Here is a 42,337-nt window from a genome sequence, read left to right on the forward strand (position 1 = left end):
GCCGGTGGTACCGGACCGGGCGCCTGCTGCCTTCACCTGCCTATCGGAGTGGGGTGGTGCCGGACTTTTACTTGACGCCCATGGAGAGGTAGTCGTACATGCCGTAGGCATCGCTGAAGTAGACGTTCGTCAGCCGGTCACTGCGAACCATCAGGATCTTCGCCCAGAGCGCCGGGTAGACAACTGCCTCCTCCATCACGCGCTTGTCGATGTCGCCGTACATCTGGTCGCGCTTGGCCTTGTCGGGCTCGACCGACGCGGCGTCCAGCGCCTTGTCGACGTCCGGGATCCGCACGCTGATGTTGGACGAGCCACCGGTCTCCCGGATCACCCGGCTGTCGACGATCTGCGACAGGAAGCCGAAGCCGTCGTTCCAGTCCGCGCCCCAGCTGTTGGTGGCCAGGCCCAGCCCGTTCTTCCGGGCGTACGGCGGGTTGCCCGCGTACGTCGAGAAGTAGTCACCGGTCGGGAAGCCCTTCAGCACCACGTTGATGCCGACCCGCTTCAGGGACTGCTGGACCGACTCGGCCGCCGCCTTCTCCTTCGGCCGGTCGCTGCGGAAGGCCATGTTGACGGTGAAGCCGTTCGGCTGACCGCAGGCCGTCAGGCTCTCCTTGGCCTTGTTCACGTCACCCTTGTGGTCGTCGCCGTTCGGGTACGTGTTCATCTCCTTGAACCCGTCGATCGACGGCGGCATCAGGCCGGTGGCAAGCTGCCCGCCGGCGAACTCGCCGCCGTACGCGGTCTGGTAGCCGACCTGGTCGACGCCGTACATGATCGCCTTGCGGCACTCGATGTTGTCGAGCGGCTTCACCTGCGGGTTGACCGACATGTACTGCAGCCGCGCGATCGTCGGGTTGTCGGCGCGCTTCTTCAGCTCCGGGTCGCTCAGGATCTTGCCCTGCGCGGCGGCCTGCACGCCGGTGCCGGCGATGTCGACGTCCAGGTCACCGGAGATCAGCCGGTTGTCCAGGTCGTTCGCCTCGGTCTTGAGGGTGATCTCGTAACCGTCCGGCAGCGCCTTGCGGATCGGGTCGGTGGCCTGGTCCCACTGCGGGTTGCGCTTCAGCGTGTAGGACTTGCCGGTCTCCACCTTGTCGAACATGTACGGACCGGTCGAGATCACGTGCTCGCGGTACTTCGCGCCCGTGTCCTTGGCCGCCGGGACCGGCGCGGTCTGCGACAGCGCGGCCAGGTTGTCGAAGCCGGCGAACGGCTGCTTCAGGTGGAACACGATCGTCGAGTCGTCCGGGGTGGTGATCGCCGAGTCGGTGTTCACGCCCTTCGACTTGTACGGGCCCTTGTAGCCGGCCGGCAGGTTCAGCATGCTGTCGAAGTACGCCGGGCCGTTCGGGAAGGTCTCCTTGTCGATGGACCGCAGGACGGCGTACTTGACGTCCGCGGACTTGACCTCCGTGCCGTCCTCGAACTTGACGCCCTTGCGGAGCTTGTACGTCCAGGTCTTCCCGCCGTCACTCGACTGGCCGAGGCTCTCGGCGAGGTCGGGGACGATCTCGTTGCTCGCCTTGCCCGGCGCCGGCTTGTACATGACCAGCGGACGGGCATAGGTCCGCAGGAAGTCCCAGGACATGCCGTAGTAGGTCTCACCCGGGTCGGGGGTGTCCCAGTCGTCGGAGTGCGCCATCTTGATGATGCCGCCCTTCTTGTCCGACTCGTTGAACACCTTGTCCAGGGCGGCGTTGAACTCGGCCGTCGTGCCCCCCGACGTGTCGGTGCTGGTGTCCCCGCCACCACCGCAAGCGGACAGCCCCAGCGTGAGTGCGGCCGCGCTCGCGACCGCGAACCTCCATCGCTTCGTTCTCATCTCCCGGTACACCCTCCTCATTACGCGAACCGGCGCCATCGCGGGTTCGGTCTATCGGGCACGGGGGTCGAGTGCGTCGCGCAGCCCGTCCCCGAACAGGTTGAAAGCCAGCACCGTGACGAAGATCGCCAGCCCAGGCCAGAGCATGAAGTGCGGCATCGTGTAGAAGGCCACCGCGTCGGACAGCATGCCGCCCCAGGTCGCGGTGGGCGGCCGGATACCCACGCCGAGGAACGACAACGCCGCCTCGAACAGGATGTTGGTCGGAATCAGGAGCGTCGCGTAGACCAGGATCGGGGCGACCAGGTTGGGCAGCAGCTCGGTGACCAGGATGTACGGCCGCCGCGCGCCCAGGCTGCGGGACGCGTCGACGAACTCGCGCTCGCGCAACGAGAGCGTCTGCCCGCGGATGATGCGGCCGATGTACGGCCAACTGAAGAACCCGATGATGAAGATCAGCAGCAGGATCCGCAGGGAGTCTCCCTGTAGCCCGAACGCGTCGTCCGGGATGACACCGGCCAGCGCGATCGCGAACAGCAGCAGCGGGAAGGCCAGGAAGATGTCCATCAGCCGGCTGATCACCGCGTCGACCCAGCCGCCGAAGTAGCCGGCGATGATGCCCATCGTGGTGCCGATCGCCACCGACAGCAGGGTGGCGAAGAACGCGATCAGCAGCGAGATCCGGGACCCGTAGACGACCCGGCTGAAGATGTCCCGCCCGTTCACCGGCTCGACGCCGAACAGGTGGTCCCAGCTCATCGCCCCGAACCGGCCGATCGGCGCCAGCGTGCCGCCCTTGGTGTCGATCAGGTCCTGGTGGAACTCGTTCGGCGGATGCCCGAGCAGCTTCACGATCAGCGGCGCGAAGATGGCGATCACGATGAGCACCACGATGAAGATGCCCCCGGCGATCGCGACCCGGTCACGCTTCAGGCGGCTCCAGGCGATCTGGGACAGCGATCGGCCCTCGATCCGCCGCGCACCGGCCAGGACGGCTTCGGGATCCGCCGCCGTCGAGCCGGGCTCGACCTCGAGTGGTGTCGTCACGCGTTACATGCCCCCTCGTGGTTGTGGTCGGCGTGTCATGCCGCCGCCTTAACCTGCCGCCATTACACGCCGGAGTCAAACGCGAAAAGTGCTGCGTTGCCCGATCGTGATCGTCAGGAAATCGTCCCGTATCGTGGACATTCGGCAGTAAACCACGGTGTCGTACCCAGGGTCGCCAGAGCCTGGCGAACCGTTACTGTCATGGCATTTTTGTGTCACACCGGATTCGTCACCGGCGGAGGCCGGACAAGTACAGGAACGAGAGCGGGTTGAGCGCGCCCTCGACGTTCTCGAGGTCCTTCCCGGCGACCACCGTGAGCCGGCCCTGCCAGCTCGGGATCACTGGCGCCTCCTTGGCGAGCACTCCCTGTAGCTGACCCAGCAGCTTGTCCCGCTCGAGCCCGTTCTGCTCGGTCGTCTCCTGCTCGCGCAGGGCCGCCGCGGCCGCCGAGCGGTAGCCGCTGTTGAACTCTCCGGTCGCCGCGACGAACGGCGCCAGGTAGTCGTCCGCGTCCGGGTACTCCGGGATCCAGCCACCTTGGTAGAGGTCGTAGGCCCCGGCCTTGATGAGCTGCTGGTACTGCGGCCACTCCGCGCTCCGCAGCGTCACCCGGAACAACCCGGACGCTTCAAGCTGCCGCTTGAGCTCGAGCACCTCGTTCTTCGCGCCGGCGCCGTACTGCGACGGCGTCCAGCCGATCGTCAGCGGCACCGGTACGGCGATGCCCGCCTGCTTGAGGATCGCGGCGGCCGCCGCCTTGCTCGGCTCCTTGTACTCGCTCCGGAACGCGTCGGCCTGACCACCGAACCCCGGCGGTACGACGGAGTACAGCGGCGTCACGTGGTCGCCGTACGCCTTCTTCACGATCGCCGGGCGGTCGATCAGCTGCGCGACAGCACGCCGGACGGCGGGTTTGCGCGCCGTCAGCGACTTCATCTGGAAGGCGAAGAACCGGATCGCGGCGTAGTCGGACTCGACCACCTGCACCTGGTCGGACTTGCGCAGCCGGTCCAGCAGGCTCGGGCCGAACCCGTGGAACGCCACGTCGGCCTTGCCGGTGGTGATCGCCTGGTAGAGCGCGGTCGAGTCCTTCAGCAGGGTGAGCTCGACGCCGTCGTTCCGCGCGCCGCGCGGGCCCTTGTAGCCGGCGAACTTCTCCAGCGTGACCGACTGCCCCGGGCGGTACGCGGCCAGCTGGTACGGGCCGCTGCCCATCGCCTTGGTGTCGAGCAGCTTGTTCGGCGGGTAGTACTCCTGGTCGACGATCGACCCGGCGGTGGTGGTCAGCAGGTACGGCAGCCGGGCGTCCGGGCGCTTCAGGTTGAACACCGCGGTCAGGTCGTCCGGGGTGCTGACCGACGTCACCGAGGAGAACAGCGCGGCCGGGCTCGTCGGAGTCCTCAGCCGCAGCATCCGCTCGAAGCTGAACTTCACGTCCGCGGACGTCAGCTCGTGCCCGTTCGGGAAGGTCAGGCCTTCCTTCAGGCTGCAGGTGTACGTCGTCGGCGAGTCGAACTGGCAGTCCGCGGCGTCCGGCACCGGGGTCGGCTTGCCCGGCATGATCGTCAGCAGCGTCTGGTACAGGTTCGCCTGGACGGTCCGGGAGCTCACGTCGTACGGCCCGGCCGGGTCCAGCGAGCCGATCGTGTCGGTGGTGGCGACCCGCACCAGCATCGCCTTCGGGGTCTCGCTGCCCTGGTGCGGCGCGTTGTCGTCCGGCTCCCCACACGCCGCCAGCCCCAGCACGAGCGCGGCCGACACCGCGACCCGGCACCACGACACGATCACCATCTCACCCTTCCCCAGCCCACAACCCGTAACAACGCCCCAAGTGTCCCGGGGTGACGAGTGCTTGAACGATGGCGGCGCAATCGTCACCGCGGGACGCTTCGGCCACAAGTGACGGTACTGCGTCAGCGGAGCAACGTGCGGAGTGTCTCGGGGGTGATCGGTTCCAGTGAGTCGAGTACCAGGCGGCGCGGGGCCTCCGGGATCGTCACCCACTGCGGTACGGCGAGCACGTAGGCGCCGGCCGCCGTACCCGCCTCGGTACCCGTGTTCGAGTCCTCGATCACCACGCACTGGGCCGGGTCCACGCCGAGCTTCGCGGCCGCGGTCAGGTACGGCTCCGGGTGCGGCTTGCCGTTCACCACCTCGTCACCGGCGACGATCACGTCGAACGGCTCCGGCGGCAGGTGCGTGAGCACCGCGTCGATCATCACCCGGTACGACGCCGAGACCAGAGCACACGGCACCTCCGCCTTGCGCAGCGCCCGCAGCAGCTCGAGCGCGCCGGGCCGGAACTCGACCTCACGCCGCAGCGCGTCGACCACGGCCCCGAACATCCGCTCCGCGAGCTCGTCGGCCGTGATCACCCCGTCCGGGATCCGCGCCATCCAGACCTTGACCGCGTCCCGCAGGTCGCTGCCGACCAGCGTCATGCAGTCCTCGACCGTCCACACCGCCCCCAGCGAGGCGAGCAACTCGATCTGCACCTCCGCCCAAACCTTCTCGGAGTCGACCAACGTCCCATCCATGTCCCATAGCACCGCTTGAAGGGTCATGAGGCGTTGAAGTATTTGGCTTCGGGGTGGTGCACCACCAGGGCGTCGGTGGATTGTTCGGGGTGCAACTGCAACTCCTCCGATAGGTGAACGCCGATCCGGTCCGGCTCGAGCAACCGCACCAGTTTCTCGCGGTCCTCCAAGTCCGGACATGCCGGGTACCCGAACGAGTACCGCGACCCCCGGTAGGCCTGGTCCCGGAGCATCCCGTCCAGCTCCCCGTCCTCGCCGCCGAACCCGAGCTCGGCGCGGACCCGGGCGTGCCAGTACTCGGCCAGTGCCTCGGTCAGCTGCACCGACAGCCCGTGTAGCTCCAGGTACTCGCGGTAGGCATTCCGACCGAACAGCTCACCGGTCACCTCGGCCACCTTCGGCCCCATCGTGACCAGGTGGAACGCGACCACGTCGAGCTCGCCGGACTCCTTCGGCCGGAAGAAGTCCGCCAGGCACAGGAACCGGTCCCGGCGCTGCCGCGGAAACTCGAACCGGTGCAGCTCGGCGTGGTCCGCCGGGTCCAGCACGACCAGCGCGTTGCCCTCGGAGTAGCACGGCCAGTACCCGTACACGACGGCCGCCTCCATGATCCCGTCGGTGAGGATCCGGTCCATCCACATCCGCAGCCGCGGCCGTCCCTCGGTCTCGACGAGCTCGTCGTACGACGGACCCTCGGCGCCCCGCGTCCCGCGCAGACCCCACTGGCCGAGGAACGTGGCCCGCTCGTCCAGGTAGCCGGCGTAGTCCGCGAGCGGGATCCCCTTGACGATCCGCGAGCCCCGGAACGGCGGCTCCGGCACAACGTTGTCCACGGCAACATCCGACCGGGCCGGCACCTCGTCGAGCGGCCGGTCGAGCACCCGGGTCGCCGACCGCACCCGGCGTTCGCGGCGCTCGGGCAGCGCGGCGCCCGGAACGCCGCGCTTGACCGCCATCGCGGCGTCCATCAACCGCAGTCCCTCGAAGGCGTCCCGCGCGTACCGGACCTCGCCCTCGAACAGGCTGCCGAGATCCTGCTCGACGTACGCGCGGGTGAGCGCGGCGCCGCCGAGGAGGACCGGCCAGCGCTTGGCCAGGCCGCGCTGGTTCAGCTCCTCGAGGTTCTCCTTCATCACCACGGTCGACTTCACCAGCAGGCCGGACATCCCGATCACGTCGGCCTTGTGCTCCTCGGCCGCCTCCAGGATCGCGTTCACCGGCTGCTTGATGCCCATGTTGACCACGCTGTAGCCGTTGTTGGTCAGGATGATGTCGACCAGGTTCTTGCCGATGTCGTGCACGTCGCCCTTGACCGTCGCCAGCACGATCGTGCCCTTGCCCTCGTCGTCGGTCTTCTCGATGTGCGGCTCGAGGTGCGCGACACAGGTCTTCATCACCTCGGCCGACTGCAGCACGAACGGCAGCTGCATCTGCCCGGACCCGAACAGCTCGCCGACCACCTTCATCCCGGCGAGCAGGTCGTCGTTGATGATGTCGAGCGCGGACTTCGCCGTCAGCGCCTCGTCCAGGTCGGCCTCGACGCCGTTGCGCTCGCCGTCGATGATCCGCTGCCGCAGCCGCTCGGCCAGCGGGAGCGCGGCCAGCTCCTCCAGCTTGCTCGCCTTCAGGTCCGACGCCTTCACGTCGGCGAACAACTCCAGCAGCCGCTGCAGCGGGTCGTACCCTTCCTGTCGCCGGTCGTAGATCAGGTCCAGCGCCGCCTCGCGCTGCTCGTCCGGGATCTTCGCCACCGGCATGATCCGGCTCGCATGCACGATCGCCGAGTCCAGTCCGGCCTGCACGCACTCGTGCAGGAACACCGAGTTCAGCACGTGCCGCGCCGCCGGGTTGAGGCCGAACGAGATGTTCGACAGGCCGAGCACGGTCTGCACGTCGGGCCGCCGCCGCTTCAGCTCGCGGATCGCCTCGATCGTCTCGATGCCGTCCCGCCGCGACTCCTCCTGCCCGGTCGCCAGCGTGAACGTCAGGCAGTCGATCAGCACGTCGTGCCCGGCGATCCCGTAGTCGCGCTCCAGCGTGTCCAGCAGCCGCTCCGCGATCGCCACCTTGTTCGCTGCGGTCCGCGCCTGCCCCTCCTCGTCGATGGTCAGCGCGACGACGGCAGCGCCGTACTCCTGCGCCAGACCGGCGATCCGCGCGAACCGGGATCCCTCCGCCTCGCCGTCCTCGAAGTTCACCGAGTTCAGCGCGCAGCGTCCGCCGAGCAGGTCAAGGCCTGCCTGCAGTACGGCGGGCTCGGTCGAGTCGAGCATGATCGGCAGCGTCGAGGCGGTCGCCAGCCGGCCGGCGATCTCCTTCATGTCGGCGACACCGTCCCGGCCGACGTAGTCGACGCACAGGTCGAGCAGGTGCGCGCCGTCCCGGATCTGCGCCCGGGCGATCTCGACGCAGCCCTCCCAGTCCTCGGCCAGCATCGCCTCGCGGAACGCCTTCGACCCGTTCGCGTTCGTCCGCTCCCCGATCGACAGGTAGGACGTGTCCTGCTGGAAGGGGACGTGCTGGTACAGGCTCGAGACGCCCGCCTCCGGCTGCGGCTCCCGCTCCCGGACCGGACGGCCGCCGACCCGCTCGACCACGTGCCGGAGGTGCTCGGGTGTCGTACCGCAGCAGCCGCCGACCAGGGACAGGCCGTAGCTGTTGACGAACGTCTCGTGGGCGTCGGCCAGCTCCTCCGGGGTCAGCGGGTAGAAGGCGCCGTCGGCAGTGAGTTGCGGGAGGCCCGCGTTCGGCATGCAGGTCAGCGGGATGGTCGAGTGCCTGGAGAGGTAGCGCAGGTGCTCGCTCATCTCCTTCGGGCCGGTCGCGCAGTTCAGGCCGATCAGGTCGATGCCGAGCGGTTCGAGAGCGGTCAGCGCGGCGCCGATCTCGGACCCGAGCAGCATCGTCCCGGTGGTCTCGACCGTCACCGAGACGATCACCGGGATCGTCGAGCCGGCCGCTTCGAGAGCCTGCCGGGCGCCGATCACGCTGGCCTTGGTCTGCAGCAGGTCCTGCGTGGTCTCGACCAGGATCGCGTCGGCGCCCCCGTCGATCAGTCCGCGGGCAGTGTCGGCGTACGCGTCCCGCAGGGTCGTGAACGTGGTGTGACCGAGGGTCGGCAGCTTGGTGCCCGGGCCGACGCTGCCGAGCACGAACCGCGGGTGGTCCGGCGTCGAGGCCGCGTCCGCCGCCTCCCGGGCCAGCCGGGCGCCGGCCTCGCTCAGCTCGTAGATCCGGTCGGCGATGCCGTACTCCCCCAGGTTGGCGAAGTTGGCGCCGAAGGTGTTCGTCTCGACGCAGTCCACGCCGACGCCGAAGTACGCCGCGTGGATCTCGCGCACGACGTCCGGACGGGTCAAGTTGAGGATCTCGTTGCACCCCTCGTGACCCTCGAACTCGTCCAGCGACAGGTCGTAGGACTGCAGCATCGTGCCCATCGCGCCGTCGGCCACCACCACCCGCTCGGCGAGCACCTGCCGCAGGTCGGGTCTGGTCACGAGTCCTCCAGGGTCGGTTTGGACGCGGATCTCACATCGTAGTCGGGGCCGCGACACTTTCCGCTGGACGTGAAACGAGGCGCGCTGCGGCGTCCGACCCCGTAGGCTGGCTATCCGGTTTCCGGCGACCCCGCCGGATGGCACAGAGACGACAGGGGGCCTGCGAGTGGTTGACCTCGCGAACCTGAGGGACCCGGTCGTGATCGCCGCGTTCGAGGGCTGGAACGACGCGGCGGAGGCGGCCACCGGAGCGGTCGACCACCTGATCGACGAGTGGGACGCCGAGCTCGTCACCGCGATCGACCCCGAGGACTACTACGACTTCCAGGTGAACCGGCCGCAGGTCGGCTTCGACGACGACGGCGTCCGGCGGATCACCTGGCCGACCACCCGGATCTACCTGGCCCGGCCCGACGACACCGGCCGGGACGTGCTGCTGATCCGCGGGATCGAGCCGAACATGCGCTGGCGCGGGTTCTGCCAGGAACTGCTGGAGGTCGTCGACGAGTCGAACTCGCAGCTCGTCGTCGTGCTCGGCGCGCTGCTCGCCGACTCCCCGCACACCCGGCCGATCCCGGTCTCGGCGACGTCGAGCGACCCGGAGCTGACCGCGTCCTGGAGCCTGGAGCCGTCTACGTACGAGGGCCCGACCGGCATCACCGGGGTGTTCGCCGACCTGTGCGGCACCCTCGGCGTGCCGGCGGTGTCGATCTGGTCGGCGATCCCGCACTACATCGCCGGCAGCCCGTGCCCGAAGGCGTCACTGGCGCTGCTGGGCAAGGTCGAGGCGCTGCTGGACCTGCAGATCCCGGAGGGCGAGCTGCCCGAGCTGGCCCGGGCCTGGCAGCGCGGCGCCGACGAGCTCAGCGAGGAGGACCCCGAGGTCGCGGAGTACGTGCACTCCCTCGAGGAGCAGCGCGACACCGCCGACCTGCCGGAAGCCTCCGGCGACGCGATCGCCGCCGAGTTCGAGCGCTACCTGAAGCGCCGCAACAAAAACCACCCCGACTGACCCAGGCACGGCCTTTGGTCACTCTACCGTGGCGTAACTTCACGGATCGTCCTATTGTCATCGGACGATGGTGGGCGGAAGCCACGGGGAGCGGGGATCTTTGCGTAGGTCGCGGGCGGACGAACGGGGCGGTGGCTCGGCCAGTTCATCGACACACACCACGATCACAGGCTGACGGAGGTCACAGCTCCCGGGCGGCGGCCGAGATCACCTCGTCGAGGACTGCGCGGGATCTCGCCAGGTCGGCGATCATGTGGTCGATGCGGTCGCGCTCGGCGGTCAGCGAGGTGACGAGCTCGGGGGTGGCGCGCTCGTTCGGGCCGCCGTCGGGGTCGCGCATGCACGGGAGGAGCTCGCCGATCTTCTTGCTGTGCAGCCCGGCCGCGTACAGCTCCTGGATCAGAATCACCCGGTCGACGGCGCGCTCGGCGTACTCCCGTTGGCCGCCCGGTGTCCGCTCCGACACGAGCAGGCCCTGCTCCTCGTAGTACCGCAACGACCGCTCGCTCACCCCGGTCCGCCGGGCCAGCTCCCCGATCCGCACGCTCCATCCTCCAGGGCTTGAACCTGACATTGATGTCAGATTTTACCGTGCCGGTATGACGCTCTTCGACTACAGCCCGATCACCGAACGCCCGTCCCTCTCCTGGCCCGACGGCAAGCGGGTCGCCTTCTACGTCGGCCTCAACGTCGAGCACTTCGTGCCCGACCGGCCGTCCACCAGCATCTGGCCGCTCGAGCTCACCCCGGACCCGCTCAACCACGGCTGGCGCGACTACGGCGCGCGGGTCGGGATCTGGCGGACCATGGACATCCTCGACCGGTACGGCGTCCGCGCCAGCGTGCTGCTGAACTCGGACGTCGCCGAGCACAACCCGCAGATCATCAAGGCCGGTGTCGAACGCGACTGGGCCTGGCTCGCGCACGGCAAGACCAACTCGACCCTGCACACCGGCCTGGAACCGGACGAGGAACGCAAGGTCCTCGCCGAGATCGTCGGCGCCATCGAGACCGCGACCGGCCGCCGGCCGCAGGGCTGGATGGGCCCGGGCCTGACCGAGACCCACAACACCCCGGCGCTGCTCGCCGAGCTCGGCCTGAGCTACGTGCTCGACTGGACGAACGACGACCAGCCGTACCGGCTCAACGTCCCCGGCATGCTCAGCGTCCCGTACACGGTCGAGCTGAACGACCTGCTGATCTTCCCGCGCGGCATCACCGGCCCCGAGTTCGTCCAGATGATCAAGGACCAGTACGACGTACTCCGGACCGAGGGTGGACGAGTCCTCCCGCTCGCTCTGCACCCGTTCGTGATCGGGCAGGCGTTCCGGGCGAAGTACCTCGACCGAGCGCTCGAGTTCCTCGCGTCACAGCCCGACGTCTGGCTGACCACGAGCGACGAGATCGCCGCCCACTACACCGCCAGCTTGACCCCGAGCAGCGCGTCGACGGCCTGAGCGACCAGCGCCGGCGCCTCTGTGTCGTCGCCGTTCGTCTCGGCCCAGGTGTCGATCGCGGACAGCGCGGCGACGGTGTCGAGGTCGTTCGTGAGCGCGGCCCGTACGGCGTCGACCGCGGCGGCACCGTCCGGGCCCGAGCCGCGGGTGATGGCGCCGCGCCAGACGTCCAGGCGCTCCTGTGCGTCGAGCAGCTCCGACGACGTCCAGAACCAGTCCGTGCGGTAGTGGTGCGCGAGCAGCGCCAGCCGGATCGCCATCGGGTCGGACCCGGCCAGGCGTTCCTTCGACACCAGCACCAGATTGCCCTTGGACTTTGACATCTTCTCGCCGTCCAGGCCGACCATCGCCTGGTGGACGTACGCGCGGGCGAACGGGTACTCCCCGGTCGCCACCTGGGCGCCGCTGGCCGACATCTCGTGGTGCGGGAAGATCAGGTCCGACCCGCCGCCCTGGACGTCGAACGTCATCCCGAGGTGCTCCAGCGCGATCGCCGAACACTCGACGTGCCAGCCCGGGCGGCCGCGGCCGAGCGGCGAGTCCCAGGCGGGTTCGCCCGGCCGCTCGTGCCGCCACAGCAGGCTGTCCAGCGGGTCCTGCTTGCCCTCGCGGTCCGGGTCCCCGCCGCGCTCGGCGAACAGGGCGTGCATGGTCTCCCGGTCGTAGTTCGACACGTTCCCGAAGGCCGGGTCCGCCTTCACCGCGAAGTACAGGTCGCCGTCGACCGAGTAGACCGCGCCGGCGCGCTGCAGGTCCTCGATCGCGCTCGCGACCAGGTCGATCGACTCGACCACGCCGACGTAGTTCTGCGGCGGGATCACCCGCAACGCGGTCATGTCGTCGCGGAATAGCTGGATCTCCTGCGCGGCCAGGTCGGTCCACTCGACGCCGGTCGCCGCGGCCCGCTCGAGCAGCGGGTCGTCGACGTCAGTGATGTTCTGCGTGTAGTGGACGTCGTACCCGGCGTCTCGCCAGAGCCGGTTGATCAGGTCGAACGTCACGTACGTCGCCGCGTGGCCCATGTGGGTCGCATCGTACGGCGTGATCCCGCACACATACATGCGCGCCGCGCCGCCGTCGGCCGGCGGCACCTCGACCGGCCCGCCGGACGCGGTGTCGTAGAGGCGCAGCCGCCGGGCCGGGCCCGGCACGACCGGGATGTCTGGTTTCGTCCACGCCTGCATGGGTTGGAGCTTATGCCAGCCCGGATTTCCCCGGCGCGACACGGTTCCAATCTCCGGTACCGCGGTCGTCGCGCCGGGTTGTCGCGGCTACTCTGCCCAGACCCTGTCGGCGTACGCCGCGAAGGTCGCCGGCGGGCGGCCGAGCAGGCGCTGGATGTCGCCGGTCGGCGTGGTCAGGTGGCCCTCGTGCATGATCTCGAACATCGCGTTCAGCTCGGTCGCGGCCTCCTCGGGCCAGTCGATGTCCAGCAGTTCGGCGCGGTACTGCGCCGGTGTCAGGGCGACGTACTCGATCGAGCGGCCGGAGACCTTCGCGATCACGTCCACCGCTTCGCCGAAGGTGAGCGACTCCGGGCCGGACAGCTCGTAGATCCGGGCGTCGTGGCCGGGTGAGGTCAGGATGGTCGCCGCGACCTCGGCCACATCGTCGACGTCCACGAACGGCTCCCGGACGTCCCCGGCCGGAAGGGCGAGCCGGCCTGCGAGCAGCGGCTCGTGCCAGAGGTCCTCGTCGAAGTTCTGGTCGAAGTTGTTCGACCGGAGGATCGTCCAGGCCACACCGGACGCCTGCACCGCGCGCTCGGCCTCGGCCATGCCCGCGCCGAAACGTCCGGCCGCCTTGTCCATGCCACGTCCCGAGAGCGCGACGAAGCGCCGAACCCCGGCATCCACAGCCTGGCGGACGAACGGCTCGATCAGCTTGGGATCCTCGGGCGCGATCAGGTAGACCGCGTCGATCTCCCGTACGGCGGCCGCCCACGTGCTCTGGTCCGCCCAGTCGAAGCGGGTCTCGCTCGACCGCGACGCGGCCCGTACCTCGGCGCCCTGCTCCCGCAGCCGGGCCACCACCCGGCGGCCGGTCTTACCTGTTGCCCCTAGCACCAAAATCGTCATGTCCCGAGTCAATCCGGTCTCGCCCGCAGACCCCATGGGCGACCGGACCGCGGGCATGTCCGTGCGGCCCACCTATCGTGGCTGGGTGGATCCTCTCGACGACCTGCTACGCGGCCTGCGTGCCGAGGGCGCCGTCCTCGGTACGTCGGTCCTCGCCCCGCCGTACGCGCTCCGCTTCGTCGACGGCGCGGCGCTGACCCTGTGTGCACCGCTGCTCGGCGACGGCTGGCTCGTCGTCGACGGCGCCGAACCACGCCTGATCCGGCCGGGCGAGACCGCGGTCGTCCGCGGGCCGGCCGAGTTCCTCTTCACCGACGATCCGGCGCGCCCAGGCCCGGCGATCGACGTGTACTGCGACGGCCGGGTCGACTCGCCCGGCCCGATCGACGCCGGCACAGTGCTGCTCGCCGGGGCGTACCACGTCCGGCAGGAGCTCCCACGGCGGCTCCTCGACGAGCTCCCGCCGCTGGTTGTCATCACCGAGGACCACGACTGCGCACCGCTGCGCGACTACCTGCAGGAGCGGATCGCCGCCGGTGCACTCGGCCGGCACGTCGGACTCGACCGGCTCCTCGACTGGCTGATGGTCTGCACACTGCGCGACTGGTTCGATGGCAATCCCCCGCCCTGGTACGACGCCCTCGGCGACGACGTGGTCGGCCCGGTCCTGCACGCGATGCACGGCTCGCCCGCAGCCGGCTGGACGCTCGCCGGGCTGGCTGAGGTCGCGACCGTCTCCCGGACGACCCTGGTACGACGCTTCACCGAACTGACCGGTCAGGCGCCACTCGCCTATCTCACCGAGCTTCGGATGACACTCGCGGCCGACCTCCTGACCGAGCCCGGCGCGACCGTCGCCACGGTCGCCCGCCGGGTCGGGTACGCCGATGCCTTCAGCTTCAGCGCCGCGTTCAAACGCGAACGCGGCGCGAACCCCAGCACCTATCTGCGCGGTCAGAAAGCGGGCCAGGGAATGGCCGGCCAGTCGTCGCTCGGGTAGGGGTAGACGCCGGTCTTGAGCAAAGTGGCGCACCGCTCGCGGGTCGCGGTCAGCTCGACCGCGGTGATCAGCTCGCACAGCTGCTGCCCGAGACCACCGGCAAGCCGGTCGGCCAGCTTGCGTACGTCGTCCAGCAACTCGGCAGGGATGGGTTCGCCGGCCCAGCCCCACAGCACCGTCCGCAGCTTGTCGTCCGCGTTGAACGTGACGCCGTGGTCGACGCCGTACACGCGGCCGTCGCCGGGGTTCAGCACGTGCCCGCCCTTGCGGTCGGCATTGTTGACCACGGCATCGAACACGGCCATCTTCCGCAGCGCGTCGGTGTCGGCGTGCACCAGCGTGACCGGGTTGTGCCGGCCGTCCAACGCGTCGAGGACGCCGAGCCATCCGGTCGGCACCCGGCCCTGCGGCACGATGTCGACCAGCTCGGTCTCCCCCGGGCCGAGCTCGGCCTCGTCGATCCACAGCTGCACCATGCCCTCGCCGAGCGGCCCGTCCCGCAGCAAGGTCGGCGGCACGACGGACCACCCGAGCGCCTCGGAGACGACGTACGACGCGTACTCGCGTTGCGCCAGCGTGCCGTCGGGGAAGTCCCACAGCGGCCGCTCGCCCTGGACCGGTTTGTAGACCACCGTCGCCGACTCCTCGCCCAGGCTCACCGAGCCCTGGAACGTGCCGTTCGACGCTGCCACCAGGCGGCCGTGCAACGACAGCTCCCCAGTGGCGAGCAGGTCCAGGTCGATCATTCCGGCAGGTGCCTGCGGTAGCCGTTGGCGCGCGGGCAGATGTGCCCGTCGGGATCGATCGGCCGCCCGCAGAACGGGCAGCTCGGCCGGCCGGACGCGACCAGCGCGACCGCCCGCCGGGCGAACGCGCGGGCCTGCTCCTCGCTGATCCGGACGATGAACACCTCGGCGTCCTCGGAGTCCATCGCGGCCTGCACCGGGTCGGTCTCCTCGAGCTCGGCCTGCTCGCCGGTGACCACCGAGAACACCTCGATCACCACCCGCTCGGCGTCGGCCTCCCAGGCCAGCGTCATGGTGCCGGCCCGGAACTCCTCCTCGATCGGCTGCTCCAGCGGGTCGGTGTCGTCGATCCCCGCCGGGGTCACCGGGTCCCGGTCGAACCGCCGGGCCACCTCGTCCAGCATCACGTCCAGCCGCTCCGCGAGCGCCATCACCTGCTCCTTCTCACAGGCCACCGACGTCAACCGGGTCCCGGCCCGGGCCTGCAGGAAGAACGTCCTCGCACCGGGTTCGCCCACGGTGCCCGCGACGAACCGGTCCGGGTCGTCGTAGGAATGCACAACTCGCGCCATACCTAGACCCTATTACCGTCCGCCGACGACCGCGTCCGAGGACTGCTTCCGGGTCCGCTTTCTGGCCGCCGGCTTCGGCACCAGGGACGCGAGCTCGCTGCCGGAGTCGTTCAGCCGGACCAGGAACGGGCGGGTCTTGGTGTAGGTGATGATCGTCGTCGTCGCGGTGTCCACGACGATCCGCTGGAACGTGTCGAGGTGCTGCGCGAGCGCGTCCGCGACGATCGCCTTGATCACGTCGCCGTGCGAGACCGCCACCCACAGCGCGCCGTCCCCGTGGCTCTGCGCCAGCGCTGCGTCATGCGCCCGTACGGCGTCCACCGCGCGCTGCTGCATCGCCCGCATCGACTCGCCGTTCGGGAACGTCACGGCCGACGGGTGCTGCTGCACGACCGGCCACAGCGGGTCCTTCATCAGCGTGGACAGCTTCTGCCCGGTCCAGTCGCCGTACCCGCACTCGGTCAGCCGGCGATCCGTTGCCGGACGCAACTCCGGATGGTGCTTCGCGATCGCCGCCGCGGTCTGCTTGCAGCGGTCCAGCGGCGAGGTGACGAGCGCCGCCAGCGGCAGCTCGGCCAGGCGCTGCGCGACCGCCTCGGCCTGCTGCAGCCCGGTCTCGTCCAGCTTCACCCCCGGCGTGCGGCCGGCCAGCGTGCCGGACGTGTTCGCGGCGCTACGACCGTGCCGAACCAGAATCACCGTGGGCATGGGTTGCACGTTATCCGGTCGAGCAAGTCGGGTCGCGCCAGGCGCGACCTCAGCTGACATGATGGGGGCGTGATCGTGGACTGCGGGGTGTATGCCGAGGGGGAACGGCAGGACCTGCCCAGGGATCCGGAGACCGTTGCCCAGGCCATCGACGACGACGGCCGGTGCTTCGGGTGGGTCGGGCTGCACGAGCCGTCGGACGCCGAGATGCGCCGGGTCCAGGGGCTCTTCGGCCTGCATGAGCTCGCCGTCGAGGACGCGCTCAAGGCCCACCAGCGGCCCAAGGTCGAGCGGTTCGGCGAGGCGATCGTCGTCGTACTGCGGACCCTCTGGTACGTCGACGAGGGCGACGCCGTGGAGACCGGCCAGCTGAGCGTCTTCATCGGCCCGCGGTACGTCGTCACCGTCCGGCACGGCGAAGGCGGAGAGCTGGCCACGGCGCGGCAGCAACTGGAGGAGCGCGCGTCCATGCTCGGTCACGGGCCGGCCGCCGTCCTGTGGGCGATCTGCGACTCGGTGGTTGACGACTACGAGGAGGTCGCCGAGCAGGTCGAGATCGACGTCGACGAGGTCGAGAGCTCGGTGTTCTCCCCCGAGCGCACCAGCGACGCCGAGCGGATCTACATGCTCAAGCGCGAGGTGCTCGAGATGCGCCGCGCCATCCAGCCGCTGCGCGACCCGATGGAGCAGTTCGCGCACGGCGTCCCCGGCGTCAGCCCGCAAGCCGCGCCGTTCTTCCGCGACGTCGCCGACCATGTCAACCGAGTCTCCGACCAGACCGAGGCCCTCGACGTCCTGCTCAGCTCGGCCCTCAACGCCCACCTCGCCCGAGTCTCGGTCCAGCAGAACGACGATATGCGCCGCATCTCTGCGTGGGTTGCCATCGCGGCGGTCCCGACCATGGTGGCCGGCATCTACGGCATGAACTTCGACAACATGCCCGAACTCCGCTGGCACTACGGCTACTACGCCGTACTCCTCCTGATGGCCACCGTCTGCTTCACCATGTACCGCTTCTTCCGCAAGGTCGGCTGGTTGTAGTCCCACCCACGCGTGCTCCCACCCCGCGGCTCGTCGCCGGTGCATCCCGTTGGGCTCCCGCCCGTCGGCCGCGGACCGCCAGGCCATCGCAATCACCCCACGGCCCGCGCACCGAGCGGGGCACCGCGGTGCGCCGCGGATTGTGATGGCCTGGCGGTCCGGTCCCCACTCACCCGGCGCCCCCCGCGTCAGGTGGCCGTGATCGTGCTCGTGGCCAGGAGGATGACGATCACGATGCCTACCAGGAGGCGGTAGAACGCGAAGATCTCCGTCGTGTGCTTGGCGACGAACTTCAGCAGCCACGCCACGGACGCATAGGCGACGACGAAGCTCACCACGGTTCCGACCAGGACCGGCACGATGCCGACGCTGCCGTCGAGGGCGTGTGGGAGCTCGAAGACGGCGGCTCCGACCAGGGCCGGGATGCCAAGCAAAAACGCCATCTTCGTCGCGGCGACCCGGTCCAGGCCGCAGAACAGGCCGGCGGCGATGGTCGCACCCGAGCGGGACACACCGGGGATCAGGGCCAGGCACTGGATGATGCCCATGATGACCGCGTCGATCAGGGTGATGCGGGTGAGCGGCCGGGACTTGCTGCTCAGCCGCTCGGCGGCGACCATCACGAAGGACCAGCCGATCAGCGACGCCGCGACCCACCACATGCTGCGCAGCGGACCGGAGATGATCTCCCGGCCAAGGTACCCGACGATGCAGATCGGGAGGGAGCCGACGATGACGAACCAGCCCATCCGGTGGTCGAACTCGCCGCGGTACTCGGGGTGCCGCAGGCCCTTGAACCAGGCGACGGCGTACGTCCGGATGTCCTTCCACATGAACAGCACCACGGCCGCGATCGCGCCGAACTGGATCACCGCGGTGAACGCGGTGATCGCCGGGTCGTCGATCTGCTGGCCGAGCATCTTCGAGGCGATGGTGAGGTGCCCGGTGCTTGACACCGGGAGGAACTCGGTGAGCCCCTCGACGATGCCCAGGATGATGGCTTCCCAGATGGACACCTACTCACCGACCCCGGCGAGCTCGAGGGCCTCGGCTACCGTGCGCAGGTCGGCGATCCGCTGCTCGACGGTCGGCGCGAACGGGGTCAGCGCGACCGTGGTCGCCCCGGCCTCGGCGTACGCGGTGAGCTTCTCGGCCATCCGCTCCTTGCCGCCGAGCAGCGAGATCGAGTCGATGAAGCCGTGCGGTACGGCGGCCATCGCGTCGCGGTGCTGCTTGGCCAGGTACAGGTCCTGGATCCGCTTGGCCTCCTCGGCGTACCCCATCCGGATCGCCAGGGCGTTGTAGAAGTTCTTCTCCCGGCTGCCCATGCCGCCGATGTAGAGAGCGGCGTACCCACGGATCGGGTCGGCCGCGACCTGCAGATCGTCACCGGTCATCACCGGCACGGACGCGACGACGTCGAACCCGTCGAGCCCTTCCGAACGAGCCTCGCGGCCCGTCGCGATGTGCTTCAACTGCTCTCCCAGATAGGCGGGGTCGTTCAGGATGCCGAGCCAGCCGTCGGCGATCTCGCCGGCCAGCTCGAGGTTCTTCGGGCCGACCGCGGCAAGGTACACCGGAACGTGGTCGCGGAGCGGGTGGATGGACAGCTTGAGCGGCTTGCCCGGGCCGCCGGGCAACGGCAGGGTGAAGTGCTCGCCCTCGAACGCCACGGTCTCACGTCGCATCGCCGCGTTCACAATCGCCACGTACTCCCGGGTGCGGGCCAGCGGCTTGTCGAACCGGACGCCGTGCCAGCCCTCGGACACCTGCGGGCCGGACACGCCGAGGCCGAGCCGGAACCGGCCGCCGGACAGCCGGTCCAGGGTGGCGGCGGTCATCGCGGTCATCGCCGGGGTCCGGGCCGGGATCTGGAAGACCGCGGCGCCGACGTCGATGGTCGAGGTCTGGGCGGCGATCCAGGTCAGCAGCGTGGCGGCGTCCGAGCCGTACGCCTCCGCGGCCCAGGTGACCGAGAAACCGAGCCGTTCGGCCTCCTTCACCAGCCTCAGATGATCCAGATGGTCGTCGCCACCGAAGACGAAGCCGATGTTGAGTCCGAGTCGCATGACAGGCGAGCCTAACGAGCCGTTGTCGGTGGCGGCCAATAGGCTCGGCACATGCAGCAGCGCTATCTCGGTCACAGTGGACTGGCGGTGAGCCGGCTCGGCCTCGGCACCATGTCCTGGGGGCGGGACACCGACGAGCACGAGGCGCGCGAGGAGCTCGCCGCGTTCGTGGCCGCCGGTGGCACCCTGATCGACACCGCGGCGGCGTACGGAGACGGTGACAGCGAGCGACTGATCGGCTCGCTGCTCGGCGACGTGGTGGACCGCGACGACCTGGTGATCGCGACCAAGGCCGGGTTCAGCGTCCGCCGCGGCGAGCGGATCACCGACACCTCCCGCGGCGCCCTGCTGCGCGACCTGGAGGGCTCGCTGCGCCGGCTGAACGTCGACCACATCGACCTCTGGCAGCTGCACACCTGGTCGGACGACGTGCCGCTGGAGGAGACGCTGTCGGCGCTCGACCACGCGGTGAGCTCGGGCAAGGTCCGGTACGTCGGCGTCTCGAACTACGCAGGCTGGAAGTCGGCCCGCGCCGTCACCTGGCAGCAGGCGTGGCCCGGTCGCGCGGTCCCGGTGTCGAACCAGGTGGAGTACTCACTGCTCGCCCGCGACGCCGAGGCGGACGCGATCCGGGCGGCCGGCGGGCTCGGGATCGGTGTCCTGGCCTGGTCGCCGCTTGGCCGTGGTGTGTTGACTGGGAAGTACCGCACCGGGATCCCGGCGGACTCGCGGGCGGCGTCTCAGCATCTGTCCAGATTCGTCGACCCCTACCTCGACGGCCGCGGTTCGGGCATCGTGGAGGCAGTCGCACGAGCCGCCGACGGGCTCGGCTGGACACCGCTCGAGGTGGCGCTCACCTGGGTGCGGGACCGGCCGGGCGTGTCGGCGGCGATCGTCGGGGCCCGGACGGCGATGCAACTCAAGTCGATCCTGGGTGTGGAGGAGCTCACCCTCCCACCCGCGATCGTCGCAGCGCTGGAGGACGTGTCGTAGCAGGTGGAGGTGCGGATGGCCGAATACGAACTGCAACAGTTCGAGGTGTCCAGGACGGAGTCGCGAGGCGCCGTCCGCCGGTTGCTGACCGAGCACGCCGAGTACGGCGGCTGGGAGCTGGCCCGCCTCCGCCGCTACCCCGACGGCACCCGCCGAGTCTGGCTCCGCCGCCGCATCATCCGCGTCATGCGGACCCTCTGAGCAAGACCGTCACCAGCTCACGGCGGCTGCCGACACCGACCTTGTCGAGGGCTGCCCGGACGTGCTCCTGCACGGTGTACTGCGACAGACACAGCCGGTCGACGATCTGCCGGGTCGAGTAGCCCTTGAGCAGGAGCTCAGTGACCCGTTGCTGAGCCGGGGTCAGCCCGTAGAGGTCGAGCAGGAACGACCCGAGCTGCGCCGCCGTGGCCGGCTCGATCACGACTGCCGTCCGCTGCCCATCCGCGCCGCGCAGCGTCGACGCGTGCAGCGCGAGCCAGCGGCCGCTCGTGGTCCGCACCTTCAGCACCGGAGCCTGCGGCAACTCGTGCACCCGTTCCAGCTGCACCGCCGCAGCCCGCACCGCCATCGGCAACTCGGTACGGCGCTCCGGCTCCAGCTCAGCCATCCAGTGCTCGGCCTCCGCGCTGACCGACACGATCTCGTGCTTCGAATTCAGAACCACCACCCCGGGACCGACCTCGGCGCTCCCGACGGCCGCGGTGAGCAGGCTCCGTCGCAGACCCTCGGCGAGATGCGGTCCAAGGCGTCGTACCAGCTGGATCTCCTGCTCCGAGAAGCCGGTGTCGGCGTCTTCCCGGTGCAGGCAGATCACGCCCCAGCAGCGCCCGTTCGAGACCAGCGCCGCCCGGAGCTCGTCGCCGAGACCGATCGGCCGCATCACCTCGCCGTACCGGGCGCTGCTCGGCCACTCCCCGTTCGTGGCGTGACCGAGCGAGCTCACCGGGTCGGGCCCGGCGGCGAGCGCGGCGAACTTGTTGACGTCGTCCTGCCCGAACTCGTTCGCCAGGAACTGCTCGGTCACGCTGGTCAGCGGCTCGTCCGCACTCGCGGACGTGAACAGCACAGTTGCCGGGTCCACCGTCGCGAAGAACGCGGCGTCGATCGTCATCAGCGTCCGCAGCCGGATCAGCGTCTCGGACCGCAACTGATCCGCGTCCAGCCCCGCATAACACCGCTGGATCAGCACTTCCAGGCGATCCGCCGCCCCCATGCTCGCGATGCTACGGCTGATCCGGTACGACGCCCAGGTCGTGCCTGATGGTCCAGCGCCGTAGCGAGCAGGTGCTCGGTGCGGTAGCTCGGCGTGCTGGAGTGAAGGCCTCGATGTGGTTCATCGTGGTCTTTGCTCCAGTGCGGCGAGATGCCGTGCCGAGTGCCGCGCAGTAGGCGATGGACCATCAGGCACGGCCTAATTGCCGGAGGAAACCGAGTTCGTCGAGCCGCCCCCAGCGTTCGACGACCAGGTCGTCGCGCAGCCGGAAGATGTTGATCCCGCGCAGACTGACCTCCTGGCCGGTCGGTGCGACGCCCATCACCTCACCCCGATGCGTCCCGCTCGCTGTGAACCGCTCCACCACGATGTCGCCCTCGGCAACGAGTTGGTGCAGTTCGCTGTGCCAGTCGGGGAAGGCGTCCCGCATTATGGCGCCGGCGACCCGCATCCCGTCGCGGTCCGGCGTGACCCCGAACGGCGGGTCGTGGTTGACGAAGTCCTCGGCGAGGTAGGTGTCGACCGCGCCGAGGTCGCCTTTGCTGAACAGTCCGTCGATCAGGTCGCGGACGATGGTCTTGTTGCGTTCCGTCGTACTCATGCCTCTGATGCTGCGGCGCGCCGAGCGGCCTGGGCACCCCAACTAGTTGGGGTTTCAGAGGTCGTGCTGGACCCAGACGTTGGGTTCTACATAGACGGCGTAGTCGTGCTCCACGTCGGCCAGGACTGGGACGAGTGCCTTGGGGACGATCACCTCGCCGGGCTGGTCGAACGGCAGGCCGGTCCACTCGCGCCACTCCGCCAGGGAGCCGGCGATGAGCATCGAGGTCGAGGCGACCTTGACGATCTTGCCGCCGGCCTTCACGTGGACCCGCAGCCACGGGTCGACGGGGAGGCCGTCGTCCCGAGTCTGGTCGACGTACTCGCTCATCGGCATCCGGGCGTCGGTCTTGCCGTTCGGGCGGACCGGCGCGTACAGCGTGGTGTGGCCCTTCGCCTTCACCGCGTCGCGCATCGCCGCCAGCATCCGGTAGGACAGCCCGCGGCCGAGGTGGCTCGGCCTGATCACGATCTCCAGCGCGCTCGACACGGTGGTCTCGCGGCCGCGGCGGAGGTCCTCGAAGCCCCACGTCAGCACCTGGTCCCACCCCCGCGACGGCAGCTCCGGGCGGTCCTCGAGCGGGAATGCGAACGGGATGCTGCGCGAGTGCGCGACGAGTTCGCCGTCCTCGGTCGCGATCAGGCACTGGTCGGCGAACTCCTCAGGCACCCCACCGAGCAGCGCGTCGGCGACCAGGTCCTGCAGCATGAACTGCGGCCAGACGTTCCAGAAGTCGCCCAGCCAGCTGGTGACCTCAGGCCGCTCGGCCAGAGTGGTGATGACGATCTCGGACATGCTCGGCAGTGTCGCACCGCGACCGCCTCGCTTTCACCAGGATTATCAGCGCGACCAGGGTGGTCAGCAGGCCCGCGCCGATCAGCGTGTGCTCGGCGCCGGCCGCGGCGATGATCGGCCCGCCGGCGAGCAACCCGGCCGAGCTCCCCGCGTTCACGACGACCGACTGCCCCGACAACAACGCCCGCCGCTCGGCGCCGACCGAGGTTCGCGTGATCAGGACCGAGATGGCGGCGATCCCGAGGACCACGCTGATGCCCGCAAGTGCGCCCGTCACGGCAATGACCGGCGGATGCGTCCACAGTCCCATCCCGGCCCAGCACAACCCCATGAAGGCCCACGCCCCGGTCGCGAGCGGTACTGGCGGCACTCGACGTACGACGGCCAGTGAGATCGTCGTGCCGATCACCGAGCCAACGCCGTACCCGGTCATGCCGGCCGCGAGGTAGACACCGGGCTCGCCGCGCTGCGCACCGATCACCGACAGCCCCAGCGTGAACGCGAACCACGTCACGCAGCCGGTCCCCCGAACAATCCAGCCGTAGAGAACGTCCGGACGCGTCTTGAGACTGGCCCGGATAGACGGAGCCTCAATGCCCTCAGGAGCACGCTCTGCCTTCACTGTGCACGCCAGGAGCCCTGCTGCGAGTACACCGACGGCCTCCACCCACAGCAGCCCGTTGGTGAGGCCTGTCGACACCGCAAAGGCGCCGATGACCGGGCCGACCATCATGCCGATCCTGCGCAGACCGTCCTGCCAGGTCAGCAGTACGACGGCCTTGCCCTCACCCCACCGGTCTCCGGTGTCAGCCAGCAGCGCTGACCGCCCCGGATTGGACAGCGCCTCGCCGCAGCCGAGCAACAGACCACTGACGACCAGCAACCCGGGTGTGAGGAGTCCTAGCATGGCGGCAGTCGGCACACTCGCCAGAGCCACCGCCTGGATGGCAGCAACCACCGCAAGCCGTGGACCCGAGTCCACCCACTGCCGTGCCTTCCTCGCCCACCATGGCGACAGCAACACAGGTACGCCGGACGCGCCGCCGACCAGCCCAGTCGCAGCGACCGAGCCCGTCTCATGGAGAACCACCAGCGGCAACGCCACTTGCGTGAACCGAAGCGCAAGGTCCGCCGCGCCGCCGCCGGCCAGCAACGCGAGCGCTTCGCTTCGGGCTCTCACACCTTTGATTCTTGGGGTTTTCGGGTGCTCCGAGTAGTCGGCAAGCGCTTGGCGGTTGCCATAGGCTGTCCCTATGGCTTCATTACCATCGGTCGACGACCTGCGATTGGTGCAGGCGATCGGACGAACCGGCGCGGTCGGCACAGCGGCCCGCGAGCTGCGCATCTCGCAGCCCTCCGCGTCCCAGCGGCTGGCCCGGCTCGAGCGCATGTGCGGCACCAAGCTGTTCGAGCGCGACACCCGCGGTGCTCGGCCGACGCCCGCGGGAGCGGAGCTCGGGCGCCGGGCCGACCACATCCTCGGCCACCTCGAGGAGGCCTACACCGCCACCCGCGCGGCCGCCGCCGGACATCGGCTCGTGATCGGCACCTTCGCCAGCATCGCGCCGATCCTGTTCCCGGTGCTCGACGCGGACCTGCCCGACCTGGACATCGAGCAGCAGGTCGACCACGGCCACTTCCTGGTCGAACGGATCGCGGAGGGAACCATGGACGCCGCATTCATCGCGATCGCCGACCAGATGACACTGCCCCGCGGCACCGTCGCCCGCCGCGTCGGCCGCGACGAGCTCGTCCTGTTCGTCCCACCCGGCGCCGGCCCACCCGGCCGCGGCAAGCAACCGCTGAAGGACCGCCCGATCGCCTTCTCGACGTACGACCGCGGCGCCGAAGACATCCACAGCCGGCTGGTCGCCCTCGGCGCGATCCCCCGCCGGGGCGTCACGCTCAGCACCACGGTCGCCATGGCGCGTCGCCGTACCCAGCTTGCCCTCGTCCCCCGCAGCGCACTCGCCACCGAGCTCCGCTCCGGCGAGCGCCTGGTCCCCGCCCCGTTCCGCTACCGCCTCACCCTGTCCCTCGTCACGACGCCCACTCCGCCGCAGACCCTGATCCGGTACCTCCCGAGCCTCCGGACCACGCTCAACCTCTTGTGAGCTGCGGCCTGCGGGACGACGCTAGAAACGCGAGGTGGGTGCCATGACGAAGCGGCAGTGGACGGTTGACATCGTGATCGACGAGGTCGAGGGCGAGCGGACGACGCACGCCGAGGCCAAGCTCCGGACCGACGGGGAACAGCTGGCCGGGCGCGGTACGGCGTACCGGCACCCGAACGACGTCGAGGTGCCGCAGATCGGCGACGAACTGGCGGCCGCGCGGGCGCTGTCCGAGCTGTCCCACCGCCTGGTGCTCGCGGCGGCGCAGGACATCGAGGAGATCACCCACCGGCCGTCGCGGCTGCGCGGCTGACGCTCAGGCCTGATCGAGGAAGCGGTCGAGCACCCGGGAGCCGAACTCCAGGGCGCTGGTCGGGACGCGCTCGTCGATGCCGTGGAACATGCCCATGAAGTCCAGGTCCGGCGGCAGCTGCAACGGCACGAACCCGAAGCACCGGACGCCGAGCCGGCTCCACGACTTGGCGTCCGTGCCACCCGACATCAGCAGCGGCGCGGTCCGGCTCTGCGGGTCCTCGGCCGCCAGGCACGCCTTCATCGCCTCGACCAGGCCGCCGCTGAACTCGGTCTCCAGCGCGATGTCCTCGACCACCGCCTCCCGCCGCACCTTGTCTCCGATGAGCTCGTCCATGGTGGCGAAGAACTCGTCCTCGAACCCGGGCAGGAACCGGCCGTCGATGTGCGCCTCGGCGTCGCCGGGGATCACGTTCACCTTGTAGCCGGCGTTCAGCATCGTCGGGTTCGCGGTGTTGCGGATGGTGGCGCCGAACATCCGGCTGAAGCTGCCCAGCTTCGCCAGCGTCTCGGTCATGTCGTCCGGGTCGAGCTCGACCTCGAGCACGTCCTCCAGCGTCTTCAGGAACTCCCGGACCGTCGGCGTGACCCGCAGCGGCCACTCGTGCGCGCCGATCCGGGTCACCGCCTCGACCAGGTGGGTGACCGCGTTGTCGTTGTTCACCATCGACCCGTGTCCCGCCGTACCGCGGGCCTTGAGCCGCATCCAGCTCATGCCCTTCTCCGCGGTCTCGATCAGGTACAGCCGCAGGTCGTCCTTCACGGTGACCGAGAACCCGCCGACCTCGCCGATCCCCTCGGTGCAGTCCGCGACGGTGTCCGGGTGGTTGTTGATCAGCCACTGGGCGCCGTACACGCCGCCGGCCTCCTCGTCGGCGGTGAACACCAGCCGGACCGGCCGCCGCGGCTTCGCCCCGACCCGCTGCCGGGCCCGGACCACGGACAGCACCATCGCGTCGAAGTCCTTCATGTCGACCGCGCCGCGGCCCCACACGCACCCGTCGAAGATCTCCCCGGCGAACGGGTCCACCTTCCAGTCCTTCGCGTCCGCCGGTACGACGTCCAGGTGTCCGTGCACGAGCAGCGGGTCGGCCGAGGAGTCCTCGCCCTCCCAGTGCGCGACCAGGGTCGCGCGGCCCGGCTCCGACTCGTAGATCGTGGACTCGATCCCGACCTCGTCCAGCTTCGCCGCGACGTACTCCGCCGCGACCCGCTCACCGTTGCTCTTCCCGTTGCCGTAGTTCGTGGTGTCGATCCGGATCAGCTCACTGCAGAGCTCCACCACTTCGGCGTCAGGTGTGTACGACGTACGCTCGCTGGTCCCCGGAGAAGTCATGGGCCCATCCTCCCCCACGCGGGCATGACAGCCGACGTCCCGGGTATCTGAACTGTGTGAAGGGTGACTGGGTGGAAGTCGTCATCGACACCGGCAACGGGGTGTCGACGTACGAGATCGCCGCCACCAAGGCCGGTCGCCGGGTCGAGATCAACACCACCCGCAACCTCACCGAGGTCGTCGAGGTCACCCGCACCGGCAAACCGATCCGCACCGCCCGCTTCATCACGAGCCGCGTGATCGCGCTCGTCGAACACCCGGCGCCGGACTCGCAATGACCACCGCACCGGTGACCATCGAGTCGTCGGGCGCCGCCCTCCCCGGCGACCTCGCCGAGCCTGCGCGGTCGAGCGGCCTGGTGATCTTCGCCCACGGCAGCGACAGCAGCCGGCTGAGCCCGCGCAACCAGTACGTCGCCCACGTCCTCAACCGAGCCGGTCTCACCACCCTCCTCTTCGACCTGCTGACGACCGCGGAGGCGGCCGACCGCCGGAACGTCTTCGACATCCCGCTCCTGGCCGACCGCTTGAGCGGCGCCAACGACTGGGCGGGCGACCGCTTCGGCCCGATCGCCTACTTCGGCGCCAGCACCGGCGGAGCCGCCGCCCTGTGGTCCGCCGCCGGCACCACCTCGGTCGCCGCAGTGGTGTCCCGCGGCGGCCGAGTCGACCTGGCCGGCCCACGTTTGGCCGCCGTGACGGCACCCACCCTGCTGATCGTCGGCGAGCTCGACACCGTGGTCCTCGACTACAACCGCACCGCCCAACGCCAACTCCAGTGCGCCAACGACCTCCAGGTAGTAGCCGGCGCCACCCACCTCTTCACCGAACCGGGCACCCTCGAACAGGTCGCCGTACTCGCTCGGGACTGGTTCCTCGATGCCCTGGCCGACTGACGAGCCAGGGCTGATCTCGGCCCAGGAGACCCTCGCCCGAGCTACGCCTCCACCATGGACACCCGAGCGCTCGTGCCTGGTCGGCGGAGCGTGGGTCTGCTTCGCTCGCGGCCTGTCCGGCACTGGGTCAGCGGGCGACCGGGCTTGGGGTGCTGCGGTCGTCATGGACCAGGGCAGCGTTGTCGGACGATGCCTGGTTCCGGGGCACGCCTCGGCGTCCTACGTGCCTGGTTTGCTGGCTCTCCGCCTCGGTCCTCTGCTGGAGGACGTCGTACGACGCCTGGCGCCGCAACCCGACGTACTCCTGCTGGACGCGACCGGGCGTGATCACCCGCGCCGGTGCGGGCTGGCGGTGCAGTTGGGCGCCGTACTGGATCTGCCGACGGTGGGCGTGACTCACCGCCCGCTAACCGCCTCCGGCGACCTGCCGGACGACGAGCCGGCCGCGACGGCGCCGCTGTTCATCGGTCCGGACCATGTCGCGACGTGGCTGCGCACCCGGCGCGGCACTCGGCCGCTCGTCGTGCACTCCGGCTGGCGGACCGACCTCACCACCGCGGTCGAGGTGGTGAGTCGGTTCATCGCCGGACGCCGTACTCCTGAGCCGTTGCGGAGGGCCCGGCAGGCCGCGCGGTTGCTCAGAGGACCTTGAGTCCGTACATCTCCCCCAGGGGATCGGCGATCAGTTCGACGCGCGCGCCGTCGGGGTCGCGGAAGTAGATCGACGTACCGCTCTCCTCGAGGTACTCGACGCCGGCCTCGTCCAGGTTCTTCTTCAGCCGCGCCCACTGGTCCGGCTCCACCGAGATGGCCAGGTGGTGCAGTCCGCCAAGCACCTCGGCGTACGGACCGAGGTCCAGGCCCGGGAAGTCGAAGAACGCCAGCAGGTTGCCGTTGCCGATGTCGAAGAAGAAGTGGTTCGAGCCCTCGTAGTCCCGGTTGCCGACGATCTCGGTGAGCGGGAACTCGAGCACGCCCTGGTAGAACTGCACCGTCCGCTCGACGTCCGCGCACAGCAGCGCCACGTGGTGCAGCCCGCGCGCGGAACTCGTCCCGTCTTCGGTCAGGTACGTCGTTCTGATCCGGTCGCGCTCGGCCTCGATCGCCGGCAGGTCGATGTCCGTCATACTCCCCCTCAGATCCGGAAGAACAGGTTGAGATAGCGGTCGGCGATCGCCCGCTCACCGCGGATCGTGCCGGAGTTGCTCCGCCCGAACGCGGTCAGCACGAAACTACCCGGGTCGAACTCGATGACGGTGGACAAGTCACCGACGTCCGCCGGTTGCTCGTAGGTCATCCCGTCCGGGCCTACGCGGACCCGGGTGTCGCCGGCATTCGGGCCGCTGGTGATCCGGATGCCGAGCTCGCCCGGTTCCGTCGTACCCGCGGTCCCCTGCCACACCACGAACATGAACGGCACCAGCAGGTCGGCCGCCTCACCCGTCAGCCCGTGCGCCCGGCCGGTCCCCTGCCGCACGTCCCACGAATGGACCCCGTAGTCCATCAACTGGAAGGCCGGGTAGAAGAACGCCGGCACCGGGCCCATGTAGAAGTGCGGCACGTTGAACCCGCCCCACTCGTCCGGCCCGAGCGCGTCGAAGATCTCCATCATCTTGTCGAAGTCACCCCGGAGCCGCTCGACCAGCTCGGCCCGCGGTACGTCGCGCAGCGCCAGCGCCTGCTTGTCGACCCGCTCGGCCATCCCCGGCAGCCCGTACGCCGCCGGCACCTCGGTGTGCGACCGGGCCGCGTCGAAGGCGACGAAGTACGCCTCGGTGGTGTCTGCGATGTGCGCCACCACGTCCCGCACCTGCCAATGCCCGGCCCCGGTCGGCGCCTCCCACACCGCGTCGCTGTCGACCAGCTCGAAGAACTCCCCCGCCTCCCGGCGAACCACCCCCAGGATGGTGTCCTTGCCCTCGAACGTCATCGCGTTCCACGCGTTCATCCGACCCTCCTCCCGGCCGACCCTTGAATTTCAAACTACCCCTCGAACGCCCCCAAGTCAGCCCGCTGAGCCCCGATGTGAATTCCACCCGTGGACTTTGCTACTGTTCTCCGGTCAGCGTCGCTACGGCGGCAAGACCACTCGTCCGGGTGGCGGAATAGGCAGACGCGCTAGCTTGAGGTGCTAGTGCCCTTCGCGGGGCGTGGGGGTTCAAGTCCCCCCTCGGACACCAACGCTAAAGCCACGCAGAGCGGGGCTCATAGCGACTTCGGCCGATCTGGTCTCGTGGTTGTAGCTCACTTGCAGACCCAGCGCTTCATAGAGCGCTCGCATGTCGCTCGCGTCGGCCTCGTCGAGTGCCGCCGTCATGTCGCCCAGCTCTTGGACCATCTTCCGGATGTCTTGGGCCGATACCGACTCCGGCACCTTCACCGCGCTGAGCTCGGCCTCCGCGGACCGCTTCTCCGCCACCGCCGCGTTGTACTGCTCCGTCAACGCCGCCGGATCCCAGCCGGCCTCGAGCGCCCGCCGCAACCGCGCCATCGCCGCCTCGGCTGTCGCGACCCTCTGCGCCAGCCTGGTCGCAACTGATGCCAACTCGTGATCATCGTCGGCAGCCGCCAGCGCTTCCGCAGTCTCGTCGAGATGCTCCGGGTCGAACAGCGTCGCGATCCAGGCGTTCACCTTCCGGGTCAGGAGGTCCTCGCGGAGGTACACGCTGGCGGGATGGAGATCTGCCACCGGCGAACCCGGGACCAAAGTCCGCGCGCTGCACCGGTAGAAGACTGCGTGCTTCCGCGCCGCCCCCTGCATCTTCCGTCCGCACAACTCACACCTCACACGAGCGCGGAGCCGGTATACGCGCGCTGCCGTCACCCGTGTCCGCTCACGCTTCGCCTGATCCGCCGGCCCGCTTCCTCGACGTACACGCAACTCCAGCTGGACCCGCGTGAAAGTTTCGACAGACACGATCGCCTGGTGAGCAGGCTCCCGCGAACGCACGATCTTCGACTGCGGCGATCGCCGGAAGCGCACCACATGGCCCGCAGCCACGTCCTCCGGATCCAGCAGTTCCTCGACCTTCTGCCACCGCCCGTAGATCGCGAAGCCGGTGTACCGCGGATTCTCGAGGATCGCCTTGACAGTGGTGTGCTGCCATCCGTCGCCTCTGCGATGTCGGTTCTGCTGAGGCGTATGCGCCGAAGGACACGGGATGGCTTCGACGTTCAGCGTCTCGGCGATCGATTTCAGCCCCAGACCGTCGAGGTAGAGCTGGAAGATGCGCTCGACAACTGCTGCCGCCTCGTTGTCGATGGCAAGCACTCGGAGCCGGTAGCCCTCTTGCGCCTTCCGGGGATTCGGATGCGGACCGGCGTCGACAACGACATATCCGTACGGGGCTCTGCCGCCTTGGTACCGCCCATCGGTCACGACCTGCGCCGCCATCGCCGCCCGGACCCGCCGCTGGACATGCTGACGCTCTGACTTCGACAACCCACCCGTGATGGTCATCGCCATGTCGTGCACGGTGTTCTCAGGATCGAACTGCCCACCGAGACTCGGGATCCACAGCGACACGCCATACCGATGGAACTTCGGCCAGGTCAAGCTGAACTGGTTGCCGTACCAGCACCTCGTCGCCTCCCCCACCACGAGTCCGTCCCAGCCGCGTCGGGGATTCTTCAGCTCCTGGAGCACCCGGCTCGACTCGTCACGCCGCTCCCAAGGCAACGACCGCGACTGTCCAATATCGAAGAACTCCTCCACGATCTCGCCACCGAGCGGCTCGACGAACCGCGCGGCTTCACCCAACTGCCACGCCAGCGATGACCTCGGATCCTGGTTGTCCTCTGTGGAGCAACGCCCGTAGAACGCCAGCTGACCGATCCCGCCCCCACCCCCGGGCCGATCCGCCAACGCCTCCATCCCAAGCAGGTCATCCAAGGTCGCCCACTCGTCCGCCCCACTCACGATGCGTCCTCCTCCCGTCGAGACCTCTGGTCGGTTCCACGCCGCGACCTTGCCAGCCGAATGATGACCCGCCGAAGCACACGCGCAGCCTGTGGATAAAGCACAGGCGCCCGAGCCGGTGTCTTCACTCCGACCCACGACTCACGCCGTTCCCGCTGAACCTCTCGACCATCCGCCATGCACGTTCAATGCTCGCTGGCACCAAAGAACTGGCAATCGGGAAGCGCTGCGAAACGTTGCGAGTGTTTGCGCACCGATTCGGTTGGCGCTGAGAGGTGTCAGCACCAACCGAACCGGGCTCAGACCCTCGACCGTGATCCGTGAGGAGATCCAGCGGCGAGGCTCTGATGGAGGGCGGAACGGGCGCGGAGTGAAGGGGCCATTGAGGAGGGAACCCCTCTCAGCACACCCGCCCCGCCTGCTTGGGAACCTCCGACAGAACGACTTCGACGTCGCTGGCGAGGAGGTGCTGGCGAATCGCGATCGGGTTTCCCACCGACGCGAGGTGATGCAGGTTCGGGAGGATCAGAACGCCGTCGTCGACCTCCATCACGGCAGCGAACGCCTTGAGCAGCGCTTCTGGCGCACCGTCCAGCTCATCGATGAACATGGCAATGAGCACGTACTCGTTCGATCCTGCGCAGTCGACGATCGCTTGCCGACGCGCGGCGATCTCGGGATCGCTCATCAGGAAGTGCTTCTTGAAGTACCCGAAGGCCACTCGCATCTGTCTCTAACTCCGTTGGTGTTCAGTGCCCGGTCTGGCTGTTGCTCGACACGGACAAGCGTCGAGCGGACCGCACAGCACGCACCATGGACTGGCACTGACGCAGCACTGAACTTCCGCCGAACCTGCACGGCGAGGCTCAGGTAGATGCGTAGATCGGACGATGGGAGACTGAGGGCGTGATGGTCCAGGCCTGGTCCGGCCGCGAGGTAAGGGCGCTGCGCGAGTCGCAGCGCCTGAGCATTCGCGAGTTCGCCCAACGGATCGGCGTGAGCGAGCGCATGGTCTCCCGCTGGGAAGCCGGCGGAACCAACATCCGCCCGAGACCGATCAACCAGGAAGGTCTCGACACGCTCCTCGCGGAAGCGACCGAGGACGCGAGGTCACGCTTCGCGGCACGACTGGAAGCCCTCGAAACCCCGGGACCGATTTCTGAGCCAGAGGCCATTCGAACCGGGCCGACTCCCCCGCCTTCCGCCGAGCAGCGCCCGCAAGGACACGCGCCTACCGCCACATTGTCGAAGCGCAGTGAAGGATCCGACGTACTCGCAATGCAGGCCTTCCGGTCCGCTGACCGGCAAGTCGGTGGCGGCCACCTGTACGCCGCCGTGGTCAAGTACCTGCACACTCAGGTGGGCCCGCGGCTGTTCGGCGGCGACCTAGTGGTCGAAGACCCAGCCGTCTTCACGGCGGCTGCGGGGTTGACCGAGATGGCCGGCTGGATGGCTCACGACGCGGGCCGCGACGACCGCGCGTACAGCCACTTCCTGCGCGCCTTCCACCTCTCCAAGGCCGGCCAGGACCGCCAGCTCGGCGTCCACGTACTCGCCAGTCTCAGCCACCTCGCGCACCATCGAGCCGACCCGCACGGCGCCATCCACTTCGCCCAAGCCGGCCAAGACGCACTCGCCGAAGGACCCCGGAATCCCGAGTTAGCTGCTCGCCTTCTGGCAATGAAAGCCAGAGGACGAGCCGCCCTCGGCGACGATCAGGAGACCCGTACGCTCCTGGGACAAGCCGCAGCCGCACTGGATGGAACCCACGCAGAACCGCCGTCCGATTGGGTCAGCCACTTCGACCGCGCAAGCCTCGCAAGTGAGGCAGCGCGCTGCATGCGGCAACTCGGAAACCCGGTATCAGCCCAAGAACAGGCACAAATCGTCCTCGAACTCCGACCGTCCAGCCACACCCGCAGCCACGCGTTCGGACAGCTCTTCCTGATCGCTTCTCTGATCGAACAAGGTGAGACTGAGGAGGCGTGTCGCATCACGCGGGACGTCATCGAGTCGACCCAATCACTCGGATCCCAGCTTGTTGTCCACCAACTCAATGAGATCCGCGACCAACTCGCGACCTACGCCTACTCGCCCACGGTCAGCGAAACCAGAGAGCTCGTCTCGGACACCGTGCGCCAGCGAACCTGGCTCCAGCAATGGATCGCCTCGGACGTCGTCGAATCAGAGGTGCAAGCGCGATGAGCGCAGACGAACCGCTGTACCGACGCGACCCCGAAGCCTGGCAAGAACACCTCGCCGAAGGGAACGCGAAACAGGCAAGAAAGCGGGTTGGAGCAGACGCAATCCTCCGCGACAACAACGGCCGCATCCTCCTCGTCGATCCCGACTACAAGCCCGACTGGGATCTGCCCGGAGGCATGGTCGAGGCGAACGAGCCACCCGTGGCTGGTCTCGTCCGAGAGCTGAACGAAGAGCTGAACCTCGAGTTGCCGACAAGCCAACTGACGCTGCTTTGCATCGACTGGGTATCACCTCACGGCCCCTGGGACGACTCCTTGATGTTCATCTTCGACGCCGGCCACCTCACTCCCGAACAGATCTCCCACCTCAGACCGAACCGCGACGAACTGGCACGATACGAGTTCCTCACGCCGCACGGCGCGCAACAACGCCTCCGGCCCTACGTATGGCTCCGTCTCCAAGCGGCCCTACTGGCAGACGAGTCCAAGACAGTCGCCTACCTCCACGACGGCCAGAGAGCCTGAGGTCGGATTCTGACTGCGGTGGAGACGCCGCCGCAGCGCTCGCGGACGTAGTGGCGCGCGGTCATATCATGCCCGAGCGGACTGGGTGGTCGTCCAAAATCGTTCATAGTCCGGCCACCGAACACGCCGACATACTCGTTGCAGATCGCCGAAACGCCTCGAATGCAAGAAGTGTGCCCGGATCGGGGACGTCATTCTGCGGGATCGCGAGCGTTGCGCCGTGTGGAGAGTCAGACGTGCAGTTGAGTCTTCATCGATCGACTCAGCACCTCAACCCGTGCAGCTTCCCGCGATCGAACTCCGGCAACGCCTCAGCCCGCCCCTTGACGTTGGCTGAGATCTACATGATCTCGGCGTCAACCTGCAGACCGGGATGCTGGACGAGTTGGCCGGAGCATGGCAGTCAGGACGGGGCCGTCGACCGACGGCTGCTGGGTACTGATCGCCTCGTAGCCCCACGACTCGTAGAGCGCCTTCACCTTCCCGTCGCCGTTCAGCGCGTTGACGAGCAACGAGACCTGCCCCTCCGGACGCTCACGGAGCAGCTCATCGTGAATCAGCCGGGCGATCCCCTGGCCCCGCCACGGCTTGCGAAGCATGATCTCTTTCACCGCCACGGTCGGGGTTTGAGAGCAGCCGTCGGGAAGCGGAGTGGTCATGCGGCGCCACCAGCGGTCGTCAGGCGTGAGCGTGTTCGCGTACGCGAACCCCACCGGTTCGGCCGCGTCGTAGCCGATGACAACTTCCCAGCCGGGATCGGATCCGTGCCGGGCAAGCTGTTCTCCGAATCGCTCGACCGAGTAGTTCGGAAGGTGAAGTTGATCCGCACGTACGTCGGCATACACCTCGATCAACGTGCTCCACACGTCGTCGATCACGGTGGAGTGGCGCAGCGCAATACCGTCAGGGGTCACAGATGCTTCCTCAGTGAGTCGTGTTCGTAATGGTCCCAGGCGGTTGCCGGGTGGCTGGATGGTGCAGCGATCCGCAGTGTGCTGCCGAAGTCTTGGAGCATCGAGTTGATCCGCGGATGCAACCCGGTCGGCTCGATCGGAATCGACATGGCAGTGGCAACCGCCTCCTCCACATCGCCTTGCCCGAGCTGAGCCTTGGCCAGTCGTGCAGTCGTTATCGATCGCGTACGCCGCATACCAGGCCGCAGAAGAGCGAGGCTCCGATGAGCATGGCCCTCAGCCACCTCGTAGTCGCCGAGTGCCAGGTAGCCGGCCAGAGCGAGGTTCTCCAACTCGGCCTGGTCGTAGAAGGCGTTCAGCCACAGTGGCCGCTCTTCGTCCGGTTCGGATCTGGCGAGGGCGTCTTCGGCGTGCGCGACGGCCTGACGTACGGCGCGATGGTCGCCGGTCTGCCCAAGGATCGCGGCATGTCTTGCATGGCCAAGGGAAGCGAACATCGGATCTCGTCTCGCGATCGGCAACCGACGCGCGACATCGTTGGCGGCCAACGCATCAACAGGCCTCGCCATATGGCGGTAGAGGCTGCCAGCGTGGGACCAGATCCTGAATTGGATCGCCGGATCGCCTGACATAGTGGCGAGGCCTGCTGCGCGATCGAAATGTCGTTGCGCGGTATCGAACCGGCGCCCGTCGATGGCGGCCCACATCGCACTCGACGTGAACGAGGCTGCGCAGCCGTAGAGGGCGCTTCGGATGCGCTGACTCGCGGTCCCCCGTGCCTGCAGGGCGAGGGCTTCGCCGGCGAGCGCGGAGGCCTGGGTTTCGATGGTGAGCTTGCCGCCGTACTGATGGTCACTCGCGACGATCAGCGCGAACTTGGAGAGCAGCCGCTCGACGTCACCAGCACCGACCCGTGACTGGGCAGCGCGCGGGCTTGATGCTCCGGCGGCGACCATGACCGTTGCCGCGGATGTACCGATGAACCGGCGCCTTGGAACTGCCTCCGACTCGGCCGGAGCGACGAATCCGAGATCCGTGATCGGACGACCGAAGACTGCGGCGAGTGCGTCGCGCTGGCGGTGATGTGGCCAGCGAGTCTTCCCGGTCAGCCAGTTCCGGACTGTTCGATCGCTGACAGTGCCTCCATATCCCGCACGCCTCAGGTCGGCGTTGACCGCCTCGGCCAGCTCGGCCTGGGTCAAGCCGACGTCGGCCATGCGCGCCTTCAGGATCTGGTTGCCCTCCACAGCCCCACGATATGTACGGCCAGTCACCGGCCGACAGCGTTCTGCCCGGAAATTTCCGGTTCGCGCCCATCGACAGGTAGTCACTCTTTCCTTACGTTCCGCAGCCAGAGGGCCTTCGATGGAGACCAAGGACCTCGAAGGGAATTCGAATGGACGTCGATGCACAGCTCGACCGCTCGGCCAGAAGCATCGCGAGCCCACGCCGGTTCGTCCTACGTCGCAGGGTCGACGTCACCGGCGTCAGCGGCACCGGAGATGTTGCAGAAGGCGTGGAGTGGTCCGACGGGACCGTGGCGCTGCGGTGGCGCGGAAAGTGGGCCACCACCGTCGTCTGGGACTACGGCCTCGATGCCCTCCTCGCGGTACACGGTCACAACGGTTCGACCGTCGTGGCGTGGCTCGACTCCGACTGCCCAGCCTGAGCGACCCATAAGTTCGATGACCGAGCAGGAACTGTGGCGCGTGCAGCTGTGGCTGGGCGATCACCTGATCGAGGAGCACATCGCCCCGACGGCACTCGCAGAGCAGTACGCGCACGTCATCACCCTTCGGATCCGTGGCCTACCAGGCCGACACCTGCAGTGTCAGCGGATCGCCGACGCTGCAACCCACCAAGCCGGCCGGCGCGGGACGAGATAGAGAGTCCGTCCTGGGCCGGCCGTTCCAAACCCCTACTGGCAATGGAGACAGACCATGAGCAACGACGTGACCGCAGTTCCCTTCGGTGTCCGTCACCTGGCATCTGGGCCGGACCAGGCACCGATGGAACTACCGATGACCTACAGCGCCAACCTTCAGCTCAACGTGTCCGCGACCGGTAACCCGTACCACGCGATCGCCGCCGCGCTGCCGGAGACCAACACCGAAACGCCGATCCCCGACGGCCAACGGCCAGGATCGGACACTTCGACCGACTACTACTGACCATGGGCATCGTCTTGGTGCTGACCGGTCGTGACGACCTCACCGCGGACGCCGTCGTCGATGAACTGGCCCGGCGCAAGGCGTCAGTCGTCCGGTACGACACCTCCGACTTCCCCCAGGCGTCCCGTGTAGCGGTCGCCCTCGGGCGGCACGGCTGGGAAGGGCACCTGTCCGCTGAGCGATCGATCGACCTCCAGACGATCAGTGCCGTGTGGTGGCGACGGCCGGCCGAGTTCAACGTTCCGGTCGACTGGCCGGACGAGGCGCGGGCGTTCGCCGTGTCCGAGGCGCGCGTCGGTGTCCTGGGCGTACTGGGGTCGCTTCCAGTGCGATGGATCAATCACCCGGCGAGGGATTCGGCGGCCAACTACAAGCCTGTTCAGCTAGCCGTGGCCGCACGTGTCGGCCTCGACGTACCGCGGACGATCATCACCTCGGATCCTGATCATGCCCGCGAGTTCATCGGCGCCGACGAGGTCATCTACAAAGGCCTCAGCGGCGGCGTACTCACGGCGCAACGGCGTCATCGATACCTACCGACCACCGTGCTCCGCGCCGACGAGATCGACGCGGGCGTCACCGGCACTGCCCATCTGTTTCAGGAGCGAGTGCCCAAGCAATGCGAGGTACGCCTCACCGTGATCGGGCAGCGGATGTTCCCGGTCGCAATCCACGCTGGAAGCGCGGCTGCCAGACTGGACTGGCGAACGGACTACCCATCCCTCACCTACGGTCCGATCGAACTTCCGGTTGACGTCGAGAAGAGTGTCCGGCTGCTCATGGACGAGCTCGGCCTGTTCTTCGGAGCGCTCGACTTCGCCGTGACCCCGGACGGTCGATGGGTGTTCTTCGAAGTGAACCCGAACGGCCAATGGCACTGGCTCGCGGTCAAGGCCGGCGTCCCGATGATCGAAGCAATGGCCGATGCCCTCCAAGGAAAGGACAACTGACTCCGTGACCGACTGGACCGACGCCGCTCGCAAGCTCGCCGACGAGGTAACGGCCGCCGCACCGGAGTGGCACGACTCGGTCAGCTCCACACCTCGGCACCAACTGGTGCCGAGGTGGTGGGAGCCGATCCCCGACAGCTACCCATTCGCCTGGGGACTCCACACACCCCACCCAGATCACCCATGGGCGGAGGTCTACGCCGACGAGACGCTGGTGACCCGCGTGGGCTCACTCCACGCGGACGGCGCCGACCTATCCGATCGCCCGACGGGTCTCCCGACATCGTCCTCGACCTTGCCCGGGTTGATCGTGCGCATGCTCCACCTGCTCGACCCCGACGAGCAAGACCGGGTGCTCGACGTCGGCACCGGCTCCGGCTACTCCGCCGCCCTCCTCGCACACCGCCTCAGCGACAAGCAGGTGACCAGCATCGACGTGGACCCGTACCTCGTCGACGCTGCCCGCTCACGCCTCGCCGCCTTCGGCCGAACACCCCGCATCGAGGTCGCAGACGCCACCGGCTCACTGCCGGACACCGACTACGACCGCATCATGGCTACCGTCTCCGTGCGTCCAATCCCGTCGGCATGGCTCGAGGCCCTCCGCCCCGGCGGCAAGATTGTCACCACCATCACCGGCACCTCACTCCTGATCAGCGCCGAGAAGCACACCGACGGAGTAGTCCGCGGGCGCGTCCAGCCAGATCCCGCCACCTTCATGCGCACCCGCCGCGAAACCGACTACGCAGCACGCCTTGACCACGTGTACGACGCCGCCCGCGACCAGCCAGGCGACGAGACCCGTCAACTGACTGGCCCACTGCCCGATCTCTGGGACGACTGGCAGCTGCGTTGCCTGTACGAACTCGACAGCCCCGACATCGAGAACCGCTCCGCAACCCGCGACGACGGCAGCCAGCTCGTGTGGCTCCTAGCAGCCGACGGATCCTGGGCACGCGCCGACAGCGAAACCAACACCGTCCACCAAAGCGGACCACGACGGCTTTGGGACGACCTGGAACGCGTCCTAGCCAGGTGGACCGCCGCCGGTCAGTTCCCACTCCACACCCTGACCGTCGAACTCGCCCCAGACCGCAACGCCCTCACCAGCCCCGACTGCAACTGGACAATCGACCTCTGATCAGTCGGAGACCCCCGAGATGCACGAATCATGTAGCTCCGCGTCCGAACCAGCGCCGCCAATGGACAGGCTCCAGATTCCGAGCTGCCCTGGAAGATGGTGTAGATCTCTTCCAGCCTCACGGCACCTGGTCGCGGAGGCCCGAAGTGGGCCTCTGACCTGTGACTTTATGACTCAACGGTGTTCGACGCTGATCAGCGCTTGCCGATGTCTCACGGAGCTGTGACGGAGCTGAATCCAGCATCGCGGTGCGACGGCTGGCATGCAGCCGCACGTGGCAAGCGTGGGCCCGACTGCTCATACCGATCTCCGCGCGGCAGCGACCGCGGTCTCGACAGTGAACGCGACGGAGCGGGATCATCCGCTGCTCGCGACGAGTCAACTGCCACATTCGGCGCTGCGAGCGGCAAGACCTGGCGGCCCGGGACGCAGCGCCATGTCCGGGGCAAGCTGGTTGCCCGCATCTCGCTGATCAACAAAGGTCTCGCCGAGGACGAGCTCGCCGAGGCCACGATTATGACCTGTTTGTTGGCGACCTAAACGGAATATCGGTAGTGACCAGGTAACCGTCGATACGCGAAGCAACGGCTACCTTCTCAAACGCTTTACTGGCGGATGAATGGTCCCGACCTCGAAGGTCGAGTCAGTTGCGTGGCTCACTGACGCGCAACGGCCCTGGACTACTCGTTTTGTGTGGACTACGGTCATTGGCCGGGAACTCGTCTGCGTAGTAGCACAGGGCATGCGGGCGAGAGGAGCCACGCCGGCGTCCCTCCGTGAGGACACTCACTGCACACGTTCGTGGATGACTTCGGTGGCGGCGGCGCGGAAGACCGACATGTCGAAGTCGTCCAGCGCGGCGACGCTGCCTCGACCCAGCTCGATTTCGGGGTCCACGCTTATCTTCGGCTTTCTCGAGCGCACCAATCGCCCGATTGAGCGCGGACCGTGCGACGCGCAGCTCCGCGAGAACGTCGACCCAGCCGTACCGCTGGCAGCAAGTGGATAATGAAGATCGGTACGCGAACGCCCCATAGATCAGTGTTCACCCGGCCGCTGCCGCGCGGAGCCGGCACGGCTCGTGCCTGCTTTCGCCACCTTTGTGGGAGTCGGCTGCTTCTCCACCGAGGCCTCCGTCGCGCTATTCTTCGGGGCTGGTGCCCGACCATCGGCGTTCGCAGACCGACGTCTGGCCGGAGCTTTGGCGGGCGGCGCGGCCGTCGGCCCGGATACGTCTACAACCGGAGTGGATGCGGGCAAGTCGTCCTCGAGCTCCACCCACAAGGTCACGTCGAGGGTGAGGGGCTTTCCCCCGACCGCGTGGATGGGCTGGTGGTAGATGAGTCCAGGCAGGAAGACCGACGGCATCAACGCCACACGCAGGAGGACGTCGGCGTTCGCGCCGGGCGCGAGCTCGAGGCGTGTCGGCTGAACCGTGATCGGGGCGTGGAATGATTCACCGTGCGGGGCTCGGCACAGCTCGAAGTTGAACTCCACCGTCGTCGGCGTCGGATCGGTGTTCTCGACCGTGAAGCGAGCGACGATCTCGTGGCCTGATCGACCGTGCAGCTCGATGGCCACACGCTCGACCGCGCCGTCCCCGGACGGTTCTGCGCGGGCAGGCGGATGTGCGCGAGGGGGCTGCGGATCGTCGTCGGCTCCACTGGCCAAGACCTCCCGATAGAAGTCGTGGCTGTATCGGGCGCCAAGCTCGGACAGCTCCTCGTAGTAGCGAATCGTGAGGTCGGCTGCAGCCTTGCGGTACGCGCTGGCATTCTCCCGCGCGTATCTGCTGTACGCCTCGTTGACCTCGCGTTCGGACAGCTCACCATCAGCAATGCGACGACGCAGCTGGCCATGGGACCGCACGTTGCGCAGGTGGCTGTTGAGCGCCTCGCCGGCCAACTCTTCGATCAGTCGGCCGAGCCCGCCTTGCAGCGGCATGTCAACAGCATTCGTGCTGACAGGCGACCTCGTACGCGTCGCACCGACGCGGCAGGATCGCCACGGCGATCCGCACCGGTCGCATGTCGCATCCGACGATTCGCAGGTCGGCGACAGCAACGACGCAATCATCGACGTCAGGCACGCGATCGGTAGCATCGCGCTCGAGAACGTCGACATCACGCTGGTCGACGGGCCCAACGCGAGTCACAATGATCAGTTCGTGCGTCGCGCATGGCCCGAGCACCACCTTGCCGGCTCCGCTGACCTGAGCGGTGACTCCCGCGGGCTTGCCACCGCGCGTCGTGAACTCGCTCAGCTCCACCTCCACTTCGCGCTCTCTCCGGCGCGGATTGTGGATCTCAACCGGGACAACGCGGGTCTCCCCGAAGCGGGTGTAGACCACGAGGTCGACATCGCCGAGGCAACAGAGACAGTCACACGAGGACGGCCCACAATTGGGGCACGGATCTGATTCACCGCGGCAGCCGCAATCCGTCCGCCCGCAGCCATGGTCTCGCCCGCGACCAGCGTGTCCAATGCCGGACCAGTCGCGCTGCCACCATGAGCGTCCCGCTCGGCCCTCCGATGGCGTCACGTCATACAGGAAGTCCTCGACGGCTGTCAACGGCAGCTGAAAACTGACCCCCTGGCGGCGTCCGAAGGTTGACCCCTTGGTGGTCATGGTTCCTCGGTGTTGGCGGCTGGGACGCGGCC

At 68.4% G+C, this 42,337-nt stretch carries 44 protein-coding genes and 1 tRNA gene; 19 read left to right on the plus strand and 26 right to left on the minus strand.

The features are described 5' to 3' along the window. Nucleotides 1–67: 67 nt before the first annotated feature. From AB0H36_RS40015 to metH, 5 genes are all read right to left on the minus strand, one after another. The gene (locus tag AB0H36_RS40015) at nt 68–1,825 is read right to left on the minus strand and encodes an ABC transporter substrate-binding protein (RefSeq protein ID WP_360535862.1); all 1,758 of its coding nucleotides are present in this window, start codon (nt 1,823–1,825) and stop codon (nt 68–70) included. Between the two features lie 51 nt (nt 1,826–1,876). After that, nucleotides 1,877–2,872: an ABC transporter permease gene (locus AB0H36_RS40020; protein WP_360535864.1), complete on the minus strand. Its 996-nt coding sequence runs from the start codon at nt 2,870–2,872 to the stop codon at nt 1,877–1,879. A 229-nt stretch (nt 2,873–3,101) separates the two neighbouring features. Then, on the minus strand, nt 3,102–4,664 hold the full coding sequence (locus AB0H36_RS40025) for an ABC transporter substrate-binding protein (protein ID WP_360535866.1): 1,563 nt from the start codon (nt 4,662–4,664) through the stop codon (nt 3,102–3,104). 122 nt (nt 4,665–4,786) lie between these two features. Beyond that, nucleotides 4,787–5,437: an HAD family phosphatase gene (locus AB0H36_RS40030; protein ID WP_360535868.1), complete on the minus strand. Its 651-nt coding sequence runs from the start codon at nt 5,435–5,437 to the stop codon at nt 4,787–4,789. Continuing rightward, complete coding sequence (gene metH / locus AB0H36_RS40035; protein ID WP_360535870.1) at nt 5,434–8,907, minus strand: methionine synthase; 3,474 nt, start codon at nt 8,905–8,907, stop codon at nt 5,434–5,436. Before metH ends, AB0H36_RS40030 begins: the two co-directional genes overlap by 4 nt. Nucleotides 8,908–9,073: 166 nt before the next feature. Between metH and AB0H36_RS40040 the strand changes: the two genes are divergently transcribed. Beyond that, the gene (locus AB0H36_RS40040) at nt 9,074–9,919 is read left to right on the plus strand and encodes a PAC2 family protein (protein WP_360535872.1); all 846 of its coding nucleotides are present in this window, start codon (nt 9,074–9,076) and stop codon (nt 9,917–9,919) included. Between the two features lie 181 nt (nt 9,920–10,100). On the opposite strand, the gene AB0H36_RS40045 is transcribed toward AB0H36_RS40040, so the two are convergent. Beyond that, nucleotides 10,101–10,463, minus strand: coding sequence for a MerR family transcriptional regulator (locus AB0H36_RS40045; protein WP_360535874.1), 363 nt, complete (start codon nt 10,461–10,463; stop codon nt 10,101–10,103). Between the two features lie 55 nt (nt 10,464–10,518). Between AB0H36_RS40045 and AB0H36_RS40050 the strand changes: the two genes are divergently transcribed. Continuing rightward, entirely contained in the window at nt 10,519–11,376 is an 858-nt protein-coding gene (locus AB0H36_RS40050) for a polysaccharide deacetylase family protein (protein ID WP_360535876.1), read from the plus strand. Here the strand turns inward: AB0H36_RS40050 and mshC are convergent. After that, a complete protein-coding gene (mshC, locus tag AB0H36_RS40055; RefSeq protein WP_360535878.1) occupies nt 11,334–12,560 on the minus strand; it encodes a cysteine--1-D-myo-inosityl 2-amino-2-deoxy-alpha-D-glucopyranoside ligase in 1,227 nt (408 codons plus the stop codon). The genes AB0H36_RS40050 and mshC overlap by 43 nt on opposite strands. Nucleotides 12,561–12,647: 87 nt before the next feature. Beyond that, entirely contained in the window at nt 12,648–13,454 is an 807-nt protein-coding gene (locus AB0H36_RS40060) for an NAD(P)H-binding protein (RefSeq protein WP_360535880.1), read from the minus strand. 85 nt (nt 13,455–13,539) lie between these two features. On the opposite strand from AB0H36_RS40060, the gene AB0H36_RS40065 reads away from it, so the two are divergent. Further along, nucleotides 13,540–14,454, plus strand: coding sequence for an AraC family transcriptional regulator (locus AB0H36_RS40065; RefSeq protein ID WP_360535882.1), 915 nt, complete (start codon nt 13,540–13,542; stop codon nt 14,452–14,454). Here the strand turns inward: AB0H36_RS40065 and AB0H36_RS40070 are convergent. Genes AB0H36_RS40070 through AB0H36_RS40080 form a run of 3 tightly spaced genes read right to left on the minus strand, consistent with a single transcriptional unit; the run spans nt 14,409 to nt 16,480 of the window. Next, nucleotides 14,409–15,200: an SCO1664 family protein gene (locus AB0H36_RS40070; protein WP_360535884.1), complete on the minus strand. Its 792-nt coding sequence runs from the start codon at nt 15,198–15,200 to the stop codon at nt 14,409–14,411. The two genes, AB0H36_RS40065 and AB0H36_RS40070, sit on opposite strands and share 46 nt — an antisense overlap. Then, on the minus strand, nt 15,197–15,772 hold the full coding sequence (locus AB0H36_RS40075; RefSeq protein WP_360535886.1) for a DUF3090 family protein: 576 nt from the start codon (nt 15,770–15,772) through the stop codon (nt 15,197–15,199). The genes AB0H36_RS40070 and AB0H36_RS40075 overlap by 4 nt, the downstream gene beginning before the upstream one ends. 12 nt (nt 15,773–15,784) lie before the next feature. Beyond that, the gene (locus AB0H36_RS40080; protein ID WP_360535888.1) at nt 15,785–16,480 is read right to left on the minus strand and encodes an MSMEG_4193 family putative phosphomutase; all 696 of its coding nucleotides are present in this window, start codon (nt 16,478–16,480) and stop codon (nt 15,785–15,787) included. A 69-nt stretch (nt 16,481–16,549) separates the two neighbouring features. Here AB0H36_RS40080 and corA point away from each other — a divergent pair, with 69 nt between their 5' ends. Next, nucleotides 16,550–17,521: a magnesium/cobalt transporter CorA gene (gene corA / locus AB0H36_RS40085; RefSeq protein ID WP_360535890.1), complete on the plus strand. Its 972-nt coding sequence runs from the start codon at nt 16,550–16,552 to the stop codon at nt 17,519–17,521. 188 nt (nt 17,522–17,709) lie between these two features. Here the strand turns inward: corA and AB0H36_RS40090 are convergent, their stop codons facing one another. Beyond that, complete coding sequence (locus tag AB0H36_RS40090) at nt 17,710–18,537, minus strand: undecaprenyl-diphosphate phosphatase (RefSeq protein ID WP_360535892.1); 828 nt, start codon at nt 18,535–18,537, stop codon at nt 17,710–17,712. Further along, the gene (locus AB0H36_RS40095; protein WP_360535894.1) at nt 18,538–19,590 is read right to left on the minus strand and encodes an LLM class F420-dependent oxidoreductase; all 1,053 of its coding nucleotides are present in this window, start codon (nt 19,588–19,590) and stop codon (nt 18,538–18,540) included. A gap of 51 nt (nt 19,591–19,641) precedes the next feature. On the opposite strand from AB0H36_RS40095, the gene AB0H36_RS40100 reads away from it, so the two are divergent. Then, complete coding sequence (locus AB0H36_RS40100; protein ID WP_360535896.1) at nt 19,642–20,583, plus strand: aldo/keto reductase; 942 nt, start codon at nt 19,642–19,644, stop codon at nt 20,581–20,583. 15 nt (nt 20,584–20,598) lie between these two features. Further along, complete coding sequence (locus AB0H36_RS40105) at nt 20,599–20,784, plus strand: DUF5703 family protein (protein WP_130448421.1); 186 nt, start codon at nt 20,599–20,601, stop codon at nt 20,782–20,784. Here AB0H36_RS40105 and AB0H36_RS40110 read toward each other — a convergent pair. The 4 genes from AB0H36_RS40110 to AB0H36_RS40125 form a co-directional block, all read right to left on the minus strand. Further along, nucleotides 20,768–21,799, minus strand: coding sequence for a LuxR C-terminal-related transcriptional regulator (locus AB0H36_RS40110; RefSeq protein WP_360535898.1), 1,032 nt, complete (start codon nt 21,797–21,799; stop codon nt 20,768–20,770). The genes AB0H36_RS40105 and AB0H36_RS40110 overlap by 17 nt on opposite strands. Before the next feature lie 187 nt (nt 21,800–21,986). Further along, the gene (locus AB0H36_RS40115) at nt 21,987–22,400 is read right to left on the minus strand and encodes an ester cyclase (protein ID WP_360535900.1); all 414 of its coding nucleotides are present in this window, start codon (nt 22,398–22,400) and stop codon (nt 21,987–21,989) included. Nucleotides 22,401–22,454: 54 nt separating this feature from the next. Continuing rightward, nucleotides 22,455–23,195 carry an N-acetyltransferase gene (locus tag AB0H36_RS40120; protein WP_360535902.1) on the minus strand — a complete coding sequence of 247 codons (741 nt, stop codon included), beginning with the start codon at nt 23,193–23,195 and terminating at the stop codon, nt 22,455–22,457. Continuing rightward, a complete protein-coding gene (locus AB0H36_RS40125) occupies nt 23,155–24,375 on the minus strand; it encodes an MFS transporter (RefSeq protein WP_360535904.1) in 1,221 nt (406 codons plus the stop codon). The genes AB0H36_RS40120 and AB0H36_RS40125 overlap by 41 nt, the downstream gene beginning before the upstream one ends. Before the next feature lie 73 nt (nt 24,376–24,448). On the opposite strand from AB0H36_RS40125, the gene AB0H36_RS40130 reads away from it, so the two are divergent. Beyond that, the gene (locus AB0H36_RS40130; protein ID WP_360535906.1) at nt 24,449–25,309 is read left to right on the plus strand and encodes a LysR family transcriptional regulator; all 861 of its coding nucleotides are present in this window, start codon (nt 24,449–24,451) and stop codon (nt 25,307–25,309) included. 43 nt (nt 25,310–25,352) lie between these two features. Next, the gene (locus AB0H36_RS40135) at nt 25,353–25,622 is read left to right on the plus strand and encodes a DUF1876 domain-containing protein (RefSeq protein ID WP_360535908.1); all 270 of its coding nucleotides are present in this window, start codon (nt 25,353–25,355) and stop codon (nt 25,620–25,622) included. Between the two features lie 3 nt (nt 25,623–25,625). Here the strand turns inward: AB0H36_RS40135 and AB0H36_RS40140 are convergent, their stop codons facing one another. Beyond that, nucleotides 25,626–26,957, minus strand: coding sequence for a M20/M25/M40 family metallo-hydrolase (locus AB0H36_RS40140; protein WP_360535910.1), 1,332 nt, complete (start codon nt 26,955–26,957; stop codon nt 25,626–25,628). A gap of 71 nt (nt 26,958–27,028) precedes the next feature. Between AB0H36_RS40140 and AB0H36_RS40145 the strand changes: the two genes are divergently transcribed. Genes AB0H36_RS40145 through AB0H36_RS40155 form a run of 3 tightly spaced genes read left to right on the plus strand, consistent with a single transcriptional unit; the run spans nt 27,029 to nt 28,504 of the window. Continuing rightward, nucleotides 27,029–27,235, plus strand: coding sequence for a hypothetical protein (locus AB0H36_RS40145; protein ID WP_360535912.1), 207 nt, complete (start codon nt 27,029–27,031; stop codon nt 27,233–27,235). Further along, nucleotides 27,232–27,852: a hydrolase gene (locus AB0H36_RS40150; RefSeq protein ID WP_360535914.1), complete on the plus strand. Its 621-nt coding sequence runs from the start codon at nt 27,232–27,234 to the stop codon at nt 27,850–27,852. The genes AB0H36_RS40145 and AB0H36_RS40150 overlap by 4 nt, the downstream gene beginning before the upstream one ends. Continuing rightward, on the plus strand, nt 27,836–28,504 hold the full coding sequence (locus AB0H36_RS40155) for an endonuclease V (RefSeq protein WP_360535916.1): 669 nt from the start codon (nt 27,836–27,838) through the stop codon (nt 28,502–28,504). The genes AB0H36_RS40150 and AB0H36_RS40155 overlap by 17 nt, the downstream gene beginning before the upstream one ends. On the opposite strand, the gene AB0H36_RS40160 is transcribed toward AB0H36_RS40155, so the two are convergent. Both AB0H36_RS40160 and AB0H36_RS40165 read right to left on the minus strand, forming a co-directional pair. Next, the gene (locus AB0H36_RS40160) at nt 28,491–28,979 is read right to left on the minus strand and encodes a VOC family protein (RefSeq protein ID WP_360535918.1); all 489 of its coding nucleotides are present in this window, start codon (nt 28,977–28,979) and stop codon (nt 28,491–28,493) included. The genes AB0H36_RS40155 and AB0H36_RS40160 overlap by 14 nt on opposite strands. Nucleotides 28,980–28,987: 8 nt before the next feature. Continuing rightward, on the minus strand, nt 28,988–29,800 hold the full coding sequence (locus AB0H36_RS40165) for a maleylpyruvate isomerase family mycothiol-dependent enzyme (protein WP_360535920.1): 813 nt from the start codon (nt 29,798–29,800) through the stop codon (nt 28,988–28,990). Nucleotides 29,801–29,943: 143 nt separating this feature from the next. Between AB0H36_RS40165 and AB0H36_RS40170 the strand changes: the two genes are divergently transcribed. After that, nucleotides 29,944–30,032, plus strand: a tRNA-Leu gene (locus AB0H36_RS40170). Here the strand turns inward: AB0H36_RS40170 and AB0H36_RS40175 are convergent. Continuing rightward, on the minus strand, nt 30,011–31,909 hold the full coding sequence (locus AB0H36_RS40175; protein ID WP_360535922.1) for a recombinase family protein: 1,899 nt from the start codon (nt 31,907–31,909) through the stop codon (nt 30,011–30,013). The genes AB0H36_RS40170 and AB0H36_RS40175 overlap by 22 nt on opposite strands. A 262-nt stretch (nt 31,910–32,171) precedes the next feature. Further along, nucleotides 32,172–32,459: a hypothetical protein gene (locus AB0H36_RS40180; protein ID WP_360535924.1), complete on the minus strand. Its 288-nt coding sequence runs from the start codon at nt 32,457–32,459 to the stop codon at nt 32,172–32,174. A gap of 221 nt (nt 32,460–32,680) precedes the next feature. Here AB0H36_RS40180 and AB0H36_RS40185 point away from each other — a divergent pair, with 221 nt between their 5' ends. Next, nucleotides 32,681–33,976 (plus strand): helix-turn-helix transcriptional regulator, encoded by a 1,296-nt coding sequence (locus tag AB0H36_RS40185; protein WP_360535945.1) that lies wholly within the window; start codon nt 32,681–32,683, stop codon nt 33,974–33,976. Next, a complete protein-coding gene (locus AB0H36_RS40190) occupies nt 33,973–34,500 on the plus strand; it encodes an NUDIX hydrolase (protein ID WP_360535926.1) in 528 nt (175 codons plus the stop codon). Before AB0H36_RS40185 ends, AB0H36_RS40190 begins: the two co-directional genes overlap by 4 nt. A gap of 356 nt (nt 34,501–34,856) precedes the next feature. On the opposite strand, the gene AB0H36_RS40195 is transcribed toward AB0H36_RS40190, so the two are convergent. After that, nucleotides 34,857–35,414, minus strand: a complete 558-nt coding sequence (locus AB0H36_RS40195; RefSeq protein ID WP_360535928.1) for a GNAT family N-acetyltransferase — start codon at nt 35,412–35,414, stop codon at nt 34,857–34,859. Then, nucleotides 35,411–36,790: a helix-turn-helix transcriptional regulator gene (locus tag AB0H36_RS40200; protein ID WP_360535930.1), complete on the minus strand. Its 1,380-nt coding sequence runs from the start codon at nt 36,788–36,790 to the stop codon at nt 35,411–35,413. Before AB0H36_RS40200 ends, AB0H36_RS40195 begins: the two co-directional genes overlap by 4 nt. Before the next feature lie 20 nt (nt 36,791–36,810). Here AB0H36_RS40200 and AB0H36_RS40205 point away from each other — a divergent pair, with 20 nt between their 5' ends. The 5 genes from AB0H36_RS40205 to AB0H36_RS40225 are packed head-to-tail and all read left to right on the plus strand — an operon-like array spanning nt 36,811 to nt 39,676. Beyond that, nucleotides 36,811–37,083: a hypothetical protein gene (locus AB0H36_RS40205; RefSeq protein WP_360535932.1), complete on the plus strand. Its 273-nt coding sequence runs from the start codon at nt 36,811–36,813 to the stop codon at nt 37,081–37,083. Between the two features lie 16 nt (nt 37,084–37,099). Beyond that, entirely contained in the window at nt 37,100–37,300 is a 201-nt protein-coding gene (locus tag AB0H36_RS40210) for a hypothetical protein (RefSeq protein ID WP_360535934.1), read from the plus strand. A gap of 54 nt (nt 37,301–37,354) precedes the next feature. Beyond that, complete coding sequence (gene tgmA, locus AB0H36_RS40215) at nt 37,355–37,585, plus strand: putative ATP-grasp-modified RiPP (RefSeq protein ID WP_360535936.1); 231 nt, start codon at nt 37,355–37,357, stop codon at nt 37,583–37,585. 2 nt (nt 37,586–37,587) lie between these two features. Continuing rightward, nucleotides 37,588–38,535: an ATP-grasp ribosomal peptide maturase gene (tgmB, locus tag AB0H36_RS40220; protein WP_360535937.1), complete on the plus strand. Its 948-nt coding sequence runs from the start codon at nt 37,588–37,590 to the stop codon at nt 38,533–38,535. A 4-nt stretch (nt 38,536–38,539) separates the two neighbouring features. Further along, complete coding sequence (locus AB0H36_RS40225; RefSeq protein ID WP_360535939.1) at nt 38,540–39,676, plus strand: methyltransferase domain-containing protein; 1,137 nt, start codon at nt 38,540–38,542, stop codon at nt 39,674–39,676. Nucleotides 39,677–40,714: 1,038 nt separating this feature from the next. On the opposite strand, the gene AB0H36_RS40230 is transcribed toward AB0H36_RS40225, so the two are convergent. Beyond that, entirely contained in the window at nt 40,715–41,620 is a 906-nt protein-coding gene (locus AB0H36_RS40230; protein WP_360535941.1) for a hypothetical protein, read from the minus strand. A 1-nt stretch (nt 41,621) separates the two neighbouring features. Beyond that, the gene (locus AB0H36_RS40235; protein ID WP_360535943.1) at nt 41,622–42,026 is read right to left on the minus strand and encodes a hypothetical protein; all 405 of its coding nucleotides are present in this window, start codon (nt 42,024–42,026) and stop codon (nt 41,622–41,624) included. Nucleotides 42,027–42,337 lie beyond the last annotated feature (311 nt).

The organism is Kribbella sp. NPDC050820, from assembly GCF_040653975.1.
Taxonomy (GTDB): Bacteria; Actinomycetota; Actinomycetes; order Propionibacteriales; family Kribbellaceae; genus Kribbella.

Bases quoted from the DNA above. Each gene is read 5' to 3' on its own strand.
- AB0H36_RS40015 (WP_360535862.1), bottom strand. From the start codon at position 1,825: ATGAGAACGAAGCGATGGAGGTTCGCGGTCGCGAGCGCGGCCGCACTC.
- AB0H36_RS40025 (WP_360535866.1), bottom strand. From the start codon at position 4,664: ATGGTGATCGTGTCGTGGTGCCGGGTCGCGGTGTCGGCCGCGCTCGTG.
- AB0H36_RS40030 (WP_360535868.1), bottom strand. From the start codon at position 5,437: ATGACCCTTCAAGCGGTGCTATGGGACATGGATGGGACGTTGGTCGAC.
- AB0H36_RS40050 (WP_360535876.1), top strand. From the start codon at position 10,519: ATGACGCTCTTCGACTACAGCCCGATCACCGAACGCCCGTCCCTCTCC.
- mshC (WP_360535878.1), bottom strand. From the start codon at position 12,560: ATGCAGGCGTGGACGAAACCAGACATCCCGGTCGTGCCGGGCCCGGCC.
- AB0H36_RS40060 (WP_360535880.1), bottom strand. From the start codon at position 13,454: ATGACGATTTTGGTGCTAGGGGCAACAGGTAAGACCGGCCGCCGGGTG.
- AB0H36_RS40070 (WP_360535884.1), bottom strand. From the start codon at position 15,200: ATGATCGACCTGGACCTGCTCGCCACTGGGGAGCTGTCGTTGCACGGC.
- AB0H36_RS40075 (WP_360535886.1), bottom strand. From the start codon at position 15,772: ATGGCGCGAGTTGTGCATTCCTACGACGACCCGGACCGGTTCGTCGCG.
- AB0H36_RS40080 (WP_360535888.1), bottom strand. From the start codon at position 16,480: ATGCCCACGGTGATTCTGGTTCGGCACGGTCGTAGCGCCGCGAACACG.
- AB0H36_RS40095 (WP_360535894.1), bottom strand. From the start codon at position 19,590: ATGCGACTCGGACTCAACATCGGCTTCGTCTTCGGTGGCGACGACCAT.
- AB0H36_RS40100 (WP_360535896.1), top strand. From the start codon at position 19,642: ATGCAGCAGCGCTATCTCGGTCACAGTGGACTGGCGGTGAGCCGGCTC.
- AB0H36_RS40105 (WP_130448421.1), top strand. From the start codon at position 20,599: ATGGCCGAATACGAACTGCAACAGTTCGAGGTGTCCAGGACGGAGTCG.
- AB0H36_RS40110 (WP_360535898.1), bottom strand. From the start codon at position 21,799: ATGGGGGCGGCGGATCGCCTGGAAGTGCTGATCCAGCGGTGTTATGCG.
- AB0H36_RS40115 (WP_360535900.1), bottom strand. From the start codon at position 22,400: ATGAGTACGACGGAACGCAACAAGACCATCGTCCGCGACCTGATCGAC.
- AB0H36_RS40120 (WP_360535902.1), bottom strand. From the start codon at position 23,195: ATGTCCGAGATCGTCATCACCACTCTGGCCGAGCGGCCTGAGGTCACC.
- AB0H36_RS40130 (WP_360535906.1), top strand. From the start codon at position 24,449: ATGGCTTCATTACCATCGGTCGACGACCTGCGATTGGTGCAGGCGATC.
- AB0H36_RS40135 (WP_360535908.1), top strand. From the start codon at position 25,353: ATGACGAAGCGGCAGTGGACGGTTGACATCGTGATCGACGAGGTCGAG.
- AB0H36_RS40140 (WP_360535910.1), bottom strand. From the start codon at position 26,957: ATGACTTCTCCGGGGACCAGCGAGCGTACGTCGTACACACCTGACGCC.
- AB0H36_RS40150 (WP_360535914.1), top strand. From the start codon at position 27,232: ATGACCACCGCACCGGTGACCATCGAGTCGTCGGGCGCCGCCCTCCCC.
- AB0H36_RS40155 (WP_360535916.1), top strand. From the start codon at position 27,836: ATGCCCTGGCCGACTGACGAGCCAGGGCTGATCTCGGCCCAGGAGACC.
- AB0H36_RS40160 (WP_360535918.1), bottom strand. From the start codon at position 28,979: ATGACGGACATCGACCTGCCGGCGATCGAGGCCGAGCGCGACCGGATC.
- AB0H36_RS40165 (WP_360535920.1), bottom strand. From the start codon at position 29,800: ATGAACGCGTGGAACGCGATGACGTTCGAGGGCAAGGACACCATCCTG.
- AB0H36_RS40180 (WP_360535924.1), bottom strand. From the start codon at position 32,459: ATGAGCGATCCCGAGATCGCCGCGCGTCGGCAAGCGATCGTCGACTGC.
- AB0H36_RS40185 (WP_360535945.1), top strand. From the start codon at position 32,681: ATGGTCCAGGCCTGGTCCGGCCGCGAGGTAAGGGCGCTGCGCGAGTCG.
- AB0H36_RS40190 (WP_360535926.1), top strand. From the start codon at position 33,973: ATGAGCGCAGACGAACCGCTGTACCGACGCGACCCCGAAGCCTGGCAA.
- AB0H36_RS40205 (WP_360535932.1), top strand. From the start codon at position 36,811: ATGGACGTCGATGCACAGCTCGACCGCTCGGCCAGAAGCATCGCGAGC.
- AB0H36_RS40210 (WP_360535934.1), top strand. From the start codon at position 37,100: ATGACCGAGCAGGAACTGTGGCGCGTGCAGCTGTGGCTGGGCGATCAC.
- tgmA (WP_360535936.1), top strand. From the start codon at position 37,355: ATGAGCAACGACGTGACCGCAGTTCCCTTCGGTGTCCGTCACCTGGCA.
- tgmB (WP_360535937.1), top strand. From the start codon at position 37,588: ATGGGCATCGTCTTGGTGCTGACCGGTCGTGACGACCTCACCGCGGAC.
- AB0H36_RS40230 (WP_360535941.1), bottom strand. From the start codon at position 41,620: ATGCCGCTGCAAGGCGGGCTCGGCCGACTGATCGAAGAGTTGGCCGGC.